This window comes from Pedobacter sp. SG908 (genome assembly GCF_011759615.1).
Taxonomy (GTDB): Bacteria; Bacteroidota; Bacteroidia; order Sphingobacteriales; family Sphingobacteriaceae; genus Pedobacter; species Pedobacter riviphilus.
Genome location: NZ_JAAOYY010000002.1, coordinates 403670 through 461340, shown reverse-complemented (window position 1 = coordinate 461340; position 57671 = coordinate 403670). Strand labels below are relative to the sequence as shown.

The 57671-nt window shown below is 37.7% G+C and carries 45 protein-coding genes (2 of these 45 running past the window's edge); 24 read left to right on the top strand and 21 right to left on the bottom strand.

All coding sequences use genetic code 11. The features are described from left to right. From FHT21_RS16910 to FHT21_RS16890, 5 genes are all read left to right on the top strand, one after another. Nucleotides 1–31 carry the final stretch of a DUF3347 domain-containing protein gene (locus FHT21_RS16910; RefSeq protein ID WP_167295944.1) on the top strand. It extends 473 nt beyond the left edge of the window, so only the last 31 of its 504 coding nucleotides appear in the window; the start codon falls outside the window, past its left edge; it ends in the stop codon at nucleotides 29–31. Next, a complete protein-coding gene (locus FHT21_RS16905) occupies nucleotides 31–591 on the top strand; it encodes an AraC family transcriptional regulator (protein ID WP_167295943.1) in 561 nt (186 codons plus the stop codon). Before FHT21_RS16910 ends, FHT21_RS16905 begins: the two co-directional genes overlap by 1 nt. A gap of 190 nt (nucleotides 592–781) precedes the next feature. Next, complete coding sequence (locus FHT21_RS16900) at nucleotides 782–1354, top strand: YceI family protein (protein ID WP_167295942.1); 573 nt, start codon at nucleotides 782–784, stop codon at nucleotides 1352–1354. A gap of 105 nt (nucleotides 1355–1459) precedes the next feature. Next, nucleotides 1460–2284, top strand: a complete 825-nt coding sequence (gene ygiD, locus FHT21_RS16895; RefSeq protein ID WP_167295941.1) for a 4,5-DOPA dioxygenase extradiol — start codon at nucleotides 1460–1462, stop codon at nucleotides 2282–2284. Between the two features lie 249 nt (nucleotides 2285–2533). Next, nucleotides 2534–3253: a heavy metal-associated domain-containing protein gene (locus tag FHT21_RS16890; RefSeq protein WP_167295940.1), complete on the top strand. Its 720-nt coding sequence runs from the start codon at nucleotides 2534–2536 to the stop codon at nucleotides 3251–3253. A 1-nt stretch (nucleotide 3254) separates the two neighbouring features. Here FHT21_RS16890 and FHT21_RS16885 read toward each other — a convergent pair whose 3' ends face one another. Genes FHT21_RS16885 through FHT21_RS16870 form a run of 4 tightly spaced genes read right to left on the bottom strand, consistent with a single transcriptional unit; the run spans nucleotide 3255 to nucleotide 6874 of the window. Then, complete coding sequence (locus FHT21_RS16885; protein WP_167295939.1) at nucleotides 3255–3731, bottom strand: DUF6265 family protein; 477 nt, start codon at nucleotides 3729–3731, stop codon at nucleotides 3255–3257. Then, nucleotides 3728–4252: a YfiT family bacillithiol transferase gene (locus FHT21_RS16880; RefSeq protein WP_167295938.1), complete on the bottom strand. Its 525-nt coding sequence runs from the start codon at nucleotides 4250–4252 to the stop codon at nucleotides 3728–3730. Before FHT21_RS16880 ends, FHT21_RS16885 begins: the two co-directional genes overlap by 4 nt. A gap of 3 nt (nucleotides 4253–4255) precedes the next feature. Beyond that, a complete protein-coding gene (locus tag FHT21_RS16875) occupies nucleotides 4256–5431 on the bottom strand; it encodes a fibrobacter succinogenes major paralogous domain-containing protein (protein ID WP_167295937.1) in 1176 nt (391 codons plus the stop codon). Between the two features lie 45 nt (nucleotides 5432–5476). Beyond that, the gene (locus FHT21_RS16870; protein ID WP_167295936.1) at nucleotides 5477–6874 is read right to left on the bottom strand and encodes an aldehyde dehydrogenase family protein; all 1398 of its coding nucleotides are present in this window, start codon (nucleotides 6872–6874) and stop codon (nucleotides 5477–5479) included. Nucleotides 6875–7039: 165 nt separating this feature from the next. Between FHT21_RS16870 and FHT21_RS16865 the strand changes: the two genes are divergently transcribed. The 5 genes from FHT21_RS16865 to FHT21_RS16845 all read left to right on the top strand — a co-directional run bounded on the left by FHT21_RS16865 (nucleotide 7040) and on the right by FHT21_RS16845 (nucleotide 12210). Further along, nucleotides 7040–8227 (top strand): hypothetical protein, encoded by a 1188-nt coding sequence (locus tag FHT21_RS16865; RefSeq protein ID WP_167295935.1) that lies wholly within the window; start codon nucleotides 7040–7042, stop codon nucleotides 8225–8227. 181 nt (nucleotides 8228–8408) lie between these two features. Next, nucleotides 8409–10793: a prolyl oligopeptidase family serine peptidase gene (locus tag FHT21_RS16860; protein WP_167295934.1), complete on the top strand. Its 2385-nt coding sequence runs from the start codon at nucleotides 8409–8411 to the stop codon at nucleotides 10791–10793. A 213-nt stretch (nucleotides 10794–11006) separates the two neighbouring features. Continuing rightward, nucleotides 11007–11639 (top strand): peroxiredoxin, encoded by a 633-nt coding sequence (locus FHT21_RS16855; RefSeq protein WP_167295933.1) that lies wholly within the window; start codon nucleotides 11007–11009, stop codon nucleotides 11637–11639. A 14-nt stretch (nucleotides 11640–11653) separates the two neighbouring features. Further along, a complete protein-coding gene (locus FHT21_RS16850) occupies nucleotides 11654–11962 on the top strand; it encodes a thioredoxin family protein (protein WP_167295932.1) in 309 nt (102 codons plus the stop codon). Then, nucleotides 11962–12210 carry a hypothetical protein gene (locus tag FHT21_RS16845; RefSeq protein WP_167295931.1) on the top strand — a complete coding sequence of 83 codons (249 nt, stop codon included), beginning with the start codon at nucleotides 11962–11964 and terminating at the stop codon, nucleotides 12208–12210. Before FHT21_RS16850 ends, FHT21_RS16845 begins: the two co-directional genes overlap by 1 nt. A 325-nt stretch (nucleotides 12211–12535) precedes the next feature. Here FHT21_RS16845 and FHT21_RS16840 read toward each other — a convergent pair whose 3' ends face one another. From FHT21_RS16840 to FHT21_RS16820, 5 genes are all read right to left on the bottom strand, one after another. Beyond that, nucleotides 12536–15121, bottom strand: coding sequence for a phosphoenolpyruvate carboxylase (locus tag FHT21_RS16840; RefSeq protein ID WP_167295930.1), 2586 nt, complete (start codon nucleotides 15119–15121; stop codon nucleotides 12536–12538). 262 nt (nucleotides 15122–15383) lie between these two features. Next, nucleotides 15384–16931, bottom strand: coding sequence for a DHA2 family efflux MFS transporter permease subunit (locus FHT21_RS16835; protein ID WP_167295929.1), 1548 nt, complete (start codon nucleotides 16929–16931; stop codon nucleotides 15384–15386). Nucleotides 16932–16939: 8 nt separating this feature from the next. Next, nucleotides 16940–18019 carry an HlyD family secretion protein gene (locus tag FHT21_RS16830; protein WP_167295928.1) on the bottom strand — a complete coding sequence of 360 codons (1080 nt, stop codon included), beginning with the start codon at nucleotides 18017–18019 and terminating at the stop codon, nucleotides 16940–16942. Between the two features lie 8 nt (nucleotides 18020–18027). After that, the gene (locus tag FHT21_RS16825) at nucleotides 18028–19347 is read right to left on the bottom strand and encodes a TolC family protein (protein WP_167295927.1); all 1320 of its coding nucleotides are present in this window, start codon (nucleotides 19345–19347) and stop codon (nucleotides 18028–18030) included. Then, nucleotides 19344–19970, bottom strand: a complete 627-nt coding sequence (locus FHT21_RS16820) for a TetR family transcriptional regulator (protein ID WP_167295926.1) — start codon at nucleotides 19968–19970, stop codon at nucleotides 19344–19346. Before FHT21_RS16820 ends, FHT21_RS16825 begins: the two co-directional genes overlap by 4 nt. Before the next feature lie 116 nt (nucleotides 19971–20086). Here FHT21_RS16820 and FHT21_RS16815 point away from each other — a divergent pair, with 116 nt between their 5' ends. The 3 genes from FHT21_RS16815 to FHT21_RS16805 all read left to right on the top strand — a co-directional run bounded on the left by FHT21_RS16815 (nucleotide 20087) and on the right by FHT21_RS16805 (nucleotide 23551). Beyond that, entirely contained in the window at nucleotides 20087–22591 is a 2505-nt protein-coding gene (locus FHT21_RS16815; protein WP_167295925.1) for a glycoside hydrolase family 9 protein, read from the top strand. A gap of 71 nt (nucleotides 22592–22662) precedes the next feature. Beyond that, nucleotides 22663–22848, top strand: a complete 186-nt coding sequence (locus FHT21_RS16810) for a hypothetical protein (protein ID WP_025141696.1) — start codon at nucleotides 22663–22665, stop codon at nucleotides 22846–22848. 133 nt (nucleotides 22849–22981) lie between these two features. After that, on the top strand, nucleotides 22982–23551 hold the full coding sequence (locus FHT21_RS16805; protein WP_167295924.1) for a DUF2911 domain-containing protein: 570 nt from the start codon (nucleotides 22982–22984) through the stop codon (nucleotides 23549–23551). A 93-nt stretch (nucleotides 23552–23644) separates the two neighbouring features. On the opposite strand, the gene FHT21_RS16800 is transcribed toward FHT21_RS16805, so the two are convergent. From FHT21_RS16800 to FHT21_RS16760, 9 genes are all read right to left on the bottom strand, one after another. Beyond that, on the bottom strand, nucleotides 23645–24109 hold the full coding sequence (locus FHT21_RS16800) for a nuclear transport factor 2 family protein (protein ID WP_167295923.1): 465 nt from the start codon (nucleotides 24107–24109) through the stop codon (nucleotides 23645–23647). A gap of 165 nt (nucleotides 24110–24274) precedes the next feature. Beyond that, nucleotides 24275–25732, bottom strand: coding sequence for a RagB/SusD family nutrient uptake outer membrane protein (locus FHT21_RS16795; protein WP_167295922.1), 1458 nt, complete (start codon nucleotides 25730–25732; stop codon nucleotides 24275–24277). Nucleotides 25733–25743: 11 nt separating this feature from the next. Next, nucleotides 25744–28857 carry a TonB-dependent receptor gene (locus FHT21_RS16790; protein ID WP_167295921.1) on the bottom strand — a complete coding sequence of 1038 codons (3114 nt, stop codon included), beginning with the start codon at nucleotides 28855–28857 and terminating at the stop codon, nucleotides 25744–25746. Between the two features lie 289 nt (nucleotides 28858–29146). Further along, on the bottom strand, nucleotides 29147–30013 hold the full coding sequence (locus tag FHT21_RS16785; RefSeq protein ID WP_167295920.1) for an AraC family transcriptional regulator: 867 nt from the start codon (nucleotides 30011–30013) through the stop codon (nucleotides 29147–29149). A 4-nt stretch (nucleotides 30014–30017) separates the two neighbouring features. Beyond that, complete coding sequence (locus FHT21_RS16780) at nucleotides 30018–30383, bottom strand: VOC family protein (RefSeq protein WP_167295919.1); 366 nt, start codon at nucleotides 30381–30383, stop codon at nucleotides 30018–30020. Nucleotides 30384–30487: 104 nt separating this feature from the next. Next, nucleotides 30488–31114, bottom strand: coding sequence for a response regulator transcription factor (locus FHT21_RS16775; protein WP_167295918.1), 627 nt, complete (start codon nucleotides 31112–31114; stop codon nucleotides 30488–30490). A 35-nt stretch (nucleotides 31115–31149) separates the two neighbouring features. Next, nucleotides 31150–34002 (bottom strand): sensor histidine kinase, encoded by a 2853-nt coding sequence (locus FHT21_RS16770; RefSeq protein ID WP_167295917.1) that lies wholly within the window; start codon nucleotides 34000–34002, stop codon nucleotides 31150–31152. Between the two features lie 119 nt (nucleotides 34003–34121). Beyond that, nucleotides 34122–36494 carry a phospholipase C, phosphocholine-specific gene (locus tag FHT21_RS16765; protein ID WP_167295916.1) on the bottom strand — a complete coding sequence of 791 codons (2373 nt, stop codon included), beginning with the start codon at nucleotides 36492–36494 and terminating at the stop codon, nucleotides 34122–34124. Nucleotides 36495–36647: 153 nt separating this feature from the next. After that, complete coding sequence (locus FHT21_RS16760; protein WP_167295915.1) at nucleotides 36648–38153, bottom strand: family 16 glycosylhydrolase; 1506 nt, start codon at nucleotides 38151–38153, stop codon at nucleotides 36648–36650. A gap of 345 nt (nucleotides 38154–38498) precedes the next feature. Here FHT21_RS16760 and FHT21_RS16755 point away from each other — a divergent pair, with 345 nt between their 5' ends. The 5 genes from FHT21_RS16755 to FHT21_RS16735 all read left to right on the top strand — a co-directional run bounded on the left by FHT21_RS16755 (nucleotide 38499) and on the right by FHT21_RS16735 (nucleotide 48756). Beyond that, nucleotides 38499–41816, top strand: coding sequence for a DUF4175 family protein (locus FHT21_RS16755; RefSeq protein ID WP_167295914.1), 3318 nt, complete (start codon nucleotides 38499–38501; stop codon nucleotides 41814–41816). 177 nt (nucleotides 41817–41993) lie between these two features. Then, nucleotides 41994–42431, top strand: a complete 438-nt coding sequence (ybeY, locus tag FHT21_RS16750) for an rRNA maturation RNase YbeY (RefSeq protein WP_167295913.1) — start codon at nucleotides 41994–41996, stop codon at nucleotides 42429–42431. A gap of 664 nt (nucleotides 42432–43095) precedes the next feature. After that, nucleotides 43096–44955 (top strand): ABC-F family ATP-binding cassette domain-containing protein, encoded by a 1860-nt coding sequence (locus FHT21_RS16745; RefSeq protein ID WP_167295912.1) that lies wholly within the window; start codon nucleotides 43096–43098, stop codon nucleotides 44953–44955. A gap of 170 nt (nucleotides 44956–45125) precedes the next feature. Continuing rightward, nucleotides 45126–46988: a tRNA uridine-5-carboxymethylaminomethyl(34) synthesis enzyme MnmG gene (mnmG, locus tag FHT21_RS16740; protein ID WP_167295911.1), complete on the top strand. Its 1863-nt coding sequence runs from the start codon at nucleotides 45126–45128 to the stop codon at nucleotides 46986–46988. 121 nt (nucleotides 46989–47109) lie between these two features. After that, nucleotides 47110–48756 (top strand): Ig-like domain-containing protein, encoded by a 1647-nt coding sequence (locus FHT21_RS16735; protein WP_167295910.1) that lies wholly within the window; start codon nucleotides 47110–47112, stop codon nucleotides 48754–48756. Nucleotides 48757–48927: 171 nt separating this feature from the next. On the opposite strand, the gene FHT21_RS16730 is transcribed toward FHT21_RS16735, so the two are convergent. Continuing rightward, complete coding sequence (locus FHT21_RS16730) at nucleotides 48928–49440, bottom strand: gamma carbonic anhydrase family protein (RefSeq protein ID WP_167295909.1); 513 nt, start codon at nucleotides 49438–49440, stop codon at nucleotides 48928–48930. Between the two features lie 98 nt (nucleotides 49441–49538). Then, nucleotides 49539–51125 (bottom strand): L-aspartate oxidase, encoded by a 1587-nt coding sequence (gene nadB / locus FHT21_RS16725; protein ID WP_167295908.1) that lies wholly within the window; start codon nucleotides 51123–51125, stop codon nucleotides 49539–49541. A gap of 396 nt (nucleotides 51126–51521) precedes the next feature. Between nadB and nadA the strand changes: the two genes are divergently transcribed. The 5 genes from nadA to FHT21_RS16700 are packed head-to-tail and all read left to right on the top strand — an operon-like array spanning nucleotide 51522 to nucleotide 55658. Then, the gene (nadA, locus tag FHT21_RS16720) at nucleotides 51522–52574 is read left to right on the top strand and encodes a quinolinate synthase NadA (protein ID WP_255524502.1); all 1053 of its coding nucleotides are present in this window, start codon (nucleotides 51522–51524) and stop codon (nucleotides 52572–52574) included. Nucleotides 52575–52627: 53 nt separating this feature from the next. Continuing rightward, nucleotides 52628–53857, top strand: a complete 1230-nt coding sequence (locus FHT21_RS16715) for a dicarboxylate/amino acid:cation symporter (RefSeq protein ID WP_190327028.1) — start codon at nucleotides 52628–52630, stop codon at nucleotides 53855–53857. A gap of 53 nt (nucleotides 53858–53910) precedes the next feature. Next, a complete protein-coding gene (thiL, locus tag FHT21_RS16710; protein ID WP_167295906.1) occupies nucleotides 53911–54951 on the top strand; it encodes a thiamine-phosphate kinase in 1041 nt (346 codons plus the stop codon). Beyond that, entirely contained in the window at nucleotides 54952–55398 is a 447-nt protein-coding gene (locus FHT21_RS16705; RefSeq protein WP_167295905.1) for a hypothetical protein, read from the top strand. It begins immediately after the preceding gene. Nucleotides 55399–55418: 20 nt separating this feature from the next. Continuing rightward, nucleotides 55419–55658 carry a hypothetical protein gene (locus FHT21_RS16700; protein WP_167295904.1) on the top strand — a complete coding sequence of 80 codons (240 nt, stop codon included), beginning with the start codon at nucleotides 55419–55421 and terminating at the stop codon, nucleotides 55656–55658. Nucleotides 55659–55885: 227 nt separating this feature from the next. Here FHT21_RS16700 and rmuC read toward each other — a convergent pair whose 3' ends face one another. Then, complete coding sequence (gene rmuC, locus FHT21_RS16695) at nucleotides 55886–57271, bottom strand: DNA recombination protein RmuC (protein ID WP_167295903.1); 1386 nt, start codon at nucleotides 57269–57271, stop codon at nucleotides 55886–55888. A 118-nt stretch (nucleotides 57272–57389) separates the two neighbouring features. On the opposite strand from rmuC, the gene purU reads away from it, so the two are divergent. Beyond that, on the top strand, nucleotides 57390–57671 hold the beginning of the coding sequence (gene purU, locus FHT21_RS16690; RefSeq protein ID WP_167295902.1) for a formyltetrahydrofolate deformylase. The gene runs 558 nt beyond the window's last position; only the first 282 of its 840 coding nucleotides appear in the window; the start codon lies at nucleotides 57390–57392; its stop codon lies off the right edge, out of view.

Genomic DNA, 57671 nt, shown 5'->3' with positions numbered 1-57671 from the left:
CGATGTTTCAGAAACCATAAAATCGAAATAATGAAGCTGCATATCAAAAACATGGTATGCAACCGTTGTAAAATGGTGGTTGAGGCTGAGCTGGAAAAGCTAGGCCTTAAACCACTATTGGTTGAACTGGGCGAAGTTACTTTGGCCGAAAATATTTCCTCGGAGGATAAAATCAAAATAGCAGAGCGCCTAACACATTTTGGCTTCGAACTGCTAGCAGATAAGAAAACTCAAATTGCCGAACAGATTAAAACCGCCATTATTAAACTGATACACTACACCAAAGAGCCGTTAAAAATTAACCTCTCTGTTTACTTAAGTGAGCAGTTAAAACTGGAGTATACGAGTTTGAGCAGTATTTTTTCAGAAATGGAAAATCAAACCATCGAGAAGTATTTCATTGCTCAAAAAATAGAAAAAGCAAAAGAAATGCTTACATACGGCGAACTTACACTGAGCGAAATTGCCTATCAGCTAAATTACAGCAGTGTTGCCCACCTCTCAGCACAATTTAAAAAAGTAACCGGAATTACACCCTCGGTTTATAAGACCACATCAACAGACAGTAGGAAAACGCTTGACGAGGTTTGATGGAAAATGGAGTAAGGTTTATGGCCAATGGTTAGATAGATCATGGTTGAGGGCCTATGAGCCTATCGCCTATGGAACTATGAACCCAAAAACCGTTAACAGATTAACTTCTTAAAAATAATTTCTTATCATAAATCAAGACTAATCGGCTGCTTCTGTGATAACTTTGTATTTAAATAAATTACTGAGTATGAAAAAATTATTCTTATTTCTGATCGCTACCTCAATCAGTGTGGCATCATTTGCACAAACAAGCTGGAAAATAGATCCCATGCATTCGTTTGTTAACTTTTCGGTTAAACACATGGGTATTTCTTTCGTTGACGGTTCTTTTAAAAAATTCGACGGAACGATTACCGCTTCTAAACCAGATTTAACCGATGCCAAAATCAGCTTTACTGTTGATGTAAATAGCATTACTACTGGTGTTGATATGAGAGATGGGCACTTAAAAACTGATGATTTTTTTAACGTGGCGACTTATCCCACAATGAAATTCGAAAGCACATCTTTCAAAAAATTAAGTGGAAATAATTATGAATTAAGTGGTAAATTAACGATCCGCGATGTAACTAAAGATGTAAAATTTGCCGTTGTTTATGGTGGCACCGCTAAAGATCAGCAAGGCAACACTAAAGCTGGTTTTGGAGCAACTACAACCATTAACCGTTTAGATTATAATATTAAATATGACCCAACTGGCGCTGGCGTTGCAAAAGATGTGGCTATTAAATTAAACCTGGAGTTTGTTCGAGGGAAATAACATAAAAACATAAGATCGTCATCCCGGGCTTGTCCCAGAATCTTTCATTTTAAATAGATCCTGAAACAAGTTCGGGATGACGGTTAGTATAACTTCTAAAATATCATGTCTGCACTATCGCAATTCCGGAGCTTCACTCAGCGCTTGCCTCAAACCGAGCTAATGCCAACGCTTTTTATTGGTCATGGCTCGCCTATGAATGGCATCGAAAACAATGAGTTTAGCCAAAGTTGGGCAGAATTAGCGAAGAACATTCCCGTTCCAAAAGCCGTGCTGGTTGTATCGGCACATTGGTACACTCATGGCACTTTTGTCACCGCAATGGATTTCCCAAGTACCATCCATGATTTTGGAGGGTTTCCGCAGGCACTTTTTGATGTTCAATATCCTGCTCCGGGTGATCCAAAACTGGCTGCTGAAATACCAAATTTAATTCATTCCACCCCTGTGGGCTTAGACCACGATTGGGGTTTAGATCATGGTACCTGGACTGTTGTTAAACATATGTATCCTAATGCAGATATTCCTGTTCTCCAATTAAGTATCGATTACACCAAATCTCCAGCGTTACATTATGAAATTGCCAAAGAAATTTATGCCCTCCGCAAAAAAGGGATATTGGTTATAGGCAGCGGAAATATGGTGCATAACCTGCGTATGTTAAGCTGGGACATGATTAATGGAGGTGGCTATGATTGGGCGATTGAAATGAACGATAAGTTTAAAAATTTAATCGCCAACGGCGACCATCAACCTTTGATCAACTACCGCAACCTCGGCACAGATGCGATGTTGGCGATTCCTACGCCAGAGCATTATCTGCCACTTATTTATACCCTCGGAATGAAAAACGATAAAGAAGAGGTTTCTTTCTTTAATGATAAAGCCGTTGGCGGTTCGTTAACGATGACTTCGGTAGTGGTGGGATAAATAGAGGTTTAGGGAGAAACGAATCGCCAAAGAACTGGTTTTAGCTGTTTCAAACGGATCTTGAACCTTAATTTTCTACTCCTTAATGGTCAAAAGCATATTTTGAAAATTTATCATTAAGGATTAAAGTCATTAAGAAAAAACCTATGTTCCACGGAATGATAGTACACAAAATTCTATAAAACTTTATGATTATTCTGTAATGCCTCTCGCGGCACGAAGCAGTAAATTTGTATAAAGATTTTAATTATGACACATACCTATCAACTCACGGGCATGACCTGTGGCGGTTGCGAAAATAAAGTAAAAAGTAACCTGCTCGTTTTACCAGATGTAACCTCGGTCGAGGTCTCAAAAGACACCAATACCGCTACCATTAGCATGGATAAACATATCGGTTTAGATACCTTGCAAAAAGCCCTGGGCGGATCAGATAGTAAATATCAGATCTCAGCAACCCAACATAATGAAGCAATGGAAGGGGCAAAATCGTGGGCCGAAACCTATAAGCCCATTCTCTTAATTTTTGGGTACGTTACCGCGATTTCGTTAGTGGTTTCGTGGCAGGGCAATGCCATCAATTTCATGGTGTTTATGCGCATTTTTATGGCTGGTTTTTTCCTTACCTTTTCATTCTTTAAAATGCTTAATCTAAAAGCTTTTGCCGAAAGTTATGCCATGTACGATATCGTAGCCAAAAAGTTTGGTGCGTGGGGTTATATCTATGCCTTTATCGAACTTGGGTTAGGCTTATCTTTTGCTTTAAACTTATCACCTGTAGTGGTAAACTGGGTTACGCTAATCGTAATGACGATAAGCATCCTTGGTGTTTTAGAAAGCGTTTTAAATAAGAAAAAGATTCAGTGTGCTTGCTTGGGCGCGGTATTTAACCTACCCATGAGTACTGTAACCATTGTTGAAGATGCGATTATGATTGCCATGAGCGCAGCAATGTTGGTTTTGATGTAAACTATTGCCGTTTATACCTAAACTCCGATTTTCGGCTTTTACCATTAAGCTCGCCTTCTATCCAGGCGAGCAAATCATTTTTCCCTTGATTTTGGTAAACTATTCTCTGCGGAAAATCGTGGGTTTTATCTTCGAAAACATAGGTCTCATCTTTCGTAGTAATAAGTTTGAAACAAGTTTCTTTCCCTTCGTTCTGCCCTGTCACAGTCGAACAGTAAAAAGTATCCTTTCCAATCTTTTTGATCTTAAGGGTTTCGGTAAGCAAACTATCACCTTTGGCATTTATTCGATAACTTTTGCCGCTGAATGTTTGATCTGCATTTTGGATCCATTGTTCTACTATTTTGCCCTTGGCGGATTGCATTTCCCATGAGCCTAAAATAAAAGCAAAAGCTTTTGAAGGATCTTTTTGTGCATTCACATTGGTGCAAAAGCCGATAAAGATTAAAACCAATAAATTTAAACGATTTATTTTCATTTTGCTATGGTATTGGTAATGTGTGCCAAATGATGTTTGCCGTGCCAGGCATACATACCTAACATGTTTGCCAATGTAAGTTCTTTTCCTTGAGCCGGGTGAATGTATTTTCGCTGATAATCTTCCTGTTTCAATGTTTTTAAAAAAGCAACCCAACGTTGGTGCAAAGCAGCCAATAAATCAATAGATAATTTGACATCCCCATTTTTCGCTTCCCCAGTTTCAGCCCAGCGCTCTTCATAATATGGCCTGATTACGGGAACATCTTCGGTAATGGCTTGCTTGAAACGGATATAAGCATTGATGTGGCTATCGGGAATATGGTGAACAACTTGCCTCAACGTCCATCCTTCCGGACGATAAGTTTGGTTTAATTCTTTTTCGGTTAAATTTTCGGTAGCCTCCTTAAGTTCGTTCGGTAAAGTTTCGATTTCGGAAATCCATATGTCGATTTGTTTTTGATCGAAAACTTCTGGCATTGAAAATTGGCCAATCGGGTATTTAAGCTGTTCTAAATCCATTAATTAATCTTTAATACATCTTACCGAGTAACCCAAACTTTTAAAGCTCTCAGCAAGCTCAATGTAACCTTTAACATATAAATTATAATACGATGCTGTTTCGATAGAATTAGCCGTTGCAGTCCACCAGTTTCCATGATAAGTTATACTCTCATATGTCCCATCTGCATTCCTTCTTCCTGCGGGTAAGCCAGTAAACTGTGTTATATTTGAAGCCCCAGTGTCATTTATCCAGTGACTATTGCCGCTTTCTTGAATTTTACCACCACTATAACGGTCTCCCCCAATATAATTATACAAAATAGTCCATTCAGCACTGGTTGGCACATGCCAACCTTGCGGCGCAAGCTTACGGTCACTATTTACTGCATACCAATTATATAAAAAACCATATGTTTTGCCTAGCTCCGGATTGTTATTATAGTTACAATACGCCCCACTTGGTTGGGTGCCCCAATGGGAATCGCCTGTCACATTTTGTATTATCGTTCCATCTCTATAATGCGCTGTCCGTAAGTTTTCCATCATCCACACCTGATTCCCTATTTTTACCGTTTTATATACATTCCCATCTATATCCGTCAATGTCTCAGCTATTAACGCGTCGGTAACAACAAGATTCGCAGAAAAACTGTATGCATCGTAAATCCCAGATTGTGCTTGATAAGCCGTTATGACTGCCTTCCCCGGGCCTTTTATAGTTGTTAGATTTCCCACAACTAATGCAACAGCAACATTGTTGCTCTTAAAAGTGATTTCTCCATTACTTTCACTTTTGGGTGTTAAAATAAATGGAGGATCGCCTACTTTTTTATCGGGTATTACAAATGTAAGCATCGGGGGAAGGCGTGGTGATATTATTAAGGTTGCTGTAATAGAATCTTTACTGAAGCTTTCTGTTGCTTGTTGTATTGCCGTTATAACACAAGTTCCACTTTTTTTAATGGTAACGAGATTTGCCTGGATGGCAACCAACGAGGTGTCGCTTGTTTTAAAAGAGAAAGCTCCACTACTTTTGCTTTTCGGATTCGTAAGTGTAAAAGAAGGCTGTCCGACCCTCGCTACATTTAGAGTAAAATCAGAGAGTCCAGGCGATTGAACCGGAGTCTTTTCTTTTTGACAGCCCATTAGGCTTATTAAAAGAAAAAAAATTGAAATATATGAGCGTTTTTTCATCATTTTTTTTCAAATATAAAGATCTGGGATTAAGTACCATAATAAATTCTACATCAACTTCTTCAACCATTTTAACAAGCCCATTTTTTTTTTGTAAGGCGGATAAATCATGTTGGTTAAACCCAGCTTCGACTGGAAAACCACTGCCCTTTCATGCGAAAAGGTTTTAAAACCAAAAATACCATGACAGCTACCTATACCGCTATTGTTTACCCCACCGAAAGGTAAATTCGGATTACCAATATGAATCAGAACATCGTTTACGCAGGTTCCTCCGGCGCTAGTTTCGCTGATGATTTTATTTTGGTTTATAGTGTTATCTGAAAAAACATATAATGCTAAAGGTTTTGCTTTACGATTTACTAAATCGATGGCCTCCTGTAAGTTTTGATAAGTAACAACGGGCAAAACCGGACCAAAAATTTCTTCCTGCATTATCTCACTATTTTCAGCTACCGAAGTTAAAAGCGTAGGCGTAATGGTTAAATCCTGCTCATCCGATTTTCCACCAAAGGCTAATATAGCGCCATCGCCGAGGGCTTTTTCAATCAGTTTATTTAAACGTTGAAACTGTTTCGTGTTGATGATTTTAGCATAATCATTTTTGTTAATTGTCGATTCCTCAAAAAACATTTTCTGAACAGCAGCTTTGTAATGTATTACAAAATCATTCAGCATATTTTCTTTAATCAGCACATAATCTGGGGCGATACAGGTTTGTCCGGCATTAACCAATTTCCCCCAGGCAATTTTATCTGCCGCTTTTTGTAGGTCACAGCTTTCATCTACAATAGCCGGAGATTTACCACCAAGCTCTAAGGTAACTGAGCTAAGGTTTTTTGCTGCAGCTTCCATTACCACCCTACCTATTGCCGTACTCCCCGTAAAAAATATATGGTCAAAAGGAAGTTTTAGCAATTCGGTAGAAACATCTGCATCACCTTCAAAACAAGCAATCTCTTTTACATCAAAAGTATCTGAAATCAATTTGCTAATCACATCCGCTGTTGCGCCACTCAGTTCAGAAGGTTTTAGGATGACACAATTTCCTGCTGCAATCGCGGAAATCAACGGGCTCATAATCAATTGTAAAGGATAATTCCAAGGCGCAATAATCAGGCAAACACCTTTTGGTTCGTAATAGATTTTGTTCCTAGCGAAAAGATTACTCATGCTTCTACCCGCCGGTTTTGGTTTCATCCACCCCTTCAGTTTTTTTATAGCGTGATCTATTTCGGCATAGATGAAAAACAACTCGGTTACGGCGCTTTCGAAACGGTTTTTTCGTAAATCTGTTTCTAATGCAGCGTATAATTGCGCTTCTGCGCTTTCTAAAGCTTGCTTTAGCCACTTTAATTTTCCAATGCGTGTTTTAGCATCCGTTTTGCGCAACCCGAATTTATGTTGCTGCTGTAAACCGAAAACCGTTTTAATTTCTTCTTTCATTTAGTTTGTGTCCTCCTGAACTTGTCGAAAGATTTTTGACTGTCTCTCTTTGAAATAAGCTCAAAAAGCCTATCTATGTTGTGCGTTAAATTTAGTTAAAATGCATTCATTTCATTAAAAATTCATTCATTTAAAGCATATTGCAGCAAATTTTAATATTCACAGATGAAAAGATTGTTTTTTGTTTTTGCATTCATAATTCCCGTTGTTATACATGCCCAAACCCTAAAAACAGATGTACTGGTTATTGGCAGTGGTGATGCCGCATATACCGCATCTTTTCAATCATTTAAATCTGGTGTTAAAACCATTTTACTCGCACAAAAGGAACAGCTCGATCTTAAGAAAGTTTCTGAGGGCAAGCCTAAAACGGAGGTAAATTTCTATCAGGACTTTCTAAAAAGGGAAATTGAAAACGCAAAAAGCTTAGCAGCGCCTAAACCAAAACCCGATAAAAAGAAGCCGACAAAAGTAACGGTTGATAGCACGCTGCTATTAAATGTGATTAATAATACGCCTTATATTGAAATTAAACGATCTGGCAGCGGCTGGGAAGTGAAACTCACTAAAGATACGAGCATCAAAGCAAAAGTTCTGATTATGGCCGACAATCCAGGAAAATTAATGGCTGCATTAAAAATTACAAACTTAAATTCTGCCCCTTCAAATCAATTAAATTATAACGAAACCCTATATAGAACAACAGTAGCAAGTGTTTCGTCTAAAGGGGCCAATTTTTTATCTTTATACAGCTTACTCATCCCAAATCAGGAAAACCTTTTATATATTCCTGCCGATCAATTTGAAATCGGACCTGCCGCCGGAGCAACCGCGGCTTATGCCGCTTTTTTCGACACAAAAACCAGTTTATCGAACTTAAAAAGGATTCAGGGCGAATTACTTAGTTACAAACATGCATTAATGCCTTTTGAGGATGTAAAAGTGATAGATTCTAATTGGCTCGCCATTCAGAAAGTTGGTGTAACCGGTATTCTTAAGGCAGAAATAAGGCAAGATAAAGCCTATTTCAACCCTGAAAAAGAGGTTACTTACGATGAAATTAAGCAGCCGATCAAAGATTATTATTACAAGGCCCAGATCTGGTTTGATGACCATCAGAATATCCCCATTAATTTAGAAAACACCATTGCGATGGTTTGTTATGTAGGCAACAAATCGGTTGAGGCAATCAAAACCGAACTGCAAAAAAAGTGGAGCAAAAATTACAAGTTTACTTCTAAATACGACCTTAAAAAAGTATTAACCAGAAGAGAATTTGCAATAATCATCAACGAGTACCTAAAGCCGTTCGATGATGTGAATGTAGATAAAACCGGCAGGGTAATCCGCTAACCCCTCTCTATGTAAGTGGGTGCAGCTAATCTGCCTTTCGTGTGGCCCCGCTCCTCAAGGAGAGGGAATGAAGAGCTTTTGCTATAAAACACTATCCTTCATAGGGAGGTTGTTGTAACATTTCCATTTCCTTTTAAAATTAGGTGGCGCTTTACCTAAATTGCGTCCAAACCTAAAATTCATGAAGAAATATTTACTTTTCCTTTTGCTTTGCACAGGCGAATATACTTTCGCGCAACAACTAGCGCCCTTAACCGTAGAAAAGATCATGCGCGATCCAAAGTGGATGGGCGTTGCACCAACTAATTTCCGTTGGACTGCAGATAGCAAAACCCTGTACTTTAACTGGAATCCCGAAAATAAAGCTAAAGAAGAATTATTCAAGGTTTCAGCAACATCTACCAAACCCGTTAAAGCCGCAGAAAAGGAAGATGAAAAACTGTTAAGCTTAAACTATACCTATAATACTGACCGCTCACTTGGTTTAATCGAAAAAAGTGGCGATATCTATTTGCAGAATTTCAAAAGCAATAAAGAAACCCGGTTAACCAGTACACAAGAGCGGGAGAGCAGCCCTGTTTTTTTAACCAGTGGAAATGTTGTTTATCAATTGGGTGATAATCTTTTCGAGGTAGATCTAAAATCATCCGAAACCAAACAGCTCACCAATTTCGTTAAAGGTAAAAAAGCCGGAAGGCCAGAAACCAAACCTGTTACCGAGCAGGATAAATGGCTGAAAGCACAGCAAACCGAACTCTTCGATATCATCAAAAAGAGAAATGCAGAAACCAGAAGTGGTGCCCGTGGTGGAAGAGGCCGTTCTGGCGCAACATCTGCAGATACAAAACCATTAAAAGAGCTTTATACCGAAGATAAATTTTTAAATGGTGTAACCATTAGTCCCGATGGGCATTTTATTACTTATAAGCTCACCACACCAGCGCAGAATAACCACGGCACTATTGTTCCAAATTATATTACATCTTCGGGTTATACGGAAGATATTCCTGGCAGAACAAAGGTTGGGGAAAATGAAAATATTTCGCAGGGCTTTATCTACGATACCCAAAAAGATTCTGTTTATGCCATTCAGACTGCTACCATACCGGGCATTAAAGATCTTCCTGATTACCTTAAAGATTATCCAAAAGAATTGGATACGCTAAAAAAGAAAAATGCAGACAGACCTGTAAATTTCTTTGGCCCGCTTTGGAACGATAACGGAAGTACAGCAATTGTTGTGGCAACATCTACCGACAATAAAGACCGCTGGATTTTAAAACTAGATGCTTTAACTGGTAAATTTTCTTTAATAGACCGCCAACGGGATGAAGCCTGGATTGGTGGCCCAGGCATTAGTGGCTTTTACCAGGGTAGTACTGGGTGGATAGACAATAACCGCTTTTATTACCAAAGCGAAGCTACCGGGTATTCGCATCTTTATATTGCCAATATCGCCACAGGTGATAAAAAACCACTAACCTCTGGCAAATGGGAAGTACAATCCGTTCAGCTTTCAAAAGATAGAAGCACCTTTTATTTTAAAGCAAACAAAGAGCATCCTGGTATTACCAATTTCTTTAAAATCGGTGTTAATGGTGGCGAACCTGTGCAGATTACCACTATGAAAGGTTTAAATGAAATTACGCTTTCTCCTGACGAGAAATATATCGCCATTAATTATTCCTTTATGGATAAACCTGGTGAGTTGTATCTTCAGCCGAATAAGGTTGGAGCCAAAGCCGAAAAAATTACGCAATCTACCTCTGCCGAATTTAATTCTTACAAATGGCGTCAACCGGATATGGTAATCTTTAAAAACCGTTATGGCGCTGATGTGTATGCAAGAGTTTATAAATCGGATAATCCGCATCCTAATCATCCCGCGGTAGTTTTTGTTCATGGTGCAGGTTATCTTCAAAACGTTCACTTTGGCTGGAGCACTTACTTCCGCGAGTTTATGTTCAATAATTTACTGGCGGATAATGGTTACACCGTAATTGACATTGATTATACCGGAAGTTCCGGCTATGGCCGCGATCACCGCACAGGCATCTACCGCCATATGGGCGGAAAAGATTTAACAGACCAGGTAGATGGCGTTAAGTTTTTGGTGGAGAAATATGGTGTTAACCCGCAGCATGTTGGTTTATATGGCGGCTCGTATGGCGGTTTTATCACGCTGATGGCGATGTTTAACGAGCCCGAGGTTTTTACCAGTGGTGCGGCTTTACGTTCGGTAACCGACTGGGCACATTACAACCATGGTTATACTTCGAATATTTTAAACGAACCCTTTAATGATCCAATTGCATACAAAAGAAGCTCTCCGATCTATTTCGCCGATAAGTTAAAGGGAAACCTTTTAATGGCGCACGGAATGGTTGATGTGAATGTTCATTTTCAGGATATTGTACGCCTAACGCAACGTTTTATTGAGTTGGGTAAAAATAACTGGGAACTTGCGGTTTATCCGGTAGAAGACCATGGTTTTATCGAGCCAAGCAGTTGGACCGATGAGTATAAAAGAATATTTAAATTGTATGAGAATACGTTAAAAAAGTAGCTTTCCGTTAAGCTGGTTGCCATCTCTACTGCGTTACACTCCGCTCGAAATGACGACAAAAGGTTCAAATAGCATACGACTATAATTTAAGTTTTCGATATAGTTTTTGTCTATATCGTTATCAATAAATACAATTAAGTATTAGCAGATCGGGGTTGATTCACTCCGCTTTTAGCCTTACCTTTGTGGCAACAAAATTAAAGACAAAAAATTATGGCAATAGTAGGTAAAAAATTCCCGAGTGTTAGTATTGATGCAATGTCAGACATGGGTGATGACTTGAAAATCAACGTATTTGAAGAGGCTGTAAACAAAAATAGTAAAGTATTATTATTCTGGTATCCAAAAGATTTTACTTTCGTTTGCCCTACAGAATTACACGCTTTCCAAGCTGCTTTACCTGAGTTTGAAAAAAGAAATACAATTGTAATCGGTGCATCTTGCGATACCAACGAAGTTCACTTCGCCTGGTTAAATACACCAAAAGATAATGGTGGTATTGAAGGTGTTACTTACCCGATCCTGGCAGATACACACAGACAATTATCTGGTATCCTTGATATTTTAGATCAGGAAGTTAACTACGACGAAGAAGGAAATGAATCTTTCTCAGGTTCTAATGTAACTTTCAGAGCTACATACTTAATCGACGAAACTGGTAAAGTTTTCCACGAAAGTGTAAACGATATGCCATTGGGAAGAAACGTTAAAGAATATTTACGTTTAATTGATGCTTATACTCACGTTCAGAAACACGGCGAAGTTTGTCCGGCAAACTGGGAAGAAGGAAAAGAAGCAATGAATGCAAATAGAACTGGCGTAGCTGAATATTTAGCCGCTAACTAATTAAACAAAACGTTATGTTTTTAGAATTAACAGAAGATAATCTTCAACAACACCTGGCCGACAACTCAAAGGTGATGGTTCAGTATGCTGCATCTTGGTGCGGAAACTGCAGAATCATGAAACCTAAGTTTAAAAAACTGGCTTCGGAAAATGAAGATGTCGCTTTCTTGATTGTTGATGCCGAAAAACTTCCAAACTCACGCAAATTTGCAAACGTTGATAATTTACCAACTTTTGCAGCTTTTGAAGGCGGCGCTTTGGTAGACCAGGTGCAAACCAACAAAGCAGAAGGTTTAATTGAACTATTTAACAAGATAAAGTAATGAAGATTCCAGTTATAAGACAATTATTTCAAAATGCCACTCCGGCTCAACTGGAGAGTACTTTAGAAGTATTAGAAGCTTTTTGCGAATTTAGAGGAGTTAGTGAGCATGAGATTGATGTAGCGGGCGAAATGATTACCAATATTTGTGGTGCATTAGAAGTACACCAGATGGTAAGCGAAGGCGCTGCCGAAAAAGACGCATTAAATGCTTTTGGTCAAAAAGTAATGGGTTCGATTGATCGATAATCGTCTTTAAGCTTTAATCTGGCTTTTTCAAAATATAAAATCCCTCGCAGATGTGAATTTGCGAGGGATTTTTGTTTGGTATTTTTTCTGCTTCTCGTCATGCTGAATTTATTTCAGCATCTTTCCAGCTATTAAAACATAGCATCTGTTTATAGCTCTGAATCTGTTTTTTGGAAAACAAGGCTTGGTTTTATCTGCCATTATACGACAGATTCCCCATACCTCAGAATGATAGGAGCCAAAGAAAAGGTCTGTAGGGACACAGACCTTGGCGTTATATATTTAACCCGTAAGGTTTTAAAAACCTTACGGGTTTGTAGGCGGGTTAAGCTAAATTCCTACCTGCATTTACAATACCAAACACCGTTCTTACCGCAAGTTTTTCTAAAGCATGCTGGTCTTTTTCGTTTTGGTCGTGCTGTAGTTTCTCTAAAGCAAAATGCTGGATTAATACCAGTGGTAAAATAATTTTCTCGCGTGTGGCGATCGATTTTTTATCTACTGGATAATTAGCCATTAATGTTGGCTGTCCGGAGAGTTTTAAAAGCATCTCCTTCGCTAATTCGAATTCGTTGTGTAGTTGTGTCCAAAAAGCACCAAACTCCTTATCTGCGGCCAAATGCGCTGTAATAGTAAAGTCTGATTTGCTCATACTCATCATACAGTTATCTACAATCGTTTTCAGATAATCGGAGTCCTGATAAACTTTTGCTACTTTATCCCAGTTTCCGGCCTTTTCCTGGTTTTTCAAAGCTGTTCCCATACCGTAAAAACCTGGAACATTTTGTTTCAGCATGCTCCATGCGGTAACAAAACTAATGGCCCTTAAATCTTCAAGCTTCATCTCGCCACCACCATTTCTTTTTACCGGACGGCTGCTAATATTCGCCTGAGATAATAGTTTTAAAGGAGATAACTTTTCAAGATAACTCACAAATAATGGATGTTCACGCAAATCAACAAAAGCCTTATAACTTTCTTCGGCCATTTCATCAAGCAGGGTTTTATTTTCAGGATCTAACAGAATATTGTGTTTCTCTTTTAGTCCAGAGGTCAATCCGGCGTTGATTAATTGCTCGATATTAAATTCTGCACTCTCTACCGATCCGTATTGAGAACTGATGGTTTGCCCTTGCACCGTTAACTGCATATTCTTGTTCGCAATTTCCTTACCCATTGAAGCATAAAAGCGGTGTGTTTTACCTCCACCACGTGCAGGCGGGCCACCACGACCATCAAAAAAGGCCAGCTGGATATTATGGTTTGCTGCAACAGCCGACAAAGATGTTTTACCATTAAAGATAGACCAGTTGGCCATTAAGTAACCACCATCTTTGGTACTATCAGAATAACCCAACATAATATGCTGTTTATTGCCGCGTTTAGCGAGGTGTGCTTTGTAAAACGGATTGCTATACAAGGTTTCCATAATGGCCGCAGCGCCTTTTAAGTCGTTTACCGTTTCGAAAAGCGGCACAAAATCAATGGTTAACGAATCTTTGCTCCATCCGTTCCATAAGAAAAGCTCAATCAACTGAAGGATATCACTCGCCTGCTGGCAATTGCTGATAATAAAACGATGACAGGCTTTTTCACCATTGCGTTTTTGGATACCTTTAATTTCTTTAATTACCTCAATCGTATCTTTTGTCAAAGCATCTGGCTCACTGGCGTAAACAACCGTTGCCTCTTTAAAAGAAATCAAAGCTAATTTCTCTGCTTCAGACAGTTTATCATAATCAGCAGGATATAACGAAGAAATGGGCTTATTGGCACGGCAATAGGCATGCACATTTCGCAGCACACGGCTATCCTGACGGATATCTAACGAAGCAAAGTAATTACCATATAAGTCTATTTTGCGGATCAGATCATTAACTAAATCAACAAACAGCCCTTCGTGTTCTGCCAACAGCGTTTCTTTAATTTTATTCAGGTTATCCCTTAGTTCATCAGAAATATCATGAAGCTCACAGGTCTGGTCAAAAGCATTTAGATACAACACGTCATGCAGTTTTGCAATATTTTCTTCAACACCTCTAAAGGTAATGCGACGTTTAATTACCCTAAAATCGCGGTAGTAACAACGGAAAAGGATCTGTCGCAACATTTTAGAAACTGCCAAGGTCGTATCGGCATGGATATTTGGATTTCCATCCCTATCTCCCCCGGGCCAGAAACCCAGTTCTAAAATTTTCTTGGTTTCCAGATTGTATTCATCCAGGTTCTGATCTATTTCTTCCTGAATATTAGCTGCAGCGAAATAAAAAGTATTTTCTAAAAACCAAGCCAGGTTTAGGGCCTCATCAACCGGTGTTGGCGATTTTTTATTAAAAAATGGCGTTTTACCCAATTGCTGTAGCAAAGAGTTCATCGAGGTAAGATCGTTATCCCTAATGGCTTTGGTTAAATCGGTAATAATGGCCAATACACTTCCAGGATAAAACTGGGTTGGATGCGCGGTTAAAACCAAACGAAGCGAAAGTTCATCAATCAGTTTCTCAATTTTCGATAACATCGGTTTGTTATCTGCATTCTTCTTTAAAATAAATGCTAATGTACTCTGCTCATCAGTAGTATTTAACTTAGTAAAAGAAGCATCCTCTACGGCATCAAAAAGTACCACCTGACGTTCGATATACTGGATAAAACGGAAAAGCAGGTCAACAATATCCTTTCGCTCGGTATAACTGGTATACTTGGCAAAAAACTCTTCGATAATCTGTGCAGGTTTTTCTCCGTTTGCGATGCCTTCTTCGCAGCTTTTAAAAAACAACGGAAGCAGTGTTCCGGTATCTTTAATTTTGTAAAAAGGCAAGGTGAGAAATAAACTGTTAAATAGCTCGAATTTTGAGATTACCTCATTATTAAAAATAGATTCTCGTTGCGTAGTTAAACGAAGTTTGGGCATGGCTTATGCAATAGTTTTGTATACCGTAATACTACAAAAAATGCATAAGGTATTAAAATTCTAAGGCTTACAATTTGGAAAATTGTAGAATAAATTTTAATTTTAAAATCTTATTTGGCCACGATGTGGTTAAGTAAGAACATTTGCAATGTTTAAGGGCATTGCATTGATTGTTAATTTTTTGGGTTAAAACAGCCGATGTAATAAAATACACCGGCTGTTTTTGTTTTTTGCCATTTTTTGAGGCATTTCTTTGCAAATTTTAGTGCACATCTGCAGGAATGTTTGCGTTTTTCTTAAACTTTTGCAGATAAAGTAATGGAATTGAGAACAACATAATTAACCCTGCTACCCAATATGCATCATCATATGTAAGTAACATCGTTTGTCTGGTTACAATTCCTTCCATCGCTTTCGCCGCCATAATTTTGGCATCAAACAAAGTTTGTCCCTTTGCCATAAATCCTTTGATCAAACCGTTAAAACGATCCACAAATGGTTGGTTATAATCGTTCACATTTGCCAATAAAACACTTCTGTGGAAACCCGAACGGATATGAATTAAAGTAGTTAAAGCTGCAATACCAAATGAGCCGCCCAATTGGCGCATCATATTGTTCAAACCTGAGCCCTGACCAATTTCTGGTCCTTTCAGATCCTGTATAGCCAGAGTAGTTAACGGCACGAATAAAAGCGCCATACCTACACCACGGATTACCAAAGGCAGGAAGAAATCGCCTGTGCCCGATTGCAGGGTAGAGTTGCTCAGCATCCAACAGAAAATAAAGAATGCGATCATACCAAAAGTAGCCATAAACTGCGCAGGAATACCTTTTTTAAGCATAATACCAATAAAAGGCATCATTACAATGGTACACAATCCTCCTGGAAAAAGTAGTTCTCCTGTTTGCAGGGCCGAAAAGCCCAACAGGTTCTGACAGAATACAGGAAATACAAATACCGAACCGTACAAACCAAATCCTAGCACAAAGGAAGTAAACATCCCCACCGCAAAACTCCGGTGACGCATAATTTTAAAGTTTACGATCGGGTGGTCGGTACTCATTTCTCTCCAGATGAAAAGCAATAATCCAAATACCGATGCAACCGCCAAAGCTGTAATGTATGGGGTAGCAAACCAATCTTCGCTCTCTCCTTTTTCCAATACTGTTTGCAAACTACCCACTGCAACAGCTAATAATGCAATGCCCCACCAATCGACAGGTTGACCCTGCCCTTCTTTCGGAGTGGCCCGCACAAAGGTGTATGTACAGTAGGCCGCGACTATTCCGACGGGAATGTTCACATAAAAAATCCATGGCCATGAACTCACATCTAGAATGTACCCGCCAATAGTTGGCCCAACAGTTGGCCCTACTACCGCACCCAAACCAAAAAGGGCTGTAGCGATACCCACATCTTCACGTGGCCAGGTTTCAATTAAAATTGCCTGTGCAGTTGAGATTAAACCACCACCAGCCAAACCCTGGATAATCCTGAAAAGAACCAGTTCGCCCAATGAGGTGGCATTTCCGCACAAAAAGGAAACAAGTGTAAAAACAATAATGGAGGTAAGAAAATAATTTTTCCTGCCGAACCGGTTACCCAACCAGCCCGACATTGGCAACACGATAACGTTTGCTACCGCATAGCCGGTAGAAAGCCAGGCCACATCCTCCAAGGTGGCGCCCAGGTTCCCCTGTATTTGTGGTATTGCCACGTTTACGATAGTTGTATCAATCAGCTCCAACAGTGAAGCTGTGATTACCGTAAACGTAATAATCCACTTTTTTAAACCTACTTCGGCCATTTTAAATATTATTTAGTAGATACTGAAGCTTTAACGCTCATTCCTGGGCGTAACTTAGCCAACAGTTCTTTTGATGGATGGATTTTGATTTTTACCGGAACACGTTGCACAACTTTAACGAAGTTACCAGTAGCATTATCAGGAGGCAATAAAGATCCTTTTGCACCAGTAATTGGAGAGAAATTATACACCTCACCCTCAATTTTTTCGTCTGGATAAGCATCAACCTCAATTTCTACTTTAGAACCTTCTTTAATTTTCTCTAACTGTGTTTCTTTAAAGTTTGCAGTTACATAAATGCTTCCATCATTCACAATAGAGAATAAAGATTGGCCTGCCTGAATCAATTGTCCTTTTTGAACATTCTTTTTAGATACAATACCACTTGCAGGTGCTTTAATATCAGTATAGGATAACTGAAGCTTTGCAAAATCGATATCACTTTGGCGTTGACTGATTACATTGCTGCTCACCGCTAACTGTGATTGCGTAGTACCAACTTGTTTAACCGCAGCATTATATTGATCTTGTGCTGCACGATATGCTGCCAGAGCAGATTGCCTGGCTGCTTCTGCAGATTCCTTACTCGCCTTAGCCTGATCGAAAGCTTGTTGTGTAATTGAACCATCTTTCACCAGGTTTTCGTAACGGTTATAATCTTTCTGCGCTAAATTTAACTTAACATTTGCAGCTTCAACATTTGATTTTGCTGCATCAACGTTCGCTTTTGCAGTACCGGTATTGGCTTGGGTAGCCACAATTTGAGATTGTGCCACGCCAACACCTGCGCTTGCGCCTTTCTGACCAGATTGTGCCTGCTCTAATTTAACTTTATAATCATTGTCATCAAGTTTCACTAAAATCTGTCCTTCAGTTACGTGAGTATTTTCTTCAAAATTGATATCCTTTACATAACCACCAACACGGGCAACAACAGGACTGATATCGCCATCAATCTGCGCATCATCCGTATCTACGTGTTTGCTATAATAATTCCATTCTGTAATCCCGAAGATTATACCTATTACTAGTAAAACACCTAAAATGATGGGTACTACTAGGTTCTTTTTTTTCTTTTCAGTTGTCATTGCTGTATTTATTGCGTTATTTTTCCTGTTGATTTTAATAGTGTATAGTAAGCCAAACCTGCGTCTGCCTTAGCTATCTCTAAGTTTATTTTTGCCTGGTACAATAAAGTTTCTGCATCAATACGATCGGTAACAGAAGCCACATTGTTTTTGTATTTAGATGCCAACAACTTATCATTTTCAGTAGCTTGTGCAATTGAAGTTTCCAAAACCTGGATCTTGTTCATGGCCACTTGATAACCTTGAAAGTTTTTGTTTATATCTGTTTTTACCTGATCAGATAATATATCTTTCTGAATGATAATTGCACTTTGCTGGATTTTCGCTTCGCTTACCTTGTTCTTGTTTGTCCAAAGGTTGCCGAAATTCCAGGAAACTGTTGCCCCTAATGTAATAGGCATTAAATATTGATTTGTTGGCGGAATAAAATTGCCACTTGGGTTAATGTAATATAAGTTTGCACCAACACCAACGGTAGGCAACGTATTTGCTTTGATGGTTTTAATGTTAAAATCGGCAACTTTGTTCTGCACATCAAGTTGTTTTAACTCCTGGCGGTTGGCCATTGCCAGTCCAATATATTCGTTTAACGAACCTGGCGTTTTTAAGCCAATGGTGGGATCAACAATTTTAACTTCGGTATCTTCTGGTAAACCCAAAAGAATATCTAAGTTGTAGTTGATCACTTTGCGGTTACTCTCAATATCCATTTGCGTTAGCGTAACATTTGCCTGCTGCAACTGGAAACGCAGTACATCGTTTTTGGTTACAATACCCTGTTCGAAGAAACGTTGTGCCTGTTTAATCTGAGCAGCGATCGATTCTAAATTCTGATCAACCACTTTTCTGCTCTGTAAAACCTTGTATAGAGCATAATAGGTATTGATTACTGCATACGTAATTTCTTCCTTGTTTTTATCGGCATCTAAATGTGCAACCTCGGCCAATAATTTGGTAGATTCTTTTGCATATTTTAATTTACCGCCTCCGTAAACAAGTTCTTGCACCGCTGCTGTACCTACAAAAGCATCGGCTCTTTTAGGCAGATGAAAAGATGACTCACTACCAGGCAAAGCAAAGGTAGTGGTTGGTATTTCAGCATGGTTGTACATAAAACTTGCACTTGCGGTTGGCAATGCATTGTCTTTTACAACTGCGAGCTGTGCAGCAGCCTGATCAATTTTGTTTTGAGAAAGTTTTAAGTTTTTACTATTGGCTATGCCAAGTTCTATTGCCTGGTTAATATTTAATTCCTTACTGCTCTGCGCAAATAAAGCTGCCGGAATTAATGATGCCACAAGCATTAATCTAATCGATTTGGGTATCATCTTTTTGTCGTTAAATAAACTGTTGTTAAATCTTGTAAGTGAGCTATTGCCCGCTCTTTAATAATTTTTTTATCCTTCGGATTGTTCAGGTCGAAATTAGCGCAAGACATTACCTTATGCGGTGCAATAACAATATTGGTTATGGTACCCATAATAGTCGCAATTACCATCCGCACATCTACCTTATTAAAACTGCCGTCTTCAATACCGCCCGTAATAATCCGGTCGATAAGCTGCATGTTCTGGCTCATGGCGTCCTTAATCTTATCGTACATTTCGGGCCTTTGGGTTAAAGACAGTTCACGGTGCATCATTTTATGAAATGCAGTGTTACTCATAATCCTATTTACATAGCCTTCTATAACTTTGTGCAATTTTTCCAACGCCGAAATCTTATCTTCATTGATGATTTTGAGCTGAGATGCAAAACCTGCAATCCGCTCGTTCATGATCTCTACAAAAACACCTTCTTTCGAACCGAAATAATAATTTATCATCGCCATGTTCGCCCCAGATTCTTTAGCAATCTGCCGGGTAGAAGTACCCTCATAACCCGTTTCGCAAAACAACTTTTCAGCTGCAGCGAGAATGGCTTGTTTTTTATCTACTTTTTCTGTTTTCATTTCTTTTTGACGACACAAAATTAATCAAACGATTGATTAATTTCCAAATGTTTTAGTACTTCTTTTACATTATCTTGATAAAAACCTAATTTTAAATGAAATAATCACCCTTGATAATGAAAAATAAGTTCTTTACAGTGGCAACTTTTGCCCTTGCCCTATGGCTCCTATGTTCATTTATCGGCACAACAAGAAGAGACCATCAGCGCTGGATCAGGATTAATCTGCTCGGCTACCCTACCGAAAGTATTAAAGTTGCAGTATGGGCGAGTAAAACAAATGAAATACTTGCCCAATTTGAAATTGTAGAGAAAGAGACCAATAAAATTGTTTATACCTCAACTAATATTAAAAGTTTTGGGCGTTACGGCCCTTTTAAACAAACAGCCAGGTTAAATTTTAGCGATTTTAAAAAACAGGGGAGTTTTTATATCCGGGCAAATGGCACTACTTCGCCCCTGCTACTGATCAATGATGATGTATATAAAGGTGCGGCAGATTTCTGCTTGCAGTATATGCGCCAGCAACGAAGCGGCTTTAACCCCTACCTTAAAGACAGTTGCCATACCCACGATGGCTTTGTATTATATGGCGCAAAAGCAGGCCTTAAAGATAGTACACATTTTGATGCTTCTGGTGGGTGGCACGATGCAAGTGATTATTTGCAATATTCAACAACATCTGCTAATGCTACTTATCATCTATTAATGGCCTACCGCGATTTCCCACAGGTTTTTGGCGATAAGCAACAGGCAAACGGTTTAACCGGAAAAAACGGCAGGGCCGATATTTTGGATGAAGCAAAGTGGGGTTTAGATTGGCTACTGAAAATGCATCCGCAAAAGAACATGATGTTTAACCAATTGGCTGATGACCGTGATCACATTAGCATGCGAATACCAAAAGAAGACAGCCAATATGGTAAAGGGTTTGAGCGCCCGCTTTATTTTATTACTGGAGAACCGCAGCAGCGTGGTAAATTTATGAACAACACCACAGGAACCAGCTCTACCGCTGCTAAATTTACCAGTGCTTTTAATCTAGGTTCTGTTTTATTTAAAGAGCGTGATCGGACTTATGCACAAATGCTTACTAAAAAAGCCAAAACGGCATATAAATTCGCGTTACGAAAACCTGGTGTAACACAAACGGCTTCTGTAAAATCGCCATACATTTATGCTGAAGACAATTGGGTTGACGATATGGAACTGGCAGAAACATCATTCAATTTTGGAAGAGAAAAGGTCGATCAAAAGAAAATAACGCTGGCCTTAAACTATGCTCAGCAAGAAAGTGTCACGCCTTGGCTACAAAAAGACACCGCAGCGCACTATCAATATTATCCTTTCATCAACCTTGGTCACTACGAAATTGCCAGACAAGATTTAAAGGACAAAACAGCCATCAGCTATTATCAAAAGGGAATTAAGCAAGTTTGGAACCGTGCACAAAACAACGCCTTTTACCGTGGTATTCCTTTTATCTGGTGTAGTAACAATTTAACTGTTTCCTTTGCTATGCAATGCAACTGGTATGCCGCCTTAAGTGGCGATAAAACCTACGCTGAGCTTGAACAGGCTAATTTCGATTGGCTTTTTGGCAGTAATCCTTGGGGAACGAGTATGGTTTATGGTCTGCCTCAATGGGGAGATACCCCAACCGATCCGCATTCGGCTTTTACCCATTTAAAGAATTATCCAATAAATGGCGGACTGGTTGACGGACCAGTTTACACCAATATTTATAAAGGCTTAATTGGGATCAAGTTAAATGATGCTGATGAATATGCCGACTTTCAGAGCGATTTGGCCGTTTACCACGATGATTATGGTGATTATAGTACCAATGAACCTACAATGGACGGAACAGCCTCTCTTATTTATTTATTAGCGGCCAAAGAAGCACAGGCTAAACCCCTACCCAACCATAAAACTTATAGCTTGGGTGCGAACATTCGGGGCGATTCTACTCAAAAGAAAATCTATCTGGTTTTTACAGGTGACGAATATGCTGATGGCGGCGAGAAAATAAGCAAGGTGCTAGCACAGGAGAAAGTTAAAGCATCTTTTTTTCTTACCGGAAATTTTTATCGGAACCCTAACTTCCATTCATTGATTAAAAAACTAAAAAATGACGGGCATTACCTAGGCCCGCATTCTGACAAACATTTATTGTACTGCGATTGGAATAAACGCGACAGTCTTCTGGTTACAAAAACTGATTTCGAAAAAGATTTAAATAATAACTATCAGGCCATGGCAGGTTTTGGGATTAACAAAGAAACGGCGAGCTATTTTTTACCTCCTTACGAATGGTATAACCAAACCATCGCCAACTGGACCAATGCGCTGGGCTTACAATTAATCAACTTCACTCCCGGCACACGATCAAACGCTGATTATACCTATCCCGAAATGGGAAAAAGTTATCGATCGAGCGATGAAATATATCGATCGATTATTACCTTTAATGAAACAAAGCCCAGTGGTTTAAATGGTTTTATCTTATTGCTGCACATTGGTACAGATGCCAGAAGAACTGATAAATTTTATAACAGGTTGGCAGAATTGATTACCTATCTGAAAAAGGCTGATTATAAATTGGCTAGAATTGATAATTAATTAGAATTTGGGCGTAATGACAAATTAAAATTTAAAATAAATATTAACTTTGCCTCCAAATAACAAAAAACATGAGTGTACAAGAGAACAGCAGCAATAATTTCAACTGGTTATATTATGCTTTAGGTTTATTCTTCGGAGTTTTAACTGGAGCAATCATTACGCAAAACTATATTTTTGCTTTGTTAGGTGGCGTTTTAGGTTTGTTAACAGCAGGCTTATTTTTAAACGCTATCGTAAAAGGAAGAAAATACTAGTTTTTAGTCCCTTATACAATTAAATCCTTTTAAGGATTAAAAATATAATTCCACAGCAAATGAGGCGATTATGATTTTACGAATAGCTGTAAGATCATAATTGCTCATCGCTACTGAAAACAAAAACCTATAAATGAAAAATATCTTCATTGTTGTTTTCGCTCTTCTTTGTTTTGGCGCAAAGGCCCAACAAGCTCCTACCGCCGAAGTAAAATTTCCTGTTGCAGACCCAAGCCCTGCAGATATTGTTTATTTTCCACTTAATGCTCCAAAGGCAAAGGCTGGAGACCCAACAAAACCGGTTATAAAGATTGTTTATTCGCGCCCACAGAAAAAAGGACGTGATATTTTTGGCGTTTTAGAACAGTATGGAAATGTTTGGCGTTTTGGCGCTAACGAAAGTACAGAGGTTCGTTTCTTCAAAAAAGTAAGCATTGGCGGTAAAAAAATCAAAGCAGGTGCTTATAGCATATTTGCCATTCCAAATAAAGACACTTGGACGATTATTGTAAATAGCGAAACCGATAAATGGGGTGCTTTTACCTACAATCAGGCTAAAGATATTGTTCGTGTAAATGTTCCGGTTAAAACCCTGGCTAAACCGATCGAGTATTTCTCCTTAACCTTTACAGAGATTATTGGAGGTGCTAATCTGGTTATCGGGTGGGACAGAACGCAGGTAGAATTACCAATTAACTTTTAAGTCGAAAAGAAATAAAACAACAAAGTCTCGGTAATAACCGAGACTTTGTTGTTTTATTTGCTATATAATTCTCCGCATCTAAGAATAATGCCCTTAATTTGAAACGAGTTTTTTAGCCTCACTATCGTTGCTGATAAAGACTTTGTATACCTGCGTAATTTTCCATTCGCCTTCTTTATCTTTCTCGATGATCACAAAGTTTTGTTGTGCACCATCAAATAATTCGTAATTAATATCTACACGTGCAATTACCAGGGCATCGGTTTCAGAAACAATTGTAGAACTGATGCTGCAATCGCGCTGAATTACGCCTTCATTTTTCTTCATCTGGCTTAATACATCACTTGCTTTATGTTTAATTACCCTTACATCTCTATTCGAAGTAAAAACAGCATCTTCGCTTAAAACCGCTTTTAACTTTTTATAATCAGAATTCATGTAACTATCCATATAATAATTGATAACCGATTTATGGCTTGCAGTTGGTTTTTCAGCTGCAAAAACATTATTTGTGATTGTAATACCTAGTAATAAAATCACCAAAGCTTTTAGTCTCATAACTATCTGTGTTTTTTTATTAAAGGTCGGCCGGAACTGATAAAAATAATATGCCGATAACACCATAATGATGAGGTAACTAAAATGTGATATTGCATTAAAAAGCCCTTTCCAATTGGTTTTGGAAAGGGCTGTGAACTGAATTCAATTCAGCGAAAAAATGGATTAATAACCCGGGTTTTGCTGAGGTTTTAATACCGGATTGGCATCCAGTTCTAACTGAGGAATCGGAGAAACCAACCTATTATCACCAGATGGGAAGTTTACGATTTTCCAGTGTACTGTAGAACCGGTTCTGTCCACACCTTTTTTAGTACGTAACAAATCGAAAAACTTATGTCCTTCGCCATACAACTCTTTATTACGCTCCAACAGTATTTCTTCAATTAAAGCATTACCTGTGTTTGCTGAAACAACAGTAGCTACACCAGCGCGTTGCTGTATAGCCAATAAAGCTTGTTTAGCTGCTGGTTCATTACCCAATCTTGCTTCTGCTTCTGCCTCAATTAAATACATCTCTGAAGAGCGAATTAGCACCTGATTATTAGCAGGCGTAGTTGTAAAGTCGAACTTATTGATCAGATATCCCTCTCCTCTTCTTCTGTAAGCGCCGGTACTGGCAGCAGCAGTTGGACTGTTTTTAACCAGGAACTGTTTTTTACGCTCATCGTTTGCGGCAAAAGAATTAAAGAAATCATCAGTAACCCTAAAGCTTGAGTAACCTGAATCGTAAGGGTCGTAAAATGATGATACTGCAAGGAAACCCTGGTTATCATCTGTTCTTACATTAATGGCGTAAATCCACTCAGAGGTTGGGTTATTAAAGCCTGTTAACAATGCGGCGGCTGTACTTAATGGCTTTGCTGCACGTGCTAACTTAGCGTAGCGGCTAGCTTCGGCCCAATTGCCCATGTTTAAATAAACACGAGCTAACATACCTTGTATAGTAGGAACACTCATTCTATAAATACTGGTTCTGCCTGTTGTTGGTAAGTTTGTTTCCGCATATTTCAAATCATCAATAATAAAAGCATACACATCTTTTACTTTATCCCTGGCAGGTGATGTTTCATCTGGCCCTAAAGGTTTTCTTAAAATAGGTACACCAAGCGCTTCAGGATTTACAGCATAAGGCTGTGAAAACCAACGTACTAACCAGAAATACGTGTAAGCTCTTAACGCTCGTGCTTCGGCCAGATATTCTGTTTTTAAGGCATCGCTGATAGGCGCCTCCGGAATGTTCACCACAAACTGGTTTGCATTTGAAATCACTTTATAACTGTATTGCCACCAGGCATAGGCATCGCCGTTGTTTACTGTTTCTACAAACTGATATTGTGCTACAAAACGGTTATAGTTTCCGGCACCGCTTACAACCATTACATCGTTACCCTTAACATCGGCACTTAATATCATATTATTAGTATAACCCGAAAAGGTAGTAAGATCGTAAATACCAGTCATGGCTGCCTGTATTTTTGCTCCTGACGAAAAAGCATCTTTAGCATTTATTTGTTGTGTTGGGGTTACCTGTAAAAATTCTTTCTTGCAGGATGTTGCCCCAACAAGAAGAAACATTACTCCGGTATATATGACGGTTTTATATGTTTTTATCTTTTTCATTACTTTATCAATTAAAATCCAACATTAAGACCTAACGTAAATGTTTTAACATTTGGAATATCGTTATCAGTTAAACCGGTAAGGGCCGATTCAGGATCCATACCTTTATGTTTAGCCCATGTAAATGGATTTTCAGCCATTAAATACACCCTAACATTCGACAAATGAACCGTTTCTAACCAATTTTTCTTTAATGAATAGCCCAATGCGATATTTTTAACACGCATAAACGATCCATCGTATAAGAAACGGGTTGATTGGTTATTTCCTAAATCAGTATTATTGATTACAAAGCGGGGTACATCGGTTATGTCACCTGGTTTTTGCCAGCTGTTATAATTATCTATTGATAATTGCTTACCAACAGCCCCCCCACTATGCATCAGGTTACCATATAAGGTATCGTAAATTTTAGCTCCGGTAGAAAAATAAGTGAATACGCTTAAATCAAATTCCCTATATCTAAAGGTGTTGTTAAAACCTCCTGTGAATTTTGGTAGCGAAGAACCTAAACCATCATAACGTGTTGCAGTTGACCAGTTTTTTGTGGTAATTCTGTTCCCTGTAGCCTGACCATTTACAATTTCGTCGGTATACCACATTGGTCGGCCATCTGCCGGATCAACTCCTGCATAATCACGTAAATACCATTGGTATCTGTCAGCTCCTACTTTCCATCTTTTAGTACCATCAATTACTTCATTTTGGGTCATTGCATTGATTTTGTTTCTATTCGAAGTAATATTAAAAGAGATGTTCCAATCGAAATCTTTGGTTTTAACCGGGTTTCCGTTTAATAAAATCTCTACACCATAATTATCCATCGAGGCAAGGTTTGTAGTCAAATTATCAAAGCCGGTTAACCTTGTAAGAGGCTGATCAAACAATAAGCCTTTAGACCCTCTTTTATAATATGAGGCTTCACCGCTAATTTTCCCTTTCAGGAAAGCGAACTCCACACCAATATCTAAAGTTGAATTCTGCTCCCATTTCAGGTTTACATTTTCGAGCTGAACATAGTTAATGCCCGATTGTCCTTCGTAGTTTTTACCCAAGCCATATAAACCCTGGGCCGCATAACGATCAATTCTGTCGTTACCTGAAGTACCATAACTGGCTCTTAATTTTAATTCATCAATCCAGTTTACATCTTTTAAGAAATTCTCTCTGCCGATGCGCCATCCGCCACCAACAGAATAAAATGTACCGTATTTATTGTCATTTCCAAAAACAGATGAACCGTCTCTTCTTAAACTTCCAGATAGATAATACTTACCTGCGTAGTTATATTGCAAACGCGAAAAATACGAGGCAAACCTTTGTTGGGTATAATAAGATTGTACTGTTGATGGTGTTGATGCAGCAATTTGCTCATTAGTCCCTGGGAAAGGGAATCCTGTAACCTGGGAATAGTTAAAATCACGTTTTGAACGGTATGCTTCTTGGCCTAATAAAACATCGAAATTATGCTGATTGAAAGTTTTGTTGTAGGTTAAAGTATTTTGAAACGTTACAGTAACATCCTCTTTCGAATAACGGTATGCGCGTCCTTTTACACTCACACCATCGCCATGCTCCATGTTGTAGAACTGGCGTTCGCGGTTGTTGATATAATCAATTCCCACCATACTTTTAGCAACAAAATCTTTTAAAAACCGAACCTCGGCATAAGGGCTGGTGATAACCCTGTTGGTTATGGTATTGTATTCATTCAGTTTAGATAAACCAACCGGGTTAAAATCTGGTGTAACAGGGTTAATGTAGTTATAGACAGGGTTTCCGGTTGCATCATACACTACGTTTCCGTTGGCATCACGTACATATAAGGGATAAATATTGGCTGTTTGATCGGCAAAGTTTACCGGGTTATCAGAACCAGTACTTCCGGCCGGGGTATTTTGCTCGGTGCGGGTTAAACTGTTGTTAATGCCCACTTTTAAGAAATCGGTAACATCGGTATTAAAGTTAAACTTGCCTGAATAGCGTTTAAAATCTGAGCGAATTACAATGCCATTTTGCTCAAAGTAACCACCCGAAACAAAGAATTTACTTCTATCATTACCACCACTAGCTGATAAATCGATATTTTTAGTTACGCCTCTGCGCAATACTTCATCACGCCAATCGGTATCGTAAAGCAATGATGCTCCATTAGCCAATACTCCATTTGCTGCGTAAGGATTAGCCGTGTTGTATGGATTTACAACTAATTTAGCATTGGTTAATCCATTTGCTGCAGTAGCCGCAGCATCAGGAGCTAAACCCGCTGCCAAACGCTGTGCATAATAAACATCCCAAAATGTTTTGTAATATTGTGTGGCATCCATTACCTTATGCTTATCTACTGCCTGGTAAGAATATCCGGTGCTAGAGCTTAAATTCAATTTAGTTTTGCCGGCTTTTCCTTGCTTTGTTGTGATCAATACCACACCATTTGCTGCCCTAGAACCATAAATAGCTGCAGCGGTCGCATCTTTTAATACTGTTACCGAAGCAATATCGTTGGGATTTATTGAAGAAAGTACATCAGAAGTTTGTGCAACCGAGCTTAAATCGCCATTGGTAATGGCAATTCCATCAACCACATAAAGCGGGGTACTTGAAGCGGTAAAAGAACCTACTCCACGAATCCTAACAGTAGAAGTTGCACCTGGCTGACCAGATACACTGGTAACCTGCACACCAGCAGCAGCTCCTTGTAGGGCTTTCTCAAAAGAAGTAACTGGACGATCTTTAAAAACATCGTCATCAATCACAGCTGCAGAACCTGTAAAGTTTTCCTTCTTAATGGTTCCATAACCGATAATCATTACATCCTGCAGGTTTTTAGAAGATGAAACCATGCGAATATTTAGCGTTTCGCCTGTTATTTTTACTTCCTGCTCAGTGTAACCAACATAGCTCAACACTAAACTCTGTGCATTTGCTGGTACCGAAATTGAAAAGGTTCCTTGCCCAGTGGTTTGAGTTAGTTGTGTGGTTCCTTTTATCTTTATGGATACGCCTGGCAATGGCAAGCCATCATCCGCATCAACCACTTTTCCGGTAATTGTTCTATTTTGCGCCAGGGCATCAAAATAAGACAAAACCGCCACCATTAAAATCAATAGTAATTTTTGTTTCATGTTTGGGAATAAATAGTTAGTAATTAATTAGTTCAACAGGTTTTTAGCAGATGAGCACGAAACCAAATCAATAAGCAATTTAGGTGCTGTGAAAATCTGAAAATGTGCGAAAATCACCATTCTGTACAGAAGGGGCTTTAAACGCAAAAAAGCAAACCCCAATCCTGGCAGTTTGCTTTTTTAATCATTATTAACCTAAACAGGAAAAAACTTCTACAAATTGTCCTGCAAGAGCTTCAAAAATAGTTTCATCCTAACATTCAAAATATGCAGAAATCACTATTTATAATTAGTTCAACCTACTCTTTCTATATTTTAGAGGGGTAATATTGAACGTGTGTTTAAATAACCTGATAAATGAGCTTGGGCATTCAAACCCTACTAAACCTACTATCTCATTTAAGGAATAAGTGGTGGTTTGCAATAGTTTTTTAGCTCTGTTTAATCTTAAGTGTACCAAAAATTGGTATGGGCTAATTTCATATGCTTCTTTAAATGTTCTTAGCAAATGGTTAACCGATAAACATGCCTGTTCGGCAATATTTTCTAATGTTATATTTTGATTGTAATTGCTGCTAATGTATTCTTTAGCAAGTGTTAATCTTTTTAAAACCTCCTCGCGGGTTTTCGCTTTGATAAAGCTGAGTTTATCTAATTTCTGGATCACCTCTTTATCGTAAATTTTATAATAATTTAAAAGGCAGTGGTACAGATATTCATTAATCAGCATTTCATCTTTCAAACCTTTATCGAGCTGGCTTTTTAAATGCAATACGTTAAAACGCATATCGCCAGAAAACGGATAAAGTGATTCGATAAACGAAGGTGTTTCCTGTACTTCTTTTCCGGCCAGTAAACTTTCGTTGCTACTCGAAAAAGTATGATAAAAATCTTTAATAAAATTTTCGCCAAAAGAAACAGAAAATGTATTTACAGGACTTATTGAGTCTATTTTGCTGCTAAAATTTGTTCCCGCGTTTACTACCGCAAAAGTATCGGGGTAAATGCTAAACTTACGCTTGTTAATTTCGCAATCTTCGGTTCCGTTAAAAACAAATTTAATGGTATAAGCATCGTTCTGTTGCTCGTATATGGCTTCACAGGTGCTTTCGCTTATAATTTTATTCCTATTGCTTAACTCTTTTACGTACCTCATCACATTAATCCTCATTGTAGTTACGCTGTTCCAATATGATAAAATGATTACCATAAGGATCAGAAAATTCGATACTTAAACCTTCACTTAGGTAAACCGGCCTATTTTTAAAAATAACCCCTCTCGATTTTAGCCTGCAATAATCTTCTAAACAGTCATCGCTGGTTAATACAATTTTATTGGTCTGGTTTTGATGCTTTTGTTCCGACAGGAAAATACTGGTCTCATGATCTGCCTTAACCATTATTCCTTTTTCCTTTTCAGAAATCATTGTTGATTCTGTAGGCATCCCTAAACAGTTGGCATAAAATGCATCTGCATCATTTAGTTGCGTTACTTGCACATAAAAGAATTTTACAGATTGGTTCATTGCCTTGTTTAATTGTATGATGTAAAATTAAACTGAAATTGAACCCAAAGGATCACCCAAAAAGGGTGATTTTCGCATTTTTTTTAGCAGAATACCGCTATAGATTAAATAAAGCGCTTTTCTTTGGCTGTTTTAATCGCTTCTGCCTTGGAGTTTACATCAAGTTTGATGTAAATATTTTTCACATGGCTTCTCACCGTTTCCGGATCAATAAAGAGATCGTTTGCGATTTGAGATTTTGTTTGTCCGTTTGCAATCCGATCTAATATTTCGGTTTCGCGTTTAGTTAAGGGAGAGTTCAGGTTTTTTTGAAAAGAATGCATTACAATGCGCGCAACATTTGTGCTCATGGCCCCTCCACCAGTACTCACTTCTCTTACGGCGTCTATAATTTTTGAGGCACTCGAATTTTTGGTAAGATAACCACCTGCCCCCATGGTTAGGGCTTCGAAAACCAATTCGGGCGAATCGAAAACAGTGAGAATAATAATATTCGTGTTGGGTAAGGTTTTTTTGATAAAAGGCAAGGCCTGCAATCCATTGGTGCCTGGCATCTGGATATCAAGCAAAATCACGTCAGGGTAATCGGTCTCTAAGTGTTTCTTGGCCAAATCGTATGATGCATAAGCATTTACCACCACAAAATCTTCAACATCGCTTAATAACGATTCATACCCCATTCGTAAAACATCGTCATCTTCGATTAGAACAATTCGTAAATTCTGGCTCATTTTGTGTTTGGTTTTTAATTAAGACGGTTTTAGTGCTATTTTGTAACAGGAATTCTGGTGGAAATTGTTGTAGTGGTGCCTTTTCCCCGAATTGAAGAAATTTGAAAAGTCGATTTTATACGTTTGCAGCGCGTTTGAATATTGTTTAGTCCTCTTCCTTTTTGTACCGTTTCAATATCAAAACCTTCGCCATCGTCTGTTGTTAAAATGTTTACTGTATCATGATCGGTTTCTATAACCATAATCAACACCTGGCTTGCCTTGGCATGCTTTAATACATTGTTGAGCATTTCCTTAAAAATTAACGTGAGGTTTCGGTTAAACTCCATCGACAGCTGTAGTTTTTGGTATTTACTTAATACCCCTTCCATTTTGAACGTAACGCCTGTATTTTGGAAAAGATCTATACCAAAATTTTTAATGTGCACCAAAATCTCAAAAAGGTTATCGCTATGTGGATCAAGCGCCCAAAGAATATCTTTTGTTCCGGTATATAGCAAACCGGCATTCTCTCTGATTAACCTAATCAGTTCTTTTTGCTCTTTTTCTGTCCCGGCAACTTTTTTATCCAAAATTTCAGACAAAACATTAATCCTGGTTAGTTTATTACCAATATCATCGTGAAAATCTTCCGCCGTTTGCTTACGGATTTTTTCCTGTTCTTTTAACTTTAACTTTTCAAACTGATGTTTTTTCCTTTCCCTGGTTTTAAAAATGAGGTAAAAGATAAGCCAGATCAGAAATATAAGTACCAGAAATGCGATAACCTTAAATATGACGGTATCGTAATACGGCGACACAATGGTAAAGCTAAACTGCTCGATATTTGATTGCTGGCCATTCGCAATAGCATAAACCTGGAAAGTATAACTACCTGGCCTTATGGTCGAATATTCGATCTCCGTGTTGGGTACAGGTTTGCTGAAATCGTTATCTATCCCAACCAGTTTGTAACGATAAAGCACGCTTTCGGGATTGGTGAGGTAAACCCCTTTAAAACTTATCGAAATGTGGTTTTGACTGTAGTCAAGTTTATAAAATTTATCTCCTTTTCCGTTCAGATCGATTGAAAGATCTTTTGCCCGATCATTTTTATGAAAAACACTTACCTGTTGAATATGGATAAAAGGATTTTTTTTGTCCTCTGCAAGCGCATTGGTTTTACATTGAATGAGGCCATTTATAGTGCCCACCAATATGCTGTTTTTATAATTGATAATAGCGTTTTGGTTACACTCTACAATTAGCGGGTGATCCCTAAAAACTTCATAAAATTGTTGCTGCCGATTAAAAGTAAGTTTGTTAATCCCTCGCCCTGTTCCGGCCCATAAATTATTATTCTTGTCGGTTGCAAGGCTATAAATATCATTTGAGTTCAACCCGTCGGCAACAACATAACGTTTAATAGCTTTCGTTTTTAAATTCCAGGTGATAATCCCGTCGCCAAGCGTAGCAAAAATTAAGTTATCTTCATGCCTTATAATGCTCAGTACGAAAACATTGCCTAGGGATTTAATATGAAATGTTTTATCTATCTTTCTATTTTTAATCAGTGTAATACCATTTGAGGTGCCAAGCAACACGCTATCCTTGCTCAAAGGGTAAACACAAGATAAGTAACCATCAAATCCGCTTATTCGTTCAGTTTTCCCATCTTTTAGATAAGTTGATGACATGAGCCCGTTTATCCAGATCCCTCCTTCCTCATCTTCGGCTATCGAGCTGTTATCAAACCGATCTGGCTTTAATACCTGGCTAAATTTCTGCCCATCGTATTTCCAAATGCCTTTACCATAGGTAGAAAACCAAATATTTTTTGCTTTATCGGCATAAACAAAGTAGATTTTTTTATCCTTAAAAGCAGGGATATCAACATTTAGTACATCTTTACCATCATACTTAAAAACACCTTTGTTAAAAGTACCAAACCAGAGGTTGTCATTTTTATCTGCTGCGATTCCGCTTATTGGATAAGCCAGGTTCTTACCCTTAAACCTATTATAGCGAATAAAAGCATCACCTTCATATTTATAAATACCGTCACTAAAGCAAGATATCCAGATATTGTTTTCAGCATCGCTAAATATTTCGTTAACCTGATTATCGCTCAATCCGTTATCTCCGTTAAAATTAAGGATCGAACCGTTTTTGTTAATAAAGTAAGCCCCTTTTTCAAAGCCTACCCACATATTTCCACGATTATCCTGTTCGATTGAATAATAGGTATCAATGCCTTCTTTTTTAAAAAATGGTTTAACTATGCCATTCTCCAGTACATAAATTCCGCTACGAGAGGTTAAGAGATAAGCCTTATTCTTTACGGTTTTGTCAAATAAAATTTTCCCGATAGATAAAGTATTGATGGCTGGAGGTAACTCCTGGTAAATTATCCAATTGTTGTTTTTTAATTGATAAATCCCCTTTTCTGACACAACCGCGTATAGGTTTCCAGCGCTATCACTGTTTATGGTATGAATATTTTTATCGGAAATGGAATAAAATACAACTTTATCCTTTTCAATTTTGAAAAGCTTATGACCACTAATTCCCCAAACAATTCCCTGCTTGTCTTTAAGCAGATGGCTGACTCCTTTGCCCGAAAACAGGGTGCTTATTTTTCCACGTTTAAGGATGCTGATACCTGTTTCGGTACCAAAAAGCATTTGGCCCTGGTTATCTTCTGCAATGCAGTTTACGGAGTTAGATCCCAATCCATCAGCTTTGCTGTATGAGATAAATTCCCTACCATCGAAATTACTTACCCCACCCAAAGTGCCAAGCCAAAGTGTTCTGTCTTTTGCTTGATAAATTACCATTACCTGCGATTGTGGCAAGCCGTCTTTCAAGCTATAATTGGTAAAATTATAGCTTTGAGCCGATAGCTTCAAGCTAAAAAGCAAAATGAAAGAAACTAGGAAGTTTATCCTGATTATAGACAGTTTACTGCACATATAATACAAAATAAGCATAATTTCTTTCAAAAGCCATCCCCCTTTTTGGGGGATATTTATGATGCGTTACCCATGTATGGATCTGTTTGGGTAATTTCCCCAGTTTCTATTTTACCTGCATAACGGTGTTTAAATGTGGTATTTCCTGCCTGTACAATACTGAAATCGTACCAATTCGCATTTTTAGCCAGATTAAACGAAATATTTGCACTCGATTTTGGCTTGATTGTTACGGTTCTACTTCCCGATTTGTATTTATTATCTACAATTTGAAGCGTAACCAAGCTGGCGCCTTTGTTTTCAATAGCAAAAACCAGGGCACCTGTAAGTTTTTTGCTTACCAAACCGCCCTGCTCTGGGTATACTTTTACAACAACAGAAGGATTTTCTTTGCTGCCCACGAAATGCCTGTAAAAACCATTCGGACCACTTACTATTAGATCATAAACTTCGTTATCAAAATCATCCAGTTTGATGCTGTCTTTTAACACATCGCCCGCTTTTACCGCATAGGCCCATGTTTTGCCTGCAACTCCCTTAAATTTGGCAATGGTATTCATGTTGAAAGGCGCACCGACGGTTTCTATTTCGCTACCAAACAAAGTTTTTGCCGATTGAAAAGTTAGTGCGATCTCATTGTTAACCAGATTTGCATCAACCGTTAAATGATAAGGAAGCGCACATGCGTGTTTGGTGCCATTCTCTTGCTTTGGTGCATGGATTGATGTTTCACGTGAAAAGGCCTCGAACTTATTAATTTTGGCCACTTCGGTTTTATTCAAAGCTGTTGGACCTACCTGGGCCGGTTTATTTTTGGCATTGCCGATGCTGGTTACTACCGCATCTCTTTTTAGTGGATCGGGCGATTGGATGGCTTCGCCGTTGTAAGGCCTAAAAACCGAAGTTAAATCGCCACATATATTTCTGCGCCAATCGCTGATGTTATTGCTTTTTATAGCCTTACCGGTTTTCTTGGCGAGCCATTTCTCCATGAACATAATCGATGAGGTATGATCGAAAACCTGCGAGTTTACAAAACCACCCTTGCTCCAAGGTGAGGCAATAACCAGTGGAACCCGATAGCCCAAACCGATCGGACTTCCTTTTCTTGATTCAAAATCGGTGGCATAATTTATTCCTTCAGACGCCTTTCCGCTGGTTGAATCATCAGGGGTTGGTACCACGAAAGGTGGCTGATGATCAAAATACCCATCATTTTCATCGTAGGTTAAAACAAAAATTGTTTTTTTCCAAACCTCAGGGTTTTTGGTTAAAATATCCAGGGCTTCGCTCACATACCAGGTTCCATACAATGGCGAGCTGGTGTGATCGGAAAAACGTTGGGGCGCAACCAACCAAGAAACCGTTGGTAATTTTCCGCTGTCTACGTCTTTTCTAAACTGATGAAAAATATCGCCTTTAGGCACATTAATCGTTTCAGATTTCCCCTGGTCATTTGTAAAAGTAAATGGTTCAAGATCGAGATAATCTTTTTGAGAAATATTCGTGGTAAATGCTTTATCTATTAAGTTTTTTTCCTTTTGTGATAATTTATCGTATTTCTCCTGAACCTCTTTTGCGGTTAAGGCTGGTTTAACGGTATTGTCGCCATTTTTTCTAAAATAAGCCGATAATTTAACGTTGTGCCTGCTGATGTATTCTACAGGATTATCGCCATAATTACCCAACCAGTCATCTATTTCACCTTCTGGGAGTTTGGAGGTCCATAATTCATTTTGGTAAATGCGCCAATCGATACCATTGTCTTCTAATGTTTCCTGAAAGGTTGGCCAATCTACAAACACATTATTTTGCGATTCAGCCTGATCGTTATTGACTACCGCAACCCGGTTTGCACTTTTTTCTCCGCGAACGGTTCCTGTAAAAAAGAACAGTCTATTTGGTGTTGTTCCGGTTAACGACGAGCAAAAATGCTGATCGCAAATGGTAAAAGCATCGGCCATGGCATAATAGAAAGGAATATCATTCCGATCGTAATAGGCCAAAGTCATGGGTGTTTTAACGGGCAACCATTTATCGTAACGGCCACCATTTCTCGCTGCTACCTGGTCGTTCCACGAGTGTGGCAAGCCACCCTGCCAGGTAATCTTTGTTTTGTTAATGTCGACATGAAAGGGGGCATAAGTGTATCCCTGACCATCTTTTTGCAGCCAGACTTTGTTTCCATCGGGCTGAATATGCGGATGCGGATCGTTAAATCCACGCACGCCCTTCATTTTACCAAACATGTGGTCGAAAGACCTGTTTTCCTGCATCAGGAAAACAATATGCTCGGCATCGTAAAATGTAGTGCCAGGCTCGGGGTTAATGGCCATAGCTTTAAGCACCGAACTGGGCAAGGTATTAGCCATGCCGGTGGCTCCGGCAAACAAGGCCGCTTTTTTTAGAAATTCTCTACGTGAGTCCATAAATTATACAATATAGCTTAGATACCGCAAGTTAAAGTTTTCAGTTATGAATTTTCAGTTGACAGTTAATTTTAGTCAGAAGTTCTCGGTCTGGAGTCCATAGTTGATAAATTAATCAATTAATGGCCAATGAACTATTGAACTGGCAAACCATTATTTCTGAAATACCCTTACATAATCAACTTTCATGGTCGCCGGGAAAATAGTGTCGTCCACTCCTTTTTTTCCACCCCAGCCACCACCAACAGCTAGATTTAAAATAATATGGAAATTTTGGTCGAAAGGCCAGTCGCCCGATCCTTTTTTGGTATTCTTAAAGGTGAGGTATTTTTGGTTATCGATAAAGAAATCAATGCGGTCGGCAAACCATTCTACAGCATAAATATGATATTCGCTATAAGGATTTTCAACCTTTAAAGCCTTGCCCACCTGTGTTTTGATTACATGGTTAAATTTTTCGGTATGCACTGTTCCATGAACGCTATCCGGATCATAACCTACATGTTCCATAATATCAATTTCGCCACTTTTTGGCCAGCCGCCGTATTTCGAATCGGTTGGTAAGGCCCATATAGCTGGCCATAAGCCCCTACCTTTAGGCAATATCGCCCGAACTTCTACCCTTCCGTATTTAAAATCGAATTTATTTTTCGTTACTAATCTGGCCGAAGTATAATGGTTGTTTTCCTTGTCTGCTTTTACAGCAGTAATATTTAGATTCCCTTTTTTTACAGCGACATTCGTGCTATCTGCATCGGTATAATATTGAAGTTCGTTATTGCCCCAGCCCTTTCCACCAACATCGTAACTCCAATTTTTTGCCAAAGGTAATCCGGCATCATTAAATTCATCAGCCCATTTCAGCTTCCAACCTGCTGCAACAGGTGTTTTTTTAAGCTCTTCGAAAACTAACTCTGGCTCGTTAGTAGTAATGTAATCAACCTGGTGTGCCAAAAGCCATTGAATTTCAGGAACAGTATTTACCGTCCAGGCATTTACGGTTAATCCCAATTTGTGGGCATTTTCAATCCATCCATCTTTTTGGTAAACACTAAAATGATAATCAACACCTGTTAATTTATCTGCTTTCATTTGTTCGGCACTGATTTCGCCTTTTAAGTAGGCTACTTTTGCTTTTGGCAAGAGTGCTAAAATACGTTTACAGTAATCGTAGTCAAAACTGATATACTCCGTCCACTCTACTACCTTGAGTTTCTGAACCATTTCAACACATTTATTGGTCACCTCAATTCCGCGCTCTTTACTAATTAACGAAGGTTTGATCTCTAAAATCAGTTTGGTTGTTCTCTGCTTTTTACCTTCCAATAAATAGGCTTCGAGCGTTGGGATTTTTTCGCCATTACTCATGGTTTTGGTCAATAAATCGGCATAGTTAACTTTCTCGATAACCAAACCCTGAAACTCAGGATCGTGATTAACTACCAAAACATTATCTGCAGTCATCCACACATCGAATTCTGATCCATAACAACCCAGCTTTACGGCTTCGTTTAAAGAAGCGATAGAATTTTGAGGAAAATTATTTTTCTTCCATGCTCCACGATGGGCAATTACCTGGTTTTTATTCCAGTTAAATTTTTGAGCAAAAGAGGCAGTAAAAATGAATAACATTAGTGCAGAAATAAATACTCGTTTCATATTTGGTATGATTATACAAAAAATCAAAAGTAGATTTTTATCAGAATACTAGTTTAAAATCTATGTAACCTTTGTATTAATAAAAACAAGATAAAGATTTTTAAATTAATGTGCTGTTTTTAGGTAAGTCAGTCTTTGTTCAATAAACCTGATAGTCGCGGAAATCAAAAGCTTTTTCCGCTTTTGTTGTAGCAAAAGCGGGATGATGGCCTCCATGAAACACAGGCCATTGTTTTCCAAATCAATCAAAAAACAAGGCTCGCTTGATAAACTATTTGAAATAAACGCGTTACCTTTCTATGGTTTCTTTCAATTGACTAGAACTATTTTTACATTTACGGTGATATGGTGAGCAATAACTACAGTGATTTATTACGGAAGATAGATGAGTTTATCCGCAAATTTTACCTGAATAAAATTCTGCGCGGGAGCATTTATGCCGCTACCATACTTTTAGGGCTATATCTCGTTGTTTTTTTAAGTCTTTATTACCTCAATCCAAGTGCTGCTTTTAAAACCTTTGTATTTTTTGCCTATTTACTTGTTGGGGCCTTACTTGTTGGCTTTCTGATTATCAAACCCTTGCTTTCGATGCTAAAATTGGGCAAACACCTTACTTTCGACGAAGCATCGGTTATCATCGGAAATCACTTTTCCGATATTAAGGATAAACTGTTGAATACCTTACAACTTCATCATTTATCCGAAAATCATCCTGAAAATAACCACCTCATTCTAGCCAGCATCGATCAAAAAATATTGGAGCTTAAACCTGTTCCTTTTTATACGGCCATTAGCATTAACGATAACCGCAAGTATTTAAAGTATCTTTTCATTCCCCTTTCTATTATTCTGTTAATTGCCATTATCGCACCCACTATTTTACGCGAAGGCACCAACAGTTTTTTTAAGTACGATGAATATATTGCGCCAAAAGCACCTTTTGCATTTACAGTTTTAAATAAAAACCTAACGGTTACACAAGGTGAAGATGTAACCATCAATCTAAAATTATCCGGTGATCAATTACCGGCCGAAATTTATGTAGAAGACGGTAAAAACACCTACAAAGCCGAAAAAGAAGGTACCACTAGGTTTAATTATCACATTAAAAATATCCAAACCGATAAAAAATTGGTTTTTAAAGGAGGTGGTTTTAGTTCTTCAGTTTTTACGGTTACAGTTAAGCCCCGCCCCGAATTGTTAAACGCAACGGCAACACTTACCTTCCCTGCCTACCTGGGTAAAAAACCTGAAACTATTTCGAATGTAGGCGATATACTTTTACCAGAAGGTACCCAGGTAAACTGGAATTTTAAGACTGAAAAAAGCAGTGCACTCCTATTCATAATAAACGGAACCGAAAACCTACTTAAAATCAATGATGATGCAGCAAATTTTAGGGCTACAATTAAAAATAATTCAAAATATAGCGTTACACCTAAAAACCAATACGTTACAATTAGAGATTCGCTTTCGCACCAAATTACAGTAGTTAAAGATCAGGCTCCGGCGATTTCTGTAGAAGAAAAATCAGATTCGGCTAGTACTAAAGCCTTGTATTTCAGTGGTCAGGTTACTGATGATTATGGTTTTAGCCGCTTAAGTTTTAAATACAACATCAAAGAAAATAACCGCATTGTGGGTACAGTTACCAAAAATATTGCCATTAAAAGCAATGCAACAGAAAATACCTTTTTCTATTTCTGGGATTTAAAAGCTGCTGCTGCCAAACCTGGTCAGGAGATTGAATATTATTTCGAAGTAGCCGATAATGACGGTGTAAATGGGGCAAAAGTTACCCGATCTGAAATCAAAACCTTTAAACAACCTACCAAAAAGGAAACCGCCGAACAGGTAAATGCAAGCAACCAGGCTTTAAAACAGAAAATGCAGTCGGCCATACGCCTGGCCAATACCATCGAAAAAGAAAGTAAAAAGGTGGCCGAAAGCCTCATCGATAAAAAACAGATTTCTTTTGAAGATAAAAAACAGATTGAAGCCCTTTTAGACAAACAAAAACAGCTTGATGAAGCTGTAAAAGAAATTAAGGAGCAGAACGATAAAAATATTCAGCAACAGGAAGACCAAAAACAAACGGAAGAGCTTCTGGAAAAACAAAAACAGATTAAAGACCTGTTTGATAATGTGCTGGATGAGAAAACAAAAGAACTTTTGCAGAAGCTGCAAAACCTCATGAATGAGAAAAATAAAGACCAAACGCAGAACGAGCTCTCAAAAATGCAACTGGACAATAAAACCCTCAAAAATGAACTCGACAGGATTTTAGAACTCTACAAACAATTAGAATTTGAACAAAACCTTCAAACCGATATCGATCGTTTAAATGAATTGGCTAAAGAACAGAAGGAACTTGCTCAGCAAACTAAAGATAAAAAACAGGATAATGAATCGTTAAAGCAAAAACAGGATGCGCTTAACAAGGAGATGAAAGATCTGAAAGATGATCTAAAAAAACTGGAAGAAAAAAATCAATCACTTGAAAGGCCAAATCCTTTCGAAAATCCTGAAAAAGATGTGCAGGATATACAAAAAGAACAGCAGGATAGTAAAGAAGCTTTAGACAAGAAGGATTCGAAGAATGCAAGCCAGAAACAACAAAAAGCTGGCGAACAGATGGAAAAACTATCCAAAAAAATGAGCGATATGCAGCAGCAGGGCGAAGAAATGGAAAACAACCTGAATGCCAAGGAATTACGTCGGTTACTGGAAAACTTATTGACCACCTCTTTCGATCAGGAAAAGGTAATGCTTGCTTTAAAGAAAATGACTGCGGCAGATCCATCTTATACCAGCAATGTTCAGAAACAGCGCAGCATTAAAGATAACCTTAAAACAATTGCCGATAGCCTATATAGCTTAAGCAAGCGTGTTCCGCAGATAGAATCGACTGTTAACGAGGAAATGAACAAGATTAATTTTAACCTCGATAAAAGTTTGGAAAGTTTGGGCGACAGAAGAACCCCAGAGGCTAACCGTTTTCAGCAATTTACCATGACCTCTATCAATAACCTAACCTTGATGTTAAGCGAAGCGCTAAGTCAGCTGCAAAATATGCAGAAAAACGGTAAGGGCGGTAGTGGAAAAAAACAAAAGCAAGGGATGAAGCAGCTTTCACAGATGCAGGAACAGTTGAACAAAAGTATGCAAAAGGCCAGGGAGCAAATGCAAAAATCGGGAGATAATCAAGGTAAAGTGGGCAAAGGGCAAATGAGCCAGGAGTTTGGTAAGATGGCCCAGCAGCAACAGATGATCCGCCAGGCGTTGGAAAAGATCAACCGTGAAGAGAACAAAGACGGTACAGGTAAAATGGGCAACCTAAACGAAGCCATTAAAGAAATGAAACAGACCGAGAGCGACCTGGTTAATAAACGTTTGCAGCAAGAAACCTTAAACAGGCAAAAAGATCTCTTAACAAAGTTACTTGAAGCAGAAAAAGCTGAACGCGATCAGGAAGAGGATTCAAAACGCGAAAGTAAAGCGGCGAAGGAGTTCCCGCCATCTTATCAAAAAATGGTGGATCAGTTTAAAAAACAGCAACAAAACGGTAGTGATATACTGCAGAAACTACCTCCAAGTTTAAATTATTACTATAAAAACAAGATCGCTGAATATTTGAAATCGTTGAATATGGAACGATAGCACTAGGAGGGCGTCATCCTGACCTGTAGCGCAGCGGAAAGCTACGCAGTAAACCGAGCCTTAAGCGACTCACCGAAGGTAATTTATTTCAGGGTCTTCGTTAAAAAGATGCTGAAACAAGTTCAGCATGACGGCTATTGGAATATTTCTTAAATTTGCAGCCATAAACACTACAACATGCCTGCAATATCGTTTTTCACAGAATCAGTTAGTTATAATCTCCCTCAGAAGCTTAAGATAAAGAAGTGGATTAAAGCTACGATTGAAAAAGAAGGCTTTAATTTGCAGGAACTCAATTTCATTTTCTGTAGCGACGAATACCTCTTGGGCATCAACCAACAATATTTAAACCACGATACCTACACCGATATCATTACTTTCGATAATTCTGAAGAAGAAAAACAGATTGTAAGTGATATTTTCATCAGCATTGAGCGCGTTAAAGAAAATGCCAAAACCTTCAAAACACAGGAATTTGATGAGGTTTGTCGCATTATGATCCACGGCACCCTGCATTTACTGGGCTACAAAGACAAAGGAAAAGCAGCTAAAACCCTTATGACCCAAAAAGAAGATGAGTATCTGGGTTACAGAGTGGAGGTTGGCTTAGTTTAAGCTACTATTTTCTTTCTAGCGGTGTCATTCTGATGGCTAATTTAATTGCTCTTTTCCCTATTCTTCCAATACGACCGTCATGCCGAACTTGTTTTACAAGTAGAAATAGTATTTCCAATTGTCTCTTAGCTACTATCTGGTCAGCATCGTTCATGTTATAAAGATCCACAGCTATCTGATCAGAAGGCCATGACTAATACAAACTAAAAAGCCAAATACTTCCTTTATTCTCGATTATTTTTATTGGCGTTCGTCTAAATGTTACTGGCGTTCGTCGATAATTACGCTCTACTGGTATAATACAGCAAATTTCCCTGCAACTTTTACTGTCTCCTGTAGTCTTATATTCAAAAAACAACAATTACATAATGCGCTAAAATTTTATATTCCGGCGATTATACAAAGATAAAGTTTAGTTTTAGTTAATGATTGAAGCAGCGGTGGAGCGAGTCCGACCGCTGTTTTCTTTTATACCCATCACCAAGATACTCAATAGCACACTGATTCTGGTATATTAAAATCGTACTTCCACAGCGATACAATAATCAATAATACGCCATTTTTAACCTGATCCAGAATGCTTTACAATTTGATTATGCCGTTCCAAATATTTTATACTTACTTTTGCACTAATTTTCCTTTATAAATCCGAAATACAAAAAAATTGAGCACACTAATTGCGGCAGAAGGCTTAGGGCATGGTTATCATGACGAATGGCTATTTAAAAATTTAACCTTGGGTATTAACTCTGGTCAGCGTGTAGCGTTGGTTGGAATTAATGGCGCAGGTAAGAGTACCCTTTTGAAATTATTGGTAGAAAGGTTCCCTCCGCTCGAAGGTAAAATTGTAAAAAATAAAGCTGTTAAAATCGGTTTTCTCGATCAAGAGCCACAATTTACTGAAGGTTTCTCTATTAGCGACCACATATTCTCGCTGGAAAATAAACAACAACAGTTGATTAAGGAATATGAAGAATTAATTGAAGACCCTAATCCAGACGAAAAAACGCTTAACCGTTTGTACGAAGAATTAAGCGAACACAATGCCTGGGAATATGAACATGAGATTAAAACCATTTTAAACAGAATGGGCATTACTCATCTTCAACAGAAAATATCTACCCTATCTGGAGGACAAAAGAAACGTTTAGCCCTTGCAAAACTTTTAATTGAAGATCCGGAAATTTTGGTGCTTGATGAGCCGACCAACCATTTGGATATAGATACCATTGAATGGTTGGAGAAATTATTAACTACCGGACAAAAAACAATTTTACTCGTTACCCACGACAGGTACTTTTTGGATAATGTTTGCAATACCATTGTAGAGCTGGATAGAGGAAAAATATTTAACTATAACGGAAACTATGCTTACTTCTTGGAAAAGAAAAGCGAAAGGGAGGCTTTAGACGCAACGGTTTTACACAAGAACCAACAGCTATTAAAGAAAGAATTAGAGTGGATGAGACGTATGCCACAGGCCCGAGCGACAAAATCTCAGGCCAGGATCGATGCTTTTTACGATTTGGAGGAAAAATCGAAGAAAAAGTCTGACAATCAGAGTATTACGTTAAAAATGAAGATGTCACGTCAAGGTGGGAAGATTATTGAACTAGAGCACATTCAAAAAGCATTCGACGGACGTCCGATCATCAACGATTTTAGCTATACCTTTAAAAAAGGTGATCGTATTGGCCTGGCTGGAAAAAACGGAACAGGAAAATCCACGCTATTAAATATTATTACCAGCCATTTGAAACCAGATGCAGGTAAAGTAGACACGGGTGAAACTACTGTTTTCGGCTACTACAAACAGGGCGGTTTAACTTTCGACCCAAAAGAGAGAGTAATCGATATTGTAAAATCAGATGCCGAATATATCAAGATGGCTGATGGTTCTGTAATTACTGCTTCTGCCCTATTAACCTTATTTCTCTTCCCGCCGAAGAAACAACATGGCATGGTTGAAAAATTAAGTGGTGGTGAAAAAAAGCGTTTGAACCTGATGAAAGTGCTGATGCAAAATCCAAATTTTTTAATTTTGGATGAGCCAACGAATGATCTTGATATTGATACCCTGAATGTTCTCGAAGAATTTTTAGAAAACTTTCCGGGCATATTAATGCTGGTTTCTCACGACAGGTACCTGCTCGATAAAATGAGTGATCAACTTTTTATCATGGAGGGCGAAGGTGTGGTTAAAATTTATAATGGCAATTATTCAGAATATCGTTTAAGTTTAGAACAACCCAAAGTAAAAACAGAAATCAAAAAAGCCCCTGCCCCAGTAGAACAAGTACCAGTTAAAACAGTAAAAAAACTAAGCTTCAAAGAGCAAAAAGAATTAGAAGATAGTGAAAAAGGTATTGCAGAAATGGAACACAAAATAGCTTCACTAAACGAAAGCCTGGTTAAAATTGATGCAACCGATTATGTAAAAATTCAAGAAGTCTCTAATGAAATAGAATTGCTTCAGGCAAAGCTTGACGATTTCACCATGCGCTGGCTTGAACTTTCAGAATAACAAAATCACAATTCAAAGCTATTTTCCGCGTTATGTTTCACGTGGAACATTAGCAATATAAACGACGTGTCATCCTGAGCATAGCCGAAGGATCGCTAAGTTTTTTTTTAATAATACTAACATACCATACTAAATGTTTCACGTGAAACATTTAATAAATACAAAATAAAATGTTTTCAAAATACGATTTGATTGTTGTTGGTGCCGGACACGCAGGCTGTGAAGCTGCTGCTGCTGCTGCCAATTTAGGATCATCTGTTTTATTAATAACAATGAATATGGGCACCATTGCCCAAATGAGTTGTAACCCCGCCATGGGTGGAGTAGCTAAAGGACAGATCGTTCGCGAGGTTGATGCTATGGGCGGTTATTCAGGTATTATATCCGATAAATCAACAATTCAATTTAGAATGCTCAACAAATCAAAAGGCCCTGCCATGTGGAGTCCAAGAGCACAGATTGATAGAATGCGCTTTGCAGAAGAATGGCGTTTAGCTTTGGAAAGAACACCAAATCTTGATATATGGCAAGACAGTGTAGTAGGCTTATTGGTGAAAGACAATACCGTATACGGTGTTAAAACTTCTTTAGGTATCGAGATAGAAAGTACAGCAGTAGTATTGACCAATGGAACATTCTTGAACGGTGTAATGCATATTGGAGAAAAGAAATTTGGAGGAGGTAGAACAGCTGAAAGAGCATCAACAGGGATTACTGAACAACTGGTAGAATTGGGCATGGAAGCTGGCCGAATGAAAACTGGCACTCCCCCGCGTGTAGATGGAAGAAGTTTGGATTATACTAAAATGGAAGAACAATGGGGAGATGAAAACCCAGGTAAATTTTCATACACTGATACGGAAGTTTCGACAGACCAACGTTGCTGCTGGATCACCTATACTAACGGAGATGTTCATGAAACCTTAAAAGAAGGCTTTGAAAAATCGCCGATGTTTACAGGAAGGATTAAAGGTTTGGGACCTAGATATTGCCCTTCAATTGAAGATAAAATCAACCGTTTTGCCGAACGCGACAGACACCAGATCTTTGTTGAACCCGAAGGATGGAACACTTGCGAAATTTATGTAAATGGTTTTTCAACCTCACTTCCGGAGGACGTACAATTTAAAGCCTTAAGGTTAATACCCGGTTTTGAGCAAGCAAAAATGTTTAGACCAGGTTACGCCATTGAGTACGATTTCTTCCCACCTACTCAATTGTCTTTAACACTAGAAACTAAATTGATCAATAATTTATTTTTAGCTGGACAAATTAATGGAACTACAGGATATGAAGAAGCAGCCTGTCAAGGTTTCATGGCAGGTATAAATGCACACCAAAAAATTACAGATAAACATGAACTGATCATGAAAAGATCAGACAGTTATATTGGTGTTTTAATTGATGACCTGGTAACGAAAGGAACCGAAGAACCTTATCGTATGTTTACATCAAGAGCGGAACACCGTTTATTATTAAGACAAGATAATGCTGATATCCGCTTATCTCCTATTGGCCATGAACTGGGCTTAATTTCTGATGAACGTTTAGAAAAAGTAAATCAGAAAATAGCAAATGCTGATGCTTTAGTTAAGTTCACCAGAAATCAAGGGATTGAAATGAGTGATGCAAATCCAATGCTCGAAAGTTTAGGATCGAACCCTTTAAACCAAAATGTAAAAATACATAGTTTGGTTGGCAGGCCTCATGTTGGTTTACCTGATTTGATTAAAGTGAGTAAACCTCTTGCAGAAGCAACAAAAGATTTGGATAACGAAACCATTGAACAGGCCGAAATCAAAATTAAATATGAAAGTTATTTTGAAAAAGAAAATGAAATTGTAGCCAAAATGCTGAAGATGGAAGACAAAGAAATTAAACCAGATTTTGATTACAATAAAATTGTTTCCATTTCAAAAGAGGCCAGGGAAAAATTATTTAAGATCAAACCACGTACTTTAGGTCAGGCTTCACGGATTTCGGGTGTTTCACCTTCAGATATATCGGTTTTAATGGTTTATATCAATAAGTAGCTGATAATCAATATTTTAACTATTTTAAAACAGACTTAAAATAAAGCGATATAAGCTAAAAAAAATATTTTTTAATGTTGTAGTTCCAAAAAGTATAAAAATCCGTCAGAACGTTTAAAATATGCCAAATTTAAAAACTCAGTATTTTAACCTTAAAAATTTAGCGGTTGTATTAGCCCTGCTCCTATTTTTTGGTTGTGCAAGTATCCAAACTCCACAAGGTGGACCAAAAGATACGAAGCCACCAAAAGTTTTAAGCATGACTCCAAAAAATCAAACCAGGAATTTTAATGCTAAAAAAATTGTAATCGAGTTTGATGAATATTTTAATCTTAAAGATGAGTTTAAAGAATTTTCCATTTCTCCCGATCAGGAAAAACTTCCTGAGTTAAAAAAGAGACAAAAAAGATTAGAAATTAATCTTAAGGATTCTCTGGAAAAAAATACTACCTATACTTTAAATTTCGGAAAATCCATAGCCGATGTTAACGAAGGAAATGTAGTTAAAAATTTATCTTATGTTTTTTCTACCGGCCCGGAAATAGATTCTTTATCATTAAGTGGCAAAGTAATCAATGCACTAAGTGACGAACCTGAAAAAGAAGCTACCGTGTTTATTTTACCTTTGGAAAGAGATACTATTTTTGGAAAAAAACGTCCATCAATTTACACCACTACTGATAGCGCTGGAACCTATAAATTAAATAACCTAAGAAAAGGTACCTATAAAGTTTATGCACTTAAAGAGAGTAGCGGTGGTGGCGATAAAATATACCAACAGATTTCTGATGAAATTGGATTTATAAAGGAGCCCATCGTCATTGATAAAAATATAGAAAACATAGATTTGCAAATCTTTAAAGAACTTGCTCCAGAATTTCGCGTATTAGATCGAAAACTAAATAATGACGGTAGTATATCAATTACATTCAATCAGCAGCTTAAAAGCCCTAAAATAACCATTACGGATCCACCAGCTGTAGACGTAGGAAAGTTTGTTCATTTCACTAAAAATAATGATACTGCCAAAATATGGCTAAAAGACTTAAGTTTTGATTCGGTTAAAGTTGCCATACAAGATCAAGGCAAAGTTTTACAGACTTTAAATTTTACAAGGGGTAAAAAAGATACTTATACACGCGATGTTGTTATTTCTGATAACTTATTGGGCGGCAAGTTAAACCCTTTTCAACAGTTAACCTTAAACTTCCCTTTTCCAATGGTTGCTGCAGATCCATCTAAAATCATCCTTTTAGAAGATTCTGTAAAACGGACAACTTTTGAAGTAGTAAAAGACAGTGTAGATTTTCTTAAATATTACATTAAATACCCCTGGAAAAATAAAAGGACCTACGATTTAAAATTAGCTGCAGGTGCTTTTACTGCTATATTTAACGCTAAAAATAAAGATATAACCAAACGTTTCTCGCTCGAAAGTCAAGATGCTTATACTACGCTGGTATTAAATGTAACTGTTCCAGATACTTCAAAAAGCTATGTTGTGCAGTTTCTAAATGAAAAAAAAGATATCATAAAATCTTTTCCGGTCAGCAAAAATACTAAAGTTACTTTTTCTAAATATCCAGCAGGCAAATATATGCTCAGGGTAATTTACGATGATAATAAAAATGGAATATGGGATACTGGAAATGTTAAAGAAGGGTATCAACCTGAAAAAGTTTGGTATTTAAAGGCTTTGATGGATTTAAAACCCAACTGGGAACGAGAAGATCCATTAGTAATACCTGCACCCCCTAAAAGTGATTAAATACTACTACATTACGTCATGCTGAATTTATTTCAGCATCTTTCTAGTATGATAGACCCTGAAATGAATTACCTTCGGTGAGCTCGCTTAAGGCTCGGTTTACTGCGTAGCTTTCCGTTGCGCTACAGGTCAGGGTGACGACTCTTAGTAATAAAATATAAATGAGGTCTATCACGTGGTAAACCACCCCGAATACATGATATAATTATCAGGCAGTTTATTCAATAAAGCCCTTTGCTCATCAGTAATGGGCTTTATTTTTTTTGCAGGTGTACCAGCATATAAATAACCCGTTTCGCAAATGCTGTTTTCTAACACAACAGAGCCAGCGGCAATAATACAGTACTCTTCTATAACAGCATGATCCATTACAATGGCACCCATGCCGATTAAAACATTATCCTTTACAGTGCAGCCATGTACTATGGCATTATGCCCAACAGATACCCTGTTACCAATATGTGTTGAGGCTTTTAAGTAAGTTGCATGAATTACTGCACCATCTTGTATGTTTGATTCATTTCCTATCGTAATAGCATTTACATCGCCTCTAATTACAGCATTAAACCATACTGAACATTTATCGCCTATTATTACATCACCCACTATTGTGGCATTCTCAGCAATAAAATTGTCTTTTCCAATTTCAGGGTATTTATCTTTTACAGGTAGTATTAAAGGCATAACTCTATTTTACGTCACCCTGAATTTATTTCAGGGTCTTTTAAGTATTGTATTTATGATATGTAGATGCTGAACTAAATTCAGCATGACGATACTATTTAAAAAACAGTATCTACCAATTCTTTGGCATGTTCAGGATAATCTGTAGTATAATGTAAGCCCCTACTCTCTTTTCTTTGCATGGCAGATTTTATGACCAGATAAGCAGTTTGAATTACATTTCTTAATTCGCAAAGTTTAACCGAAACCTTATTCTTCTTATAAAACTCTTCTGTTTCCTGATAAATTAAAAACAAGCGGCGATGTGCCCGCTCTAAACGAAAATCGGAACGAACAATACCTACATAATCGCCCATAACTTTTTGTAGCTCCCGAAGATTATGCGTTACCAATACATCTTCATTGCTTTGGGTAACACCTTTCGAATCCCACTCAGGAATATGATCCGGAATAACATTATTTTTGAAGTTCTCTATAGCATCCTGATAAATACGGTGAGCAAAAACAGTAGCCTCTAATAATGAATTGGAAGCCAAACGGTTAGCACCATGCAAACCTGTTGAAGAACACTCTCCACATGCATATAAGTTCTTAATTGAAGAGCGACCGTATTCATCAACCAGAATACCACCACACATATAATGAGATGCAGGTGTAACCGGAATATAATCTTTCGTCATATCTATCCCTATTGATAAACACTTCGCATATATATTAGGAAAATGTTTCAGAATGTCTGCCTTCTTACGCATGGTGATATCAAGGTAAACAAAATCATCACCCGATTTTTTCATTTCATTATCTACCGCACGGGCTACAATATCACGTGGTGCCAACGATTTACGCTCATCATATTCATGCATAAATTCCTCTCCATTCTTTCTCCTTAAAACACCACCAAAACCCCTTACAGCTTCCGATATTAAAAACGATGGATACTCTCCAGGATGATACAAAGCTGTTGGATGGAACTGAATAAACTCCATATTCCTCACTTTTCCTTTTGCCCGGTAAACCATTGCCATACCATCGCCTGTTGCAATAACCGGATTTGTTGTGGCCGAATACACATGTCCCGCACCACCAGAAGCCATCACAGTCACATTTGCCACAATCTTTTCCACATCGTTAAGCTCTGTGTTAAAGGCATATATACCATAACAGTTAATATCTTCGGTACGTTTATCCACAAACTCACCCAGGTGATGCTGGGTAATTAACTCTAGTGCAAAGTAATGTGTTAATATCTCTATGTTGCTATTCTCATGAATTTCTTTCAATAACACCCTTTCAATTTCGTATCCGGTGATATCTTTATAGTGCAAAACGCGGTGTTCAGAGTGCCCCCCTTCTTTGGCCAAATCGTAGAAACCTGAGTTGTCCTTATCGAAATTTATCCCATAATCAATGATCTCCTGAATACGCTGAGGCCCCTCTTTTACAACAATTTCCACAATTTTTTTATCACATAACCCATCGCCTGCAATCAAGGTATCTTCAATATGTTTCTCAAAAGAATCACCCTTATCTACCACAACTGCTACACCGCCCTGAGCGTATTTTGTATTCGATTCGTCTTCGTTCGACTTAGTAACAATTAAAACCTTACCAAACTTTGCTGCCTTAAGCGCAAAACTCAAACCCGCTATACCTGAACCAATTACCAGAAAATCTACTTTTCTCATTAATAAAAACATTTACTTTATCCACGATGTTAACAACTAGTTGGTAAATGTTAACTCTGTGTCTAAATTATCCTAACAAATAAATTTGAATGTTTAAAGCTACTCTAAAAAGACAATTTGCCACAATCTTTTAAGTAATTTTTGAGCACCTTTGTACAAGTAATTAACTTTTTACCCACTTATAAACAATTAACATTCCAGTATTGATAAAAATTGAGCGACTTTTCGATAGTGCTGAAAATCAAACTCATGATATTAGAGAAATGTAATCTAAATGTTAGTAAACGATTAACAACTTATATAAAAGAACTTTTTTTTGAAACTTGTCAACAATACTAACACACTAATAAACAAACAAGATTTATTTATTTAAAAATACTTATTAATTATTGAGACGTGGAAAGCTTTATCTTTGACCAACGTCAAAATTCAAAAAAGGAAAATTTTAAAATGAACATAGATGTCTTAGAAGAAATCAATAAAAAAGGTTTCGCAGAAGAGGAAATTGATCCTACGCTCGATCTTTTCGCAGAGATTGAGAAATTAAAAAAGAAAAAAAATGCCATAATCCTTGCACATTATTATCAGGAACCTGATATACAGGATATTGCGGATTATATTGGCGATAGTTTAGGCTTATCGCAAGAAGCTGCTAAAACAGATGCTGATGTAATTGTGTTTGCCGGTGTGCACTTTATGGCCGAAACGGCAAAGATTTTATCGCCTAATAAAACTGTTTTATTGCCAGATGTAAAAGCAGGTTGCTCATTAGCAGACAGTTGTCCGCCACATTTGTTTAGAAAGTTTAAAGAAAAATATCCAGATCACCTGGTAATCACTTATGTAAACTGCACGGCTGAATTAAAAGCTTTAAGTGATATTGTTTGTACAAGTACAAATGCGGTACAGATTGTAGAAAGTTTACCTAAAGACCAAAAAATAATATTTGGCCCTGACCGTAACTTAGGTGCTTATGTAGCAAAGAAAACCGGACGCGATTTGGTATTGTGGAATGGTGCCTGTATGGTACATGAGATTTTTTCGCAGGAGAAAATTACAAAGCTAAAAGAACGCCATCCGAACGCTAAATTTATTGCGCATCCGGAATGTGAAGAAGTGGTTTTAAAAATGGCCGATTATATCGGTTCAACTACGGGACTTTTAAAATACACCATCACCAATCCAGCTACTGAATTTATTGTGGCTACCGAAAGTGGAATTATCCACCAGATGGAAAAGGCAAATCCAACGAAAACATTTATTCCGGCGCCACCAAACAACAGCTGTGCCTGTAACGATTGCCCATACATGAAAAGAAATACTTTAGAAAAACTATATTTATGTATTAAAAATGGTTTACCAGAAGTAACTGTTCCAGAGCATATTATTGAACAGGCACGTAAACCGATCCAAAGAATGCTGGATATTTCGGCGGAACTGGGCTTGTAAAAATTTACAAACCTTACAGGTTTCTGAAACCTGTAAGGTTTATTGAAATATTTATGGAAAAAAGCAACATTCTTAAAAATTACTCGGGCTTACTATGGCTTTTGGCAGGTATAACTGTTGGAAGTATTGTGGGTTTAATTTTTGGGAAAAGCGTTGAAAGTATAAAACCATTAGGAGATATATTTTTAAACCTGTTGTTTACCGCAGTTATTCCATTGGTATTTTTTGCGGTTTCCTCAGCAATTGCAAATATCGATAGAACCAAGAAATTAGGAAGATTGTTAACCATCATGGTTTTGGTATTTCTTTCTACCATTCTTATTTCTGCAGTTTTAACCTTGCTTGCTACATGGATATTTCCTATTCATCAACAGTTAGGAAATTCGCCTTTACCAACTGAACCTGAGAAAATACAGTCGTTTGGTGAACAAATGACACAACTTTTAACAGTTGGTGAATTTTTCGAGATCGGAAGTAGGAAAAACATGCTTGCATTGATTATTTTTTCAGTACTGGTTGGTTTTTCTACGTTATATTCCGGGAAAGAGGGCGATGGCTTTAAGAATTTTTTGGTTTCGGGTAATGAAGTGATGAAAAAACTCATCATTTTGATTATGAAATTAGGACCGATTGGTTTGGGTGCTTATTTTGCTTACCAGGTAGGGGTTTTTGGCCCACAGCTTTTTGGAACTTATGCCAAAGCTTTAGGTTTGTATTACGGTGTAGGCGCATTTTATTTTATCGTCTTTTTCACCTTATATGCTTTTGTAGCAGGTGGATTTAAAGCCATAAAAGTATTTTGGAAAAATAATATAGTGCCTTCTTTAACTTCAATCGGAACCTGCAGCAGTATTGCCACTATTCCGGCGAATTTAGAAGGGACTACAAAAATGGGGGTACCAGCCTACATCACAAATGTGACGATTCCATTAGGTTCAACCTTGCATAAGGATGGGTCGAGTATCAGTTCCATTGTTAAAATTGCTGTTGTTTTTGCCATTTTTGGTAAAGATTTAGTACATGTTGATACCATTATTTTGGCACTGGGTATTACTGTTTTAGTAAGTATTGTGGAAGGTGGAATACCAAATGGAGGTTATATTGGTGAGTTATTAATGATCTCGGCTTATCAATTACCACCAGAAGCGCTACCACCAGCCATGATTATTGGAACTCTGGTTGATCCGATGGCTACTTTGTTAAATGCTACTGGCGATAATGTTGCGGCTATGTTAATTGCCCGGTTTACGGAGGGTAAAAATTGGATGGGGAATATTAAATAGATAATCCGTCACCCTGAACTTGTTTCAGCATGACGATAATTGTAATATAATTTATGTTTGAAAATAAAGAGCGTACAGATATTAATGAATTAGGCGAATTTGGGTTGATTAAACACCTTACAGCTAATTTTAAAATTAAAAACGATTATTCGGTAAAAGGTGTTGGTGATGATGCAGCTGTTTTAGATGCTAAGGGAAAACAGATCTTAATTTCGACCGATTTATTGTTGGAAGGAATCCATTTCGACCTGGCTTATGTGCCTTTAATGCATTTAGGTTACAAAGCTGTTCAGGTAAATTTGAGTGATATTTATGCCATGAATGGAAAAGCAAGTCAAATTACAGTTTCATTGGGTTTGTCGAGCAAATTTCCCTTAGAGGCTGTTGAAGAAATTTATAAAGGAATTGAGCTGGCTTGCAACAAATATAACATCGATTTAATTGGTGGAGATACTTCATCAAGCAAGCAAGGCCTGGTAATCAGTATTACCAGTATTGGTTATGCCGATGCAGATAAAGTGGTGTACAGAAATGGTGCTCAAGAACATGATTTATTATGTGTTTCTGGCGATTTGGGCGGTGCTTATTTAGGCCTGCAAATTTTAGAAAGAGAGAAATTAATCTATCTGGAAAATCCACAGATACAACCCGATTTAGAAGGTAAAGATTATATCATCGAAAGACAATTAAAACCAGAAGCAAGGATGGATATTGTTGCACTTTTAGATGAAATGAATATTAAGCCAACATCGATGATCGATGTTTCGGATGGTTTGGCTTCCGAAATTTTGCATTTGGCAGAACAATCAGGTAAAGGAATAACCATTTATGAAGAGAAAATTCCTTTAGATCCAATGACTTATGAAACTGCCCGTGAATTAGGTTTAGATCCAACAGTTTGTGCATTAAGCGGTGGTGAAGATTATGAGTTATTATTTACCATTAGCCAGGATGATTATAAAAAACTGAAACATGATGTAGATATTACCGTGATTGGGCATGTTACCGATAAAAATTCTGGTTGTAAAATGGTTTCTAAATCAGAAAAAGTACACGAGCTGAAGGCTCAGGGCTGGAACGCTTTTAATAAGTAAATGAAAATATTCACTTATGATTCGAAAAGACCAGCAATTTATTTAAGTGTTGGTCTTTTTATTTTTTCGTTGATTAGACCAGCCTTTGTTTTTGATGGCGGTAGAGGTCTGGAATCTGATCAATCATTTATCTATTTGCTAATTGGTGGAATCGGATTATTTGGTGGTGGTACTGCAGAATTTTTAATTTGGCTAGCTAACCCATTTTATTTCATAGCATTATTTTTATTTGCAAAAAATAAAAAGGTATCCATATTGTTTATTCTGATTTCCAGTTTATTGGCCATTTCTTTTTCGAGTTGGGAGGAAATATTGATTTCTGAAAGTGGATCCAACGGAAAAATAGTATCATTTTCTTCTGGTTATTATTTATGGGTTACAAGTATACTTGTTCTCTGTTTTGGAATTATATATTATTTTGGTAAGCATAGATCAAAGATAGATTAACCAAATCACAAGCTTTTAATATGGCATATAAGGTACTAATAGCTGAGTTAAATACAGGGCATGTATATAATACAAAATTGGAATTGTTCTTAGGAATTGGTGAGACTCTTAGCTACTTTGATCATTATGAAGAAGCTATAAATTATTCTGATTCAATTGTAAATAATAATCCAGCGTTAGAATGTTGGATTAAAGACGAAAAGGATATCATCTTGAGATATAAAAGCATTAATGAAGAGAAATTATTTGATTTGCATTAAGATTGCCTACCTGTTGCAGATGGGTATCGTCAGCAAAACATTTTTCTCGTAACGACTATTTTTAAAATTCAAAAAAGACTAAAGTATTCACTGAAAGATAGAAAATTTAAAAAAAAATCGTTCAAAGCGTCTCGTAAAAAATTACTAATTTTACAGGTTTTGGCAAGCACTTTTTAAATGCTAATTTTTCTAAAAATCGGGAGGCTTCGCCTCTTTTTTTGACATACCTATAAATCTTGCGTTTCATTCAAATCCAAGTACTTTGTATCTATCTGTTTGGTCGTTTTCGCACCTAATTTTTTAATCTTTTCTGAAGTATTGGTTAAATTGCCGGCACCTACCGACAATTTGTTAATGGCTTTATCGTAGGCATCCTGTCCGTTTTTGAGATGTTTGCCAATATTTTCCATGTCTGAAATAAAACCCACAAACTTATCATACATACTGCCACTTAAACGGGCAATTTCCATCACATTCCGGTTTTGGCGCTCCTGTTTCCACATGCTGGCAATAGTGCGTAAAGTGGCTAATAACGTTGACGGACTCACAATTACTACTCTTCTATCCCAGGCAAAATTGAATAGTTCGGCATCTTTTTGCACTGCAATACTGAAAGAAGATTCGATCGGTACAAATAACAATACAAAGTCGGGAGAATTGATTTTATATAAATCCTGGTAGTTTTTAGCAGATAATTCCTGGATATGATTCTTAATTGAGGCTAAATGTTGTTTTATGTAGCCTTCACGCTCTTCATCCGTCTCTGCAGATACCGAGCGTTCATAAGCTACCAATGATACCTTAGCGTCAACCACAAGATGTTTGTTGTCTGGCAGGTCAATCACTACATCGGGCTGGTAGCGACCGCCTTCGGCGGATATATGCGAGGCTTGAATGCGGTATTCCTGATCGCGTACTAAACCAGAACGTTCCAGAACTTTTTCCAGAATTACCTCTCCCCAGTTACCCTGTTTTTTACTATCGCCCTTTAAGGCTTTGGTTAAATTATTGGCATCCTCCTGAATCTGTTTGCTTTGATCCATTAATAAAGAAATTACACCTTTCAACGTATTTCTTTCATCCGATTCGGCTTTGTAAACCTTTTCTACCTTGTCTTCAAAAGCTTTAATATTTTCTTTCAAAGGATTTAAGATAATATCTAAGTTGGTCCGGTTCTGCTCAACAAATTTGCTCGATTTTTCATCTAGTATTTTATTGGCAATTAATTCAAAATCTTTGTTTAATTTTTCTTGCGACTGCTCAAAACTTAGCCTCTGTTCGGCAAGTTTTTCTTTTTCGGACAGGTAAAAAGATCTGGTACTTTCCAGTTCACGGTTGGCATCGGCCAGCCGGTCGCGCTCAGCCTGTAATTCATCAATCAGGCGTTGCTGTTCTTGTTTAAGTAACGCAGTAATGTGTTCTTTTTCGGCAGATAAATTAGAAACACGTTCATCTGCCTTGGCCAAGCTGATTTTTAACGATTCATTTTCACTTTTTGTTCTTTCGAAATCTTCTGCAGAGATAATAGAAAGAGCAGCTTGTGGTTTTTTCAATAATAAAATAACCAGAACTATTAAAATAACGATTAGTAAAGCAATACCCGCAATCTCCATAATGATAAAAATTTTAGTAAAAATGAAGATTTAAAATAGATATACCAAAAAATTTTAGTTATTGTGAACGGAAAATAACGGAAAAAAATTTCTATAATTGGACATTAGTATTTTATAAATGAACGCATTAACAGTCCTTATATCCTGCCCCGATCAAGTTGGTTTAGTTACAAATATTACCCGCGTGCTGGCTGCACACCAATTGAATATTATCGCCATGCGAGAGTTTGTAGACGAAGCCAATAAATCGTTTTTTACCCGTATTGCCTGTACCGGAAACCTGGGGGATGCAGAAAAATTAAAGGAAAAGCTCTTAGAAAACCTGCCAAATGCTGCTGAGGTAAATTTAATTACTCAACAGGAAAAACAGATTGCTGTTTTGGTAACCAAGGAGTATCAT

Coding starts and splice junctions, on each gene's coding strand:
- FHT21_RS16905 (WP_167295943.1), top strand. CDS start 31: ATGAAGCTGCATATCAAAAACATGGTATGCAACCGTTGTAAAATGGTG.
- FHT21_RS16900 (WP_167295942.1), top strand. CDS start 782: ATGAAAAAATTATTCTTATTTCTGATCGCTACCTCAATCAGTGTGGCA.
- ygiD (WP_167295941.1), top strand. CDS start 1,460: ATGTCTGCACTATCGCAATTCCGGAGCTTCACTCAGCGCTTGCCTCAA.
- FHT21_RS16890 (WP_167295940.1), top strand. CDS start 2,534: ATGACACATACCTATCAACTCACGGGCATGACCTGTGGCGGTTGCGAA.
- FHT21_RS16885 (WP_167295939.1), bottom strand. CDS start 3,731: ATGAAAATAAATCGTTTAAATTTATTGGTTTTAATCTTTATCGGCTTT.
- FHT21_RS16880 (WP_167295938.1), bottom strand. CDS start 4,252: ATGGATTTAGAACAGCTTAAATACCCGATTGGCCAATTTTCAATGCCA.
- FHT21_RS16875 (WP_167295937.1), bottom strand. CDS start 5,431: ATGATGAAAAAACGCTCATATATTTCAATTTTTTTTCTTTTAATAAGC.
- FHT21_RS16870 (WP_167295936.1), bottom strand. CDS start 6,874: ATGAAAGAAGAAATTAAAACGGTTTTCGGTTTACAGCAGCAACATAAA.
- FHT21_RS16865 (WP_167295935.1), top strand. CDS start 7,040: ATGAAAAGATTGTTTTTTGTTTTTGCATTCATAATTCCCGTTGTTATA.
- FHT21_RS16860 (WP_167295934.1), top strand. CDS start 8,409: ATGAAGAAATATTTACTTTTCCTTTTGCTTTGCACAGGCGAATATACT.
- FHT21_RS16855 (WP_167295933.1), top strand. CDS start 11,007: ATGGCAATAGTAGGTAAAAAATTCCCGAGTGTTAGTATTGATGCAATG.
- FHT21_RS16850 (WP_167295932.1), top strand. CDS start 11,654: ATGTTTTTAGAATTAACAGAAGATAATCTTCAACAACACCTGGCCGAC.
- FHT21_RS16845 (WP_167295931.1), top strand. CDS start 11,962: ATGAAGATTCCAGTTATAAGACAATTATTTCAAAATGCCACTCCGGCT.
- FHT21_RS16840 (WP_167295930.1), bottom strand. CDS start 15,121: ATGCCCAAACTTCGTTTAACTACGCAACGAGAATCTATTTTTAATAAT.
- FHT21_RS16835 (WP_167295929.1), bottom strand. CDS start 16,931: ATGGCCGAAGTAGGTTTAAAAAAGTGGATTATTACGTTTACGGTAATC.
- FHT21_RS16830 (WP_167295928.1), bottom strand. CDS start 18,019: ATGACAACTGAAAAGAAAAAAAAGAACCTAGTAGTACCCATCATTTTA.
- FHT21_RS16825 (WP_167295927.1), bottom strand. CDS start 19,347: ATGATACCCAAATCGATTAGATTAATGCTTGTGGCATCATTAATTCCG.
- FHT21_RS16820 (WP_167295926.1), bottom strand. CDS start 19,970: ATGAAAACAGAAAAAGTAGATAAAAAACAAGCCATTCTCGCTGCAGCT.
- FHT21_RS16815 (WP_167295925.1), top strand. CDS start 20,087: ATGAAAAATAAGTTCTTTACAGTGGCAACTTTTGCCCTTGCCCTATGG.
- FHT21_RS16810 (WP_025141696.1), top strand. CDS start 22,663: ATGAGTGTACAAGAGAACAGCAGCAATAATTTCAACTGGTTATATTAT.
- FHT21_RS16805 (WP_167295924.1), top strand. CDS start 22,982: ATGAAAAATATCTTCATTGTTGTTTTCGCTCTTCTTTGTTTTGGCGCA.
- FHT21_RS16800 (WP_167295923.1), bottom strand. CDS start 24,109: ATGAGACTAAAAGCTTTGGTGATTTTATTACTAGGTATTACAATCACA.
- FHT21_RS16795 (WP_167295922.1), bottom strand. CDS start 25,732: ATGAAAAAGATAAAAACATATAAAACCGTCATATATACCGGAGTAATG.
- FHT21_RS16790 (WP_167295921.1), bottom strand. CDS start 28,857: ATGAAACAAAAATTACTATTGATTTTAATGGTGGCGGTTTTGTCTTAT.
- FHT21_RS16785 (WP_167295920.1), bottom strand. CDS start 30,013: ATGAGGTACGTAAAAGAGTTAAGCAATAGGAATAAAATTATAAGCGAA.
- FHT21_RS16780 (WP_167295919.1), bottom strand. CDS start 30,383: ATGAACCAATCTGTAAAATTCTTTTATGTGCAAGTAACGCAACTAAAT.
- FHT21_RS16775 (WP_167295918.1), bottom strand. CDS start 31,114: ATGAGCCAGAATTTACGAATTGTTCTAATCGAAGATGACGATGTTTTA.
- FHT21_RS16765 (WP_167295916.1), bottom strand. CDS start 36,494: ATGGACTCACGTAGAGAATTTCTAAAAAAAGCGGCCTTGTTTGCCGGA.
- FHT21_RS16760 (WP_167295915.1), bottom strand. CDS start 38,153: ATGAAACGAGTATTTATTTCTGCACTAATGTTATTCATTTTTACTGCC.
- FHT21_RS16755 (WP_167295914.1), top strand. CDS start 38,499: ATGGTGAGCAATAACTACAGTGATTTATTACGGAAGATAGATGAGTTT.
- ybeY (WP_167295913.1), top strand. CDS start 41,994: ATGCCTGCAATATCGTTTTTCACAGAATCAGTTAGTTATAATCTCCCT.
- mnmG (WP_167295911.1), top strand. CDS start 45,126: ATGTTTTCAAAATACGATTTGATTGTTGTTGGTGCCGGACACGCAGGC.
- FHT21_RS16735 (WP_167295910.1), top strand. CDS start 47,110: ATGCCAAATTTAAAAACTCAGTATTTTAACCTTAAAAATTTAGCGGTT.
- FHT21_RS16730 (WP_167295909.1), bottom strand. CDS start 49,440: ATGCCTTTAATACTACCTGTAAAAGATAAATACCCTGAAATTGGAAAA.
- nadB (WP_167295908.1), bottom strand. CDS start 51,125: ATGAGAAAAGTAGATTTTCTGGTAATTGGTTCAGGTATAGCGGGTTTG.
- FHT21_RS16715 (WP_190327028.1), top strand. CDS start 52,628: ATGGAAAAAAGCAACATTCTTAAAAATTACTCGGGCTTACTATGGCTT.
- thiL (WP_167295906.1), top strand. CDS start 53,911: ATGTTTGAAAATAAAGAGCGTACAGATATTAATGAATTAGGCGAATTT.
- FHT21_RS16705 (WP_167295905.1), top strand. CDS start 54,952: ATGAAAATATTCACTTATGATTCGAAAAGACCAGCAATTTATTTAAGT.
- FHT21_RS16700 (WP_167295904.1), top strand. CDS start 55,419: ATGGCATATAAGGTACTAATAGCTGAGTTAAATACAGGGCATGTATAT.
- rmuC (WP_167295903.1), bottom strand. CDS start 57,271: ATGGAGATTGCGGGTATTGCTTTACTAATCGTTATTTTAATAGTTCTG.